Source organism: Streptomyces sp. NPDC037100 (assembly GCF_055606225.1).
The window spans coordinates 66,751-123,982 of sequence record NZ_JBVJSX010000004.1 but is presented as its reverse complement, the minus strand read 5'-3'; the positions used below and the strand labels follow the sequence as shown (position 1 = coordinate 123,982).

48 protein-coding genes, 1 tRNA gene and 1 riboswitch (2 of these 50 running past the window's edge) are annotated in these 57,232 nt (G+C 70.6%); of the genes, 32 read left to right on the top strand and 17 right to left on the bottom strand.

Annotation, left to right across the window (positions count from 1 at the left end; all coding sequences use genetic code 11):
- From ACZ7EG_RS14765 to ACZ7EG_RS14730, 8 genes are all read left to right on the top strand, one after another.
- On the top strand, positions 1 to 833 hold the 3' portion of the coding sequence (locus ACZ7EG_RS14765) for a transglycosylase family protein (RefSeq protein WP_471077405.1). Its footprint begins 127 nt before the window's first position; 833 of the gene's 960 nt are visible here — the last part of the coding sequence; the start codon falls outside the window, past its left edge; its stop codon occupies positions 831 to 833.
- 228 nt (positions 834 to 1,061) lie between these two features.
- A riboswitch (cyclic di-AMP (ydaO/yuaA leader) is annotated at positions 1,062 to 1,226 on the top strand.
- Positions 1,227 to 1,230: 4 nt separating this feature from the next.
- Positions 1,231 to 1,914, top strand: coding sequence for a transglycosylase family protein (locus ACZ7EG_RS14760; RefSeq protein WP_471077402.1), 684 nt, complete (start codon positions 1,231 to 1,233; stop codon positions 1,912 to 1,914).
- A gap of 263 nt (positions 1,915 to 2,177) precedes the next feature.
- The gene (eno, locus tag ACZ7EG_RS14755; RefSeq protein WP_402706479.1) at positions 2,178 to 3,458 is read left to right on the top strand and encodes a phosphopyruvate hydratase; all 1,281 of its coding nucleotides are present in this window, start codon (positions 2,178 to 2,180) and stop codon (positions 3,456 to 3,458) included.
- 107 nt (positions 3,459 to 3,565) lie between these two features.
- A complete protein-coding gene (locus ACZ7EG_RS14750; RefSeq protein WP_471077398.1) occupies positions 3,566 to 4,042 on the top strand; it encodes an FtsB family cell division protein in 477 nt (158 codons plus the stop codon).
- A 52-nt stretch (positions 4,043 to 4,094) separates the two neighbouring features.
- Entirely contained in the window at positions 4,095 to 4,694 is a 600-nt protein-coding gene (locus ACZ7EG_RS14745; RefSeq protein ID WP_471077395.1) for a DUF501 domain-containing protein, read from the top strand.
- Positions 4,691 to 5,632, top strand: a complete 942-nt coding sequence (locus tag ACZ7EG_RS14740) for a Ppx/GppA phosphatase family protein (RefSeq protein WP_471077392.1) — start codon at positions 4,691 to 4,693, stop codon at positions 5,630 to 5,632. Before ACZ7EG_RS14745 ends, ACZ7EG_RS14740 begins: the two co-directional genes overlap by 4 nt.
- 421 nt (positions 5,633 to 6,053) lie before the next feature.
- On the top strand, positions 6,054 to 7,442 hold the full coding sequence (locus ACZ7EG_RS14735) for an NAD(P)/FAD-dependent oxidoreductase (protein ID WP_471077389.1): 1,389 nt from the start codon (positions 6,054 to 6,056) through the stop codon (positions 7,440 to 7,442).
- Between the two features lie 228 nt (positions 7,443 to 7,670).
- Positions 7,671 to 8,978, top strand: coding sequence for a class I SAM-dependent methyltransferase (locus ACZ7EG_RS14730; RefSeq protein ID WP_471077387.1), 1,308 nt, complete (start codon positions 7,671 to 7,673; stop codon positions 8,976 to 8,978).
- Positions 8,979 to 9,055: 77 nt separating this feature from the next.
- On the opposite strand, the gene ACZ7EG_RS14725 is transcribed toward ACZ7EG_RS14730, so the two are convergent.
- Positions 9,056 to 11,590: an ABC transporter permease gene (locus tag ACZ7EG_RS14725; RefSeq protein WP_471077384.1), complete on the bottom strand. Its 2,535-nt coding sequence runs from the start codon at positions 11,588 to 11,590 to the stop codon at positions 9,056 to 9,058.
- A gap of 48 nt (positions 11,591 to 11,638) precedes the next feature.
- Entirely contained in the window at positions 11,639 to 12,409 is a 771-nt protein-coding gene (locus ACZ7EG_RS14720) for an ABC transporter ATP-binding protein (RefSeq protein ID WP_471077381.1), read from the bottom strand.
- 414 nt (positions 12,410 to 12,823) lie between these two features.
- Here ACZ7EG_RS14720 and ACZ7EG_RS14715 point away from each other — a divergent pair.
- The 3 genes from ACZ7EG_RS14715 (at position 12,824) to ACZ7EG_RS14705 (ending at position 15,286) form a co-directional block, all read left to right on the top strand.
- Positions 12,824 to 12,907: transfer RNA gene (locus ACZ7EG_RS14715), tRNA-Leu, on the top strand.
- Positions 12,908 to 13,041: 134 nt separating this feature from the next.
- Positions 13,042 to 14,217: a 4-hydroxybenzoate 3-monooxygenase gene (locus ACZ7EG_RS14710; RefSeq protein ID WP_471077378.1), complete on the top strand. Its 1,176-nt coding sequence runs from the start codon at positions 13,042 to 13,044 to the stop codon at positions 14,215 to 14,217.
- A gap of 157 nt (positions 14,218 to 14,374) precedes the next feature.
- Positions 14,375 to 15,286, top strand: a complete 912-nt coding sequence (locus ACZ7EG_RS14705; RefSeq protein ID WP_471077375.1) for a Bax inhibitor-1/YccA family protein — start codon at positions 14,375 to 14,377, stop codon at positions 15,284 to 15,286.
- A gap of 72 nt (positions 15,287 to 15,358) precedes the next feature.
- On the opposite strand, the gene ACZ7EG_RS14700 is transcribed toward ACZ7EG_RS14705, so the two are convergent.
- Positions 15,359 to 15,589 carry a DUF4287 domain-containing protein gene (locus tag ACZ7EG_RS14700; protein ID WP_003990751.1) on the bottom strand — a complete coding sequence of 77 codons (231 nt, stop codon included), beginning with the start codon at positions 15,587 to 15,589 and terminating at the stop codon, positions 15,359 to 15,361.
- Positions 15,590 to 15,690: 101 nt separating this feature from the next.
- On the opposite strand from ACZ7EG_RS14700, the gene ACZ7EG_RS14695 reads away from it, so the two are divergent.
- Positions 15,691 to 15,996 (top strand): hypothetical protein, encoded by a 306-nt coding sequence (locus tag ACZ7EG_RS14695; protein WP_471077372.1) that lies wholly within the window; start codon positions 15,691 to 15,693, stop codon positions 15,994 to 15,996.
- 53 nt (positions 15,997 to 16,049) lie between these two features.
- Here ACZ7EG_RS14695 and ACZ7EG_RS14690 read toward each other — a convergent pair whose 3' ends face one another.
- From ACZ7EG_RS14690 to ACZ7EG_RS14680, 3 genes are all read right to left on the bottom strand, one after another.
- Positions 16,050 to 16,832 carry a hypothetical protein gene (locus tag ACZ7EG_RS14690; protein WP_471077369.1) on the bottom strand — a complete coding sequence of 261 codons (783 nt, stop codon included), beginning with the start codon at positions 16,830 to 16,832 and terminating at the stop codon, positions 16,050 to 16,052.
- A gap of 273 nt (positions 16,833 to 17,105) precedes the next feature.
- The gene (locus tag ACZ7EG_RS14685) at positions 17,106 to 18,326 is read right to left on the bottom strand and encodes an acetyl-CoA C-acetyltransferase (RefSeq protein ID WP_471077366.1); all 1,221 of its coding nucleotides are present in this window, start codon (positions 18,324 to 18,326) and stop codon (positions 17,106 to 17,108) included.
- A 162-nt stretch (positions 18,327 to 18,488) separates the two neighbouring features.
- On the bottom strand, positions 18,489 to 19,514 hold the full coding sequence (locus ACZ7EG_RS14680) for an SGNH/GDSL hydrolase family protein (RefSeq protein WP_471077363.1): 1,026 nt from the start codon (positions 19,512 to 19,514) through the stop codon (positions 18,489 to 18,491).
- A 159-nt stretch (positions 19,515 to 19,673) separates the two neighbouring features.
- Between ACZ7EG_RS14680 and ACZ7EG_RS14675 the strand changes: the two genes are divergently transcribed.
- Positions 19,674 to 21,062 (top strand): cystathionine beta-synthase, encoded by a 1,389-nt coding sequence (locus ACZ7EG_RS14675; protein WP_471077360.1) that lies wholly within the window; start codon positions 19,674 to 19,676, stop codon positions 21,060 to 21,062.
- Positions 21,063 to 21,515: 453 nt separating this feature from the next.
- On the opposite strand, the gene ACZ7EG_RS14670 is transcribed toward ACZ7EG_RS14675, so the two are convergent.
- Complete coding sequence (locus ACZ7EG_RS14670) at positions 21,516 to 21,941, bottom strand: hypothetical protein (RefSeq protein WP_471078782.1); 426 nt, start codon at positions 21,939 to 21,941, stop codon at positions 21,516 to 21,518.
- Positions 21,942 to 22,189: 248 nt separating this feature from the next.
- Here ACZ7EG_RS14670 and ACZ7EG_RS14665 point away from each other — a divergent pair, with 248 nt between their 5' ends.
- A complete protein-coding gene (locus ACZ7EG_RS14665; protein WP_471077357.1) occupies positions 22,190 to 22,627 on the top strand; it encodes an NfeD family protein in 438 nt (145 codons plus the stop codon).
- Positions 22,628 to 22,658: 31 nt separating this feature from the next.
- Positions 22,659 to 23,753 (top strand): SPFH domain-containing protein, encoded by a 1,095-nt coding sequence (locus tag ACZ7EG_RS14660; protein ID WP_471077353.1) that lies wholly within the window; start codon positions 22,659 to 22,661, stop codon positions 23,751 to 23,753.
- A gap of 35 nt (positions 23,754 to 23,788) precedes the next feature.
- Here ACZ7EG_RS14660 and nhaA read toward each other — a convergent pair whose 3' ends face one another.
- Entirely contained in the window at positions 23,789 to 25,084 is a 1,296-nt protein-coding gene (gene nhaA, locus ACZ7EG_RS14655; protein ID WP_471077349.1) for a Na+/H+ antiporter NhaA, read from the bottom strand.
- A gap of 248 nt (positions 25,085 to 25,332) precedes the next feature.
- Between nhaA and ACZ7EG_RS14650 the strand changes: the two genes are divergently transcribed.
- Entirely contained in the window at positions 25,333 to 26,601 is a 1,269-nt protein-coding gene (locus ACZ7EG_RS14650; protein WP_471077346.1) for a cation:proton antiporter domain-containing protein, read from the top strand.
- 107 nt (positions 26,602 to 26,708) lie between these two features.
- Here ACZ7EG_RS14650 and ACZ7EG_RS14645 read toward each other — a convergent pair whose 3' ends face one another.
- Positions 26,709 to 28,244, bottom strand: a complete 1,536-nt coding sequence (locus tag ACZ7EG_RS14645; protein WP_471077343.1) for an alanine/glycine:cation symporter family protein — start codon at positions 28,242 to 28,244, stop codon at positions 26,709 to 26,711.
- Between the two features lie 457 nt (positions 28,245 to 28,701).
- Here ACZ7EG_RS14645 and ACZ7EG_RS14640 point away from each other — a divergent pair, with 457 nt between their 5' ends.
- Positions 28,702 to 29,262: a DM13 domain-containing protein gene (locus ACZ7EG_RS14640; protein WP_471077340.1), complete on the top strand. Its 561-nt coding sequence runs from the start codon at positions 28,702 to 28,704 to the stop codon at positions 29,260 to 29,262.
- A gap of 87 nt (positions 29,263 to 29,349) precedes the next feature.
- On the opposite strand, the gene ACZ7EG_RS14635 is transcribed toward ACZ7EG_RS14640, so the two are convergent.
- On the bottom strand, positions 29,350 to 29,883 hold the full coding sequence (locus ACZ7EG_RS14635) for a TerD family protein (RefSeq protein ID WP_471077337.1): 534 nt from the start codon (positions 29,881 to 29,883) through the stop codon (positions 29,350 to 29,352).
- A 759-nt stretch (positions 29,884 to 30,642) separates the two neighbouring features.
- Here ACZ7EG_RS14635 and ACZ7EG_RS14630 point away from each other — a divergent pair.
- A complete protein-coding gene (locus ACZ7EG_RS14630; RefSeq protein WP_471077334.1) occupies positions 30,643 to 31,644 on the top strand; it encodes a LysR family transcriptional regulator in 1,002 nt (333 codons plus the stop codon).
- A 174-nt stretch (positions 31,645 to 31,818) separates the two neighbouring features.
- Here the strand turns inward: ACZ7EG_RS14630 and ACZ7EG_RS14625 are convergent, their stop codons facing one another.
- Complete coding sequence (locus tag ACZ7EG_RS14625; RefSeq protein WP_471077331.1) at positions 31,819 to 32,877, bottom strand: PucR family transcriptional regulator; 1,059 nt, start codon at positions 32,875 to 32,877, stop codon at positions 31,819 to 31,821.
- A gap of 245 nt (positions 32,878 to 33,122) precedes the next feature.
- On the opposite strand from ACZ7EG_RS14625, the gene ACZ7EG_RS14620 reads away from it, so the two are divergent.
- The 4 genes from ACZ7EG_RS14620 (at position 33,123) to ACZ7EG_RS14605 (ending at position 41,228) form a co-directional block, all read left to right on the top strand.
- Positions 33,123 to 33,557 (top strand): hypothetical protein, encoded by a 435-nt coding sequence (locus ACZ7EG_RS14620; RefSeq protein WP_471077328.1) that lies wholly within the window; start codon positions 33,123 to 33,125, stop codon positions 33,555 to 33,557.
- Between the two features lie 72 nt (positions 33,558 to 33,629).
- Positions 33,630 to 35,666: a flotillin family protein gene (locus ACZ7EG_RS14615; RefSeq protein ID WP_471077325.1), complete on the top strand. Its 2,037-nt coding sequence runs from the start codon at positions 33,630 to 33,632 to the stop codon at positions 35,664 to 35,666.
- A 79-nt stretch (positions 35,667 to 35,745) separates the two neighbouring features.
- Complete coding sequence (locus tag ACZ7EG_RS14610; protein ID WP_471077322.1) at positions 35,746 to 40,722, top strand: DNA repair ATPase; 4,977 nt, start codon at positions 35,746 to 35,748, stop codon at positions 40,720 to 40,722.
- 95 nt (positions 40,723 to 40,817) lie between these two features.
- Complete coding sequence (locus tag ACZ7EG_RS14605; RefSeq protein ID WP_471077319.1) at positions 40,818 to 41,228, top strand: MerR family transcriptional regulator; 411 nt, start codon at positions 40,818 to 40,820, stop codon at positions 41,226 to 41,228.
- Between the two features lie 223 nt (positions 41,229 to 41,451).
- Here ACZ7EG_RS14605 and ACZ7EG_RS14600 read toward each other — a convergent pair whose 3' ends face one another.
- Positions 41,452 to 41,910: an ArsI/CadI family heavy metal resistance metalloenzyme gene (locus tag ACZ7EG_RS14600; protein WP_471077316.1), complete on the bottom strand. Its 459-nt coding sequence runs from the start codon at positions 41,908 to 41,910 to the stop codon at positions 41,452 to 41,454.
- A 33-nt stretch (positions 41,911 to 41,943) separates the two neighbouring features.
- Positions 41,944 to 43,308, bottom strand: a complete 1,365-nt coding sequence (locus ACZ7EG_RS14595) for an FAD-dependent oxidoreductase (RefSeq protein ID WP_471077313.1) — start codon at positions 43,306 to 43,308, stop codon at positions 41,944 to 41,946.
- A 316-nt stretch (positions 43,309 to 43,624) separates the two neighbouring features.
- On the opposite strand from ACZ7EG_RS14595, the gene ACZ7EG_RS14590 reads away from it, so the two are divergent.
- Complete coding sequence (locus ACZ7EG_RS14590; RefSeq protein ID WP_471077310.1) at positions 43,625 to 44,002, top strand: ArsR/SmtB family transcription factor; 378 nt, start codon at positions 43,625 to 43,627, stop codon at positions 44,000 to 44,002.
- 380 nt (positions 44,003 to 44,382) lie between these two features.
- On the opposite strand, the gene arsB is transcribed toward ACZ7EG_RS14590, so the two are convergent.
- Positions 44,383 to 45,498 carry an ACR3 family arsenite efflux transporter gene (gene arsB, locus ACZ7EG_RS14585; protein ID WP_471077307.1) on the bottom strand — a complete coding sequence of 372 codons (1,116 nt, stop codon included), beginning with the start codon at positions 45,496 to 45,498 and terminating at the stop codon, positions 44,383 to 44,385.
- A complete protein-coding gene (locus ACZ7EG_RS14580; protein ID WP_471077304.1) occupies positions 45,495 to 45,803 on the bottom strand; it encodes an ArsR/SmtB family transcription factor in 309 nt (102 codons plus the stop codon). The genes arsB and ACZ7EG_RS14580 overlap by 4 nt, the downstream gene beginning before the upstream one ends.
- 207 nt (positions 45,804 to 46,010) lie before the next feature.
- Here ACZ7EG_RS14580 and ACZ7EG_RS14575 point away from each other — a divergent pair, with 207 nt between their 5' ends.
- The 4 genes from ACZ7EG_RS14575 to ACZ7EG_RS14560 all read left to right on the top strand — a co-directional run bounded on the left by ACZ7EG_RS14575 (position 46,011) and on the right by ACZ7EG_RS14560 (position 48,568).
- Positions 46,011 to 46,430, top strand: a complete 420-nt coding sequence (locus tag ACZ7EG_RS14575) for an arsenate reductase ArsC (protein ID WP_471077301.1) — start codon at positions 46,011 to 46,013, stop codon at positions 46,428 to 46,430.
- Positions 46,427 to 46,552 (top strand): hypothetical protein, encoded by a 126-nt coding sequence (locus ACZ7EG_RS14570; RefSeq protein WP_471077298.1) that lies wholly within the window; start codon positions 46,427 to 46,429, stop codon positions 46,550 to 46,552. Before ACZ7EG_RS14575 ends, ACZ7EG_RS14570 begins: the two co-directional genes overlap by 4 nt.
- A gap of 498 nt (positions 46,553 to 47,050) precedes the next feature.
- Positions 47,051 to 47,893 carry a MurR/RpiR family transcriptional regulator gene (locus tag ACZ7EG_RS14565; protein WP_471077295.1) on the top strand — a complete coding sequence of 281 codons (843 nt, stop codon included), beginning with the start codon at positions 47,051 to 47,053 and terminating at the stop codon, positions 47,891 to 47,893.
- A gap of 90 nt (positions 47,894 to 47,983) precedes the next feature.
- Positions 47,984 to 48,568, top strand: coding sequence for a hypothetical protein (locus tag ACZ7EG_RS14560; protein ID WP_471077292.1), 585 nt, complete (start codon positions 47,984 to 47,986; stop codon positions 48,566 to 48,568).
- Between the two features lie 358 nt (positions 48,569 to 48,926).
- Here the strand turns inward: ACZ7EG_RS14560 and ACZ7EG_RS14555 are convergent, their stop codons facing one another.
- Positions 48,927 to 50,300, bottom strand: a complete 1,374-nt coding sequence (locus ACZ7EG_RS14555) for a type III PLP-dependent enzyme domain-containing protein (RefSeq protein ID WP_471077289.1) — start codon at positions 50,298 to 50,300, stop codon at positions 48,927 to 48,929.
- A gap of 128 nt (positions 50,301 to 50,428) precedes the next feature.
- On the opposite strand from ACZ7EG_RS14555, the gene hutU reads away from it, so the two are divergent.
- The 5 genes from hutU to ACZ7EG_RS14530 all read left to right on the top strand — a co-directional run bounded on the left by hutU (position 50,429) and on the right by ACZ7EG_RS14530 (position 56,362).
- Positions 50,429 to 52,093, top strand: coding sequence for a urocanate hydratase (gene hutU / locus ACZ7EG_RS14550; protein ID WP_471077286.1), 1,665 nt, complete (start codon positions 50,429 to 50,431; stop codon positions 52,091 to 52,093).
- A 29-nt stretch (positions 52,094 to 52,122) separates the two neighbouring features.
- Positions 52,123 to 53,325 carry an allantoate amidohydrolase gene (locus ACZ7EG_RS14545; protein ID WP_471078779.1) on the top strand — a complete coding sequence of 401 codons (1,203 nt, stop codon included), beginning with the start codon at positions 52,123 to 52,125 and terminating at the stop codon, positions 53,323 to 53,325.
- Positions 53,316 to 54,668, top strand: a complete 1,353-nt coding sequence (locus ACZ7EG_RS14540; RefSeq protein ID WP_471077283.1) for a formimidoylglutamate deiminase — start codon at positions 53,316 to 53,318, stop codon at positions 54,666 to 54,668. The genes ACZ7EG_RS14545 and ACZ7EG_RS14540 overlap by 10 nt, the downstream gene beginning before the upstream one ends.
- The gene (hutI, locus tag ACZ7EG_RS14535; protein ID WP_471077280.1) at positions 54,665 to 55,960 is read left to right on the top strand and encodes an imidazolonepropionase; all 1,296 of its coding nucleotides are present in this window, start codon (positions 54,665 to 54,667) and stop codon (positions 55,958 to 55,960) included. Before ACZ7EG_RS14540 ends, hutI begins: the two co-directional genes overlap by 4 nt.
- A gap of 66 nt (positions 55,961 to 56,026) precedes the next feature.
- Positions 56,027 to 56,362 (top strand): hypothetical protein, encoded by a 336-nt coding sequence (locus ACZ7EG_RS14530; protein ID WP_471077277.1) that lies wholly within the window; start codon positions 56,027 to 56,029, stop codon positions 56,360 to 56,362.
- An 84-nt stretch (positions 56,363 to 56,446) separates the two neighbouring features.
- Here the strand turns inward: ACZ7EG_RS14530 and ACZ7EG_RS14525 are convergent, their stop codons facing one another.
- A protein-coding gene (locus ACZ7EG_RS14525; RefSeq protein ID WP_471078776.1) for an RNA polymerase sigma factor SigF crosses the window boundary here: on the bottom strand, positions 56,447 to 57,232 show its 3' portion. It continues 129 nt past the right edge of the window; the window shows 786 of its 915 coding nt (coding positions 130-915); the start codon falls outside the window, past its right edge; it ends in the stop codon at positions 56,447 to 56,449.

Below are 57,232 nucleotides of genomic sequence, written 5' to 3'. Positions count from 1 at the left end.
GCACGACCTGGGACAAGGTCGCGGACTGCGAGACCGGCGGCGCCTGGAGCCAGAACAGCGGCAACGGTTACTACGGCGGCCTGCAGTTGTCCCAGGAGGACTGGGAGAACCACGGCGGCCTCGACTACGCCGCGAGCGCCGACCTGGCCAGCCGCTCACAGCAGATAGCCGTGGCCGAGAGAATCCTCGCCGACCAGGGAGTCGGCGCGTGGCGCACCTGTGGACTGCTCTCCGGCCTCGAGCAGGGCAAGGGGTCGGACTCGTCCGGTTCATCCGACTCGTCCGGTGAGGTCGACTCGCCCGGTCTGCTCGACTCGCTCGGTTCGTCCCCTTCGGGCAGTCCTTCCTCCTCTCCTTCGTCGTCACCTGACGCGTCATCGGCCTCGAAGGATGAAACCGCCAAGCCGGACAAGTCCACCGAAACCACCGGCTCGTCGCAGAAGCGGCAGTCCGACGGCTCCCCGTCGGCCACCTCCAAGGGCGACAAAGCCGACAGCGCCCGGCAGGGTGGCGACTCCTCGCGGCCGACCGACACCGGCTCCGGCCGTCATCGCGGCCCCAGCGCCGACGAAACCGGCGCGTCCGACGGCGATGGTGCGGGGAAGTCCACGGGGCGTCACTCCGCGCAGGCTGACGAGGGTTCCGGCGACGCGTCCGAGGGCGCCTACATCGTGGGCGTCGGCGACAGTCTCTGGTCCATCGCCGACGCCCTTCAGGTCAGCGGCGGATGGCACACGCTCTACGAGGGCAACGAGAACGAGGTCGGCGCCGACCCGGACCTCATCCACCCCGGTCAGGCGCTCGCGGTCGAGGGCGAAGCGGACGAGAAGTAGCCGTTCGGGCAGTGCGGAAACGGGGGGCGAAGTCCCCCCTAAACCGTGCGAGTTGACGTCATGTTTCGCGGCTAATGTCCCATTTGGGGCCCGTGAGAGATAGATCTCAGAAGCCCTGATCGTCTTTGAAATTCAGTGGATCGCGTGTCTACGGTCGTGATCGCTCGTCACCGCGAGCCCCGGCTGCCGCAACGCCGAATCCTGCCAGCGGCCGTACGGGAACAGTCGTCGCGTCAAGCGCCGTAGGCAGGAGCGGGGGACCCAAGGTAAGTGCCCGACCGGCCGGTTGCCGGAAGGGCTTGGGGTGAAGCCGCGTCCCGAGAGGGGCGCGGCCGGGCAACTCAACCGGCCCGAACCCGACAGCTCACCTCGCAGGCGTCGGTGAGGGGATCTCTCCATGCTGTTTTCCGGCAAGGGCACGCACCGCCGTCCGTCCAAGGCCACTCGTGCCATCGCCATCGCCGGTGTCACCGGTGCCGCCGTCGCCGCCCCGCTGATGGCGGCCGGCAACGCCTCCGCCGCCACCGCCTCCGAGTGGGACGCGGTCGCCCAGTGCGAGTCCGGCGGCAACTGGTCCATCAACACCGGCAACGGCTACTACGGCGGTCTGCAGTTCTCCGCCTCCACCTGGTCCGGCTACGGCGGCACCAAGTACGCCTCCACCGCCGACCAGGCGACCAAGGCCCAGCAGATCGAGATCGCCGAGAAGGTCCTGGCGAGCCAGGGCAAGGGTGCCTGGCCGGTCTGCGGCAAGGGCCTGTCGAGCGCCGGCTACACCGGCGGCGGCTCCTCGAGCGACTCCGGAAGCTCCTCGCAGAGCACCGAGACCCGTCAGACCGAGCAGCAGCCGGCCTCCCGCTCCGACGAGCGCCCGGCGGCCAAGAAGACCGTCACCACCCCGACCGGCAAGAAGGTCGAGAAGGGCGACGGCGAGTACAAGGTCGTCAAGGGTGACACCCTCGGCTCGATCGCCGCGGACGAGAAGGTCAAGGGCGGCTGGGAGAAGCTCTTCCAGCTGAACAAGGACATCATCGAGGACGCCAACCTCATCTACCCGGGCCAGCAGCTGCACCTGAAGTAAGCAGCGGCCCCGGCCGGACCCGTCCAGGGTCCACGGACTCCCCGCCCCGGTGCGTCATCCCCCGTACGCGCCGGGGCGGGGTTTTTTCGGCAACCGGCTTTGTTCCGTTCGGAAACAATTTACTCTCGGTTCTGTCCATGGGGTGGGCGACCCGGTGGCCGATCGCCCGGAGCCGGTTAGGCTCATGTCGCGAGCCACCGGGCCCGCACCTCGCCGGGTCCGCGCGACCCGCGTCACCGCGTCACATCAAGAAGGAGATGCTCGTGCCGTCCATCGACGTCGTCGTAGCCCGGGAAATCCTGGACTCCCGAGGCAACCCCACGGTCGAGGTCGAGGTCGGCCTCGACGACGGCAGCACGGGTCGTGCCGCCGTCCCGTCCGGCGCCTCCACGGGCGCCTTCGAGGCCATCGAGCTCCGCGACGGCGACTCGAACCGCTACCTCGGCAAGGGTGTGGAGAAAGCCGTTCTCGCGGTCATCGAGCAGATCGGCCCGGAGCTGGTCGGCTACGACGCCACCGAGCAGCGCCTGATCGACCAGGCGATGTTCGACCTGGACGCCACCGACAACAAGGGCTCCCTCGGCGCCAACGCCATCCTCGGCGTCTCCCTCGCCGTGGCCCACGCCGCCTCCGAGGCCAGCGACCTCCCCCTCTTCCGCTACCTGGGCGGCCCCAACGCGCACCTGCTGCCGGTGCCGATGATGAACATCCTGAACGGCGGTTCGCACGCCGACTCCAACGTGGACATCCAGGAGTTCATGATCGCCCCGATCGGCGCGGAGTCCTTCTCCGAGGCCCTGCGCTGGGGCGCCGAGGTCTACCACACCCTGAAGAAGGTCCTGAAGAGCAAGGGCCTGGCCACCGGCCTCGGCGACGAGGGCGGCTTCGCCCCGAACCTCGGCTCCAACCGCGAGGCCCTCGACCTCATCCTCGAGGCGATCAAGGAAGCCGGTTACACCCCCGGCGAGCAGATCGCCCTGGCGCTCGACGTCGCCGCCTCCGAGTTCTACAAGGACGGCGTCTACACCTTCGAGGGCAAGAACCGCTCGGCGGCCGAGATGACCGAGTACTACGCGGAGCTCGTCGACGCGTACCCGCTCGTCTCCATCGAGGACCCGCTGTTCGAGGACGACTGGGAGGGCTGGAAGACCATCACCGACAAGCTCGGTGACAAGGTCCAGCTCGTCGGCGACGACCTGTTCGTCACCAACCCCGAGCGCCTCGCCCGCGGCATCGAGGAGGGCGCGGCCAACGCGCTCCTGGTCAAGGTCAACCAGATCGGTTCGCTCACCGAGACCCTGGACGCCGTCGAGCTGGCCCAGCGCAACGGCTTCAAGTGCATGATGTCCCACCGCTCCGGCGAGACCGAGGACGTCACCATCGCCGACCTGGCCGTCGCCACCAACTGCGGCCAGATCAAGACCGGCGCCCCGGCCCGCTCCGAGCGCGTCGCCAAGTACAACCAGCTGCTGCGCATCGAGGAGATCCTCGACGACGCCGCGGTCTACGCCGGCCGCAGCGCCTTCCCGCGCTTCAAGGGCTGACCCGACCCGGCCCGTAAGTAGCAGCGTCGTACGTACGTCCCCGTACTCGGTCCCGTACCGTGTCCGGGGACGTACGCGCGTATGACGGTGGAGCGGGAGGCGGACAGATGGCCGTGAAGGACCGGGACCGGTTCTCCACCGCGACCAGGATCCGGTTGCTCGGCGAGCAGACCGCGGCCCGGGTCTACCGTTCCCAGACCAGGCGCCAGGCCCGCCGCTCGCGGCTGACCGGCCGGGCCGCCCTGCTCGCCCTGGTGATGTGCTCGCTGATCGTGGCCCTGGCCTATCCGATGCGGGAGTACGTCTCGCAGCGCGCCGAGATCGACGACCTCCAGCGCGAACAGCAGCAGGCCCGCGAGCGCGTGGAGCGGCTGCGCGACCTGAAGGCGCGCTGGCAGGACGACGCGTACGCCGAGCAGCAGATCCGGCAGCGGTTGCACTACGTCATGCCGGGGGAGACGGGTTTCATCGTCGTCGACCCGCACGCGGCGCAGCAGTCGCGCACCGACCTCGGGGCGGCCGACCGCCCCTGGTACTCGAACGTCTGGGACGGGGTCGACAAGGCCGATGCCTCCGACCGGTGACCCGGCCCCAGTCAGTGACCTGAACCCAGAGAAAGACAGCCTGAAGACAGTCATGGAAACGCCCCCGCCGACCACCCCGCGCACCGAGCCCACCGACGCCGACGTCGAGGCCTTCAAGCAGCAGCTCGGCCGGCCCCCGCGCGGTCTGCGCGCGATCGCGCACCGCTGTCCGTGCGGTCAGCCCGACGTCGTCGAGACGGCCCCCCGGCTGCCGGACGGGACGCCGTTCCCCACGCTGTACTACCTGACGTGCCCGAAGGCGAACTCGGCCATCGGCACGCTGGAGGCCAACGGCGTGATGAAGGAGATGACCGAGCGGCTGGCCTCGGACCCGGAGCTGGCGGCGGCGTACCGGGCCGCGCACGAGGACTACATCCGGCGGCGCGACGAGATCGAGGAGCTGAAGAACTTCCCGAGCGCGGGCGGCATGCCGGACCGGGTGAAGTGCCTGCACGTCCTGGTGGCCCACTCGCTGGCCGCCGGGCCGGGTGTGAACCCGCTGGGCGACGAGGCGCTGGCGATGCTGCCGGAGTGGTGGCGCAAGGGCGCCTGTGTGACGACCGCCGGACCGCCGAGCGGGGACGGGTGGCAGGTCGAGAGCACGGATGCGGGCCACTTCGCCGTCAGGCCGGTCGAGGAGGACGGACAGTGACCCGTGTCGCCGCCGTGGACTGCGGTACGAACTCCATCCGGCTCCTGGTCGCCGACGCCGACCCCGCCACCGGAGAGCTGACCGACCTGGACCGCCGGATGACGATCGTGCGGCTCGGTCAGGGTGTCGACCGCACCGGCCGGCTCGCCCCCGAAGCGCTGCAGCGGACCTTCGCGGCGTGCCGCGAGTACGCCGGGATCATCAAGGAGCACGGGGCGGAGCGGCTGCGGTTCGTGGCGACGTCCGCCTCCCGTGACGCCGAGAACCGGGACGAGTTCGTGCGCGGTGTGCTGGACATCCTGGGCGTCGAGCCCGAGGTGATCACCGGCGACCAGGAGGCCGAGTTCTCCTTCACCGGCGCCACCAAGGAACTCGCCGGGAGCGACCATCTGCCCAAGCCCTACCTGGTCGTGGACATCGGCGGCGGCTCGACCGAGTTCGTCGTGGGCGACGACCATGTCCGGGCGGCCCGCTCGGTGGACATCGGCTGTGTCCGCATGACCGAGCGGCACCTGGTCCGGGACGGGGTGGTGAGCGACCCGCCGTCCGAGGAGCGGATCGCGGCGATGCGGGCCGACATCGAGGCCGCGCTCGACCTGGCCGAGCAGACGGTTCCGCTGCGCGAGGCCCGCACCCTGGTCGGCCTGGCCGGCTCCGTGACGACCGTGTCGGCGATCGCGCAGGAGCTGCCCGAGTACGACTCCGAGGCCATCCACCACTCCCGCGTCTCCTACGACCGGGTCCGCGAGATCACCGAGTGGCTGCTGCGTTCCACCCACGCCGAGCGCGCGGCCGTGCCCTCCATGCACCCGGGCCGGGTCGACGTGATCGGGGCGGGCGCCCTCGTACTCCTGTCGATCATGGAGCGGATCGGCGCGCAGGAGGTCGTGGTCAGTGAGCACGACATCCTCGACGGCATCGCGTGGTCGGTCTCCTAGCCCGCTTCTGAGCAGGCATGGATCACGAATGAGCGTGTCCGGGGGGGGCTCGGACGACCCCCCGGAGACAGCCCGCCGGAAAAGTTCGTGAAGTTCTTCACAAGGAATTCGGCCCTCACGGGCGACGAGAGCGGCCCCGTTGACCCGTCCGGGGGCTGAACAGGCCTTTGAACATGTTCAGAAGCGTGGTATGGAGGGGTTCGGGGAGATGTCCGGAGCGGCTCCCGGGCAGGCCTCACGGAGGCCTCTCGGGCACAGAGAGGCAGCTCACGCGGCATTGACAACGCTTCGGGGTGCACAAAGGAGCCCGGTTGTCACCATGACGTGGATCACGCGGGCCGCGGAGGATAGCACACACCCCGGCAGAGCTTGTGAAGGGGCGCACGAGCCACCCCCCTGAGACGGGTGGATACTCGATGGCATGAGCACCACGGAGCGTCCCAGGATCCTCGTAGTAGGCGGTGGGTACGTAGGCCTGTACGCAGCTCGGCGCATCCAGAAGAAGATGCGCTACGGCGAGGCGACCGTCACGGTCGTCGACCCCCGGTCGTACATGACCTACCAGCCCTTCCTCCCCGAAGCCGCCGCCGGCAACATCTCCCCGCGCCATGTCGTCGTCCCGCTGCGACGCGTGCTGCCCAAGGCGGAGGTTCTCACCGGCCGGGTCACCACCATCGACCAGGACCGCAAGGTCGCCACGGTCTCCCCGCTGGTCGGCGAGGCCTACGAGCTGCCCTTCGACTACCTGGTGATCGCGCTCGGCGCGGTCTCCCGCACCTTCCCGATCCCCGGCCTCGCCGAGCAGGGCATCGGTATGAAGGGCGTCGAGGAGGCCATCGGCCTGCGCAACCACGTCCTCGAGCAGCTCGACAAGGCCGACTCCACCACCGACGAGGAGATCCGCCGCAAGGCGCTCACCTTCGTCTTCGTGGGCGGCGGATTCGCCGGTGCGGAGACCATCGGCGAGGTCGAGGACATGGCCCGCGACGCGGCGCAGTACTACAAGAACGTGTCCCGCGAGGACATGCGCTTCATCCTGGTCGACGCCGCCGACAAGATCCTCCCCGAGGTCGGCCCCAAGCTCGGCAAGTACGGCAAGGAGCACCTCGAGGGCCGCGGCGTCGAGGTCTACCTGTCCACCTCCATGGACTCCTGCGTCGACGGCCACGTGGTGCTGAAGAACGGCCTCGAGGTCGACTCCAGCACCATCGTCTGGACCGCCGGCGTCAAGCCCAACCCGGCCCTGGCCCGCTACGGCCTGCCGCTGGGCCCCCGCGGTCACGTCGACTGCGAGCCGACCCTCCAGGTCAAGGGCACCGACTACATCTGGGCCGCCGGCGACAACGCCCAGGTCCCGGACCTCGTCGGCCGCAAGGCGGGCAACGAGAACGCCTGGTGCCCGCCGAACGCCCAGCACGCGCTGCGCCAGGCCCGGGTCCTCGGCGACAACGTGGTGTCCGGCATGCGGGGCTTCCCGCAGAAGGACTACTCGCACGCCAACAAGGGCGCGGTGGCCGGTCTCGGCCTCCACAAGGGCGTCGCGATGATCGTCATGGGCAAGATGAAGATCAAGCTCAAGGGCCGTCTCGCCTGGTACATGCACCGTGGCTACCACGGCCTGGCCATGCCGACCTGGAACCGCAAGATCCGCGTCTTCGCCGACTGGACGCTCGGCATGTTCCTCAAGCGCGAGGTCGTCTCGCTCGGCGCCATCGAGACGCCGCGCGAGGAGTTCTACGAGGCCGCCAAGCCGGCCCCGGTCGCCGCGGCGCCGAAGGAGAAGACCGAGGAGAAGGCCAAGGCCTCCTGACCTCCGGTCGGTCATCCCTCTGACGAAGGGCCTCCCGCCATCCGTGGTGCGGGAGGCCCTTCGGCGTGTGCGGGTCCGGGTCCTCCGGCGTGTCGGGCCGGCCGCGTCCGGGCGGGCGAAGGGGCCGGTTTTGCCCAGACATGACGCGTGCCGGGGACTGCGCCGAAGCCCCGCAGGTGTTTACGTGGTGTCGGACATTCCGGGATTCCCGTCACGGAGGTGTACACCATGGCAGACGCCGCGCCGCGGCTGCAGGGCCTCTTCACACAGTTGCTGGGAGTACCGCTCCCGGTGCGCATCCGCGCATGGGACGGTTCGCAGGCCGGCCCGCCGGGCGCGCCGACCCTGGTCGTACGCAACCGCCGTGCGCTGCGCCGCCTGCTGTGGAAGCCGGGCGAACTGGGCCTGGCCCGCGCCTGGGTGGCGGGGGACCTCGACATCGAGGGCGACCTTTATGCGACCCTCGATCTGCTGGCCGGTCTCATCTGGGAACGCGGCGAGGACGCCCGCACCCTCGCCCAGGCCCTGCGCGACCCCGAGGTACGCGCCGCCGCCCGCGGACTGGTCAAGCTCGCCGGACTCCCGTTGCCGCCCGCCCCGCCCCGCGAGGAGGCCCGCAGTCCCCGCCGCCATCTGCACACCAAGCACACCGACCGACGCGCCATCAGCCACCACTACGACGTCGGCAACGACTTCTACGAGATCGTCCTCGGCCCGTCCATGGTGTACTCCTGCGCCTACTGGCCCGCCCCGGACAGCACCCTCGAACAGGCCCAGCACGACAAGCTCGAACTCGTCTGCCGCAAACTCGGCCTGAGACCCGGTCAGCGGCTCCTCGACGTCGGCTGCGGCTGGGGCTCCATGGCCGTCCACGCCGCCCGCGAGCACGGTGTGCGCGTCGTCGGCGTCACGCTCTCCCAGGAGCAGGCCGCCCACGCCCGCAAGCGCGTCGCCGACGAGGGCCTCACCGACAAGGTCGAGATCCGCGTCCAGGACTACCGCGACGTCCGCGACGGGCCCTACGACGCGATCTCCTCCATCGGCATGGCCGAACACGTCGGCGCCCAGCGATACCTGGAGTACGCCGACGACCTGTACAACCTGCTCAAGCCCGGCGGGCGGCTCCTGAACCACCAGATCGCCCGCCGCCCGCAGCGCGACGAGACGACGTACAGCGTCGACGCGTTCATCGACTCCTACGTCTTCCCCGACGGCGAGCTCCAGCCGATCGGCAGCACCGTGGACCGGCTGGAGCGCGCCGGGTTCGAGGTGCGCGACGTCGAGGCGATCCGCGAGCACTACGCCCTCACCCTGCGCCAGTGGGTGTCCCGCCTGGAGGCCGACTGGCGGCGTGCCGTCCAGCTGGCCGGTCCCGGCCGCGCCCGCGTCTGGCGCCTGTACATGGCGGCGTCCGCGCTGGCCTTCGAACGCAACCGCATCGGCGTCAACCAGGTCCTGGCCGTGCGGACGCCGGACTCGGGCGCCTCCGGGATGCCGTTGCGGGCCCGCACCTGGGGTGCGCCCGGCCGCGGTTGATCCGCACTCGGCGCCGAAGGGCCGGGCTCCCCGTCGCGGGGGAACCCGGCCCTTCGGTGTGCCGCTGCGCGGCGAGGTCACTCGGCCTTGATCGCGTTCAGCATGTTCAGCCGGGCGGCGTTGCGGGCCGGCCACAGCGCGGCCAGGACGCCCACCAGACCGGCCAGCACCAGGAAGATCCCGATCCGGTCCCAGGGCAGGACCAGCGCGTACCCCGGGATCTGGTCGGCGAAGGTCTCGCCGACGGCCCAGCCGAGAAACGCCCCCAGACCGATGCCGACCACCGCGCCGAACACCGAGATGACGACGGCCTCCAGCCGCACCATCCGCTTCACGCGGCGCCGGTCCAGACCGATCGCCCGCAGCATGCCGATCTCCTGCTGCCGTTCGAAGACCGACATCGCGAGGGTGTTGACGACGCCCAGCACCGCGATGATCAGGGCCATCGCCAGCAGGCCGTACATCACGTTCAGCAGGGTGTTGATGGCACCGCCGAACTCGTTGCGGATGTCCTGCTTGTCCATCACGGTGATCGCCGGGTTGTCGCCCAGGGCGTCGATGAGGACCTTCTCGTTCGCCGCGGTCTGGCCGCCGTCGGTCTTCACGAAGATCTGCCGGATGGACGGCTTCGTCTCGTGCCGGTCCACGATCTTCCGGTCGATGAGGACGGGGGAGAGGAACTCGCTGTCCTTGTAGACGGCGCCGACCGTCAGCGTGGCCTTCTTGTCGTCGCCGAAGGTGACGGGGACGGTGTCGCCGGTCTTCCAGCCGCGGCTCTTCGCGGTCTTCTCGGCGACCGCGATCCGGCCCTCGGCGAGCGAGTCCGCGCTGCCGCTGACGACGTCGACGGTCAGGACCTTCTCGATGTCGCCCGGGGTGACGGCCGAGGCGGACACGAAGTCGTCGCCGTCGACCTTGAAGTAGGCGTCCTGCTGCGGCGAGAGGGCGGAGACGCCCTCGGCCTTCCGCAGCGCCGTCAGCGCGGACCGGTCGAGGTCACCGCCGTTGGCCATCGAGACCATGTAGTCGGCCTTGATGTTGTCGGTGGTCATCTTGTCGATGGCCGTGCCGACCGTGACGCCGAGCACCGACAGGCCGGTCACCAGCGTCAGCCCGATCGCCAGCGCCGAGGCGGTGGCTCCGGTGCGGCGCGGGTTGCGGACCGCGTTCTGGCCGGCGAGCTTGCCCGCCACCCCGAAGGGGCCGACGAGCAGCGGACGGACGAGCGCGATCACGGGCCGGGACAGCAGCGGGATCAGGATGATCACGCCGATCAGCGCGAGGAACGCGCCCGCCCCGATGTACATCCGGCCGTCGTCGCCGCCGGTCGAGGCACCCGCCACGATCCCCGTCGCGCCCAGGGCGGTGACCACCGCACCGATGGAGTTGCGCAGCACCAGCGACTTGGTGGTGGCCACGGCGTGGACGCTGTTCATGGCCGCCACCGGCGGGATCTTCGCGGCCCGGCGGCCGGGCAGCCAGGCGGCGAACATCGTGAGCAGCACGCCCACCGCGACCGCCGCGAGCACCGGCGTGGCGGACAGGACCAGCGGACCGTCGGGCATCTTCATGTCGAACGCGGCCATGCCGGAGCGCAGTCCGACGGCCAGTCCGATGCCGAGGACGAAGCCGACGACCGAGGCGACCAGGCCCACCAGCGCGGCCTCGGCGAGCACCGAGCGGCTGATCTGCCGGCGGGACGCGCCGACGGCGCGCATCAGGGCGATCTCCTTGGTGCGCTGGGCCACCAGCATCGTGAAGGTGTTGGAGATCAGGAAGATCCCGACGAAGAGCGCGATGCCCGCGAAGCCGAGCAGGACCTGCTTGAGGTTGCCCAGGCCCTGTTCGATCTGCTCGGCCTGCTCGTCGGCGAGCGCCTGACCGGTCTGCGCCTCGGCGGTGTCCGGCAGCAGCGGCTTGACCGCGCCCAGGATCCTCGTGTCGTTCGCGCCGGGGGCGGCGGTGACGGTGGCGCTCTCGAAGTAGCCCGGCTTCAGGTACTGCTTCTGGGCGACGGCGGTGTCGAAGAGGACGAGGCTGCCGCCGGCGTTCACGGCGCCGTCCTCGGTGGTGAACACCCCGCTGAGGGTGTACTCCTTCACCGGGCCGTTGGTCGCGACGCGCACCCGGTCGCCGACCTTGTACTCGCCCTTGGCCGCGGAGTCCTCGTCCAGGGCGATCTGGTCGTCCTTCACCGGGCCGGAGCCGTCGGCGAACGTGTAGGCGGGGTCCTTGCCGTCCTTGCCGGGGGCGAAGTTGGAGCCCTTGTTGGACCAGCCGACGCCGATCAGCTTCCCGTCGGGGTCGGCGACCCCGGCGAAGCCCTCGACGCGGCCGTACACCCCGGCGACGCCGTCCACGGCGGAGATCCTGTCGAGAGCCTTGCCGGTCAGGCCCGGCTCCTCCTTCGGGTTGTCCGGGTCGGCGTACGAGGTGACGGAGACGGCGACGTCGTCGTAGCTCTTGGCCGACTGGTTGCGGAAGGCGTTGGAGAGGGTGTCGGCGAAGACCAGGGTGCCCGAGACGAACGCGACGCCGAGCATCACGGCGAGGACGGTCATCAGCAGCCGGGCCTTGTGCGCAAGCACGTTGCGCAAGGCGGTACGGAACATGGGTTTCTCAGTCCAGTGGGATCGGGCCGGTGTGGGGTCGAGGGGGCGTCAGCTCGTGCGGCCCTTGGCGTCGAACGCCTTCATGCGGTCGAGCACGGAGTCGGCCGTCGGCCCGTGCATCTCGTCGACGATCCGGCCGTCCGCGAGGAAGACCACCCGGTCCGCGTAGGCGGCGGCCACCGGGTCGTGCGTCACCATCACCACCGTCTGCCCCAGCTCCCGCACGGAGTTGCGCAGGAAGCCCAGCACCTCGGCGCCGGAGCGCGAGTCGAGGTTTCCGGTGGGCTCGTCCCCGAAGATGATCTCGGGCCGGGAGGCCAGCGCCCGGGCCACGGCGACGCGCTGCTGCTGGCCGCCGGACAGCTGGGACGGCCGGTGGCCGAGCCGGTCCGCCAGACCGACCATCCGGATCACGGAGTCCAGCCACTCCTTGTCCGGCTTGCGCCCCGCGATGTCCATCGGAAGGGTGATGTTCTCCAGGGCCGTGAGGGTCGGCAGCAGGTTGAACGCCTGGAAGATGAAGCCGATCTTGTCCCGGCGCAGCTTGGTCAGCTGCTTGTCCTTCAGCGAGCCGAGCTCGGTGTCGCCGATGCGCACCGACCCGGAGGAGAAGGAGTCGAGGCCGGCCACGCAGTGCATCAGGGTGGACTTGCCGGAGCCGGAAGGGCCCATGATCGCGGTGAACTCCGCCTGCCGGAAGTCGACGGAGACGCGGTCCAGGGCGACCACCTGGGTCTCACCCTGCCCGTAGACCTTCGACAGATCCGTGGCGCGCGCGGCCGCTGCGGTGGCCCGGTCGGTGAGGGAAGCGGTGGTCACGGGATGGCACTCCTGTCGGACGGCTGTGCAGGGGAAGGACGTGTTCCATCGTCCGGGTCCCACACCGCCGTGTAGTCCCCCGTTGTTCCGGTTCCGAGGACCGCCTGCGGTCTGACCGCGCGGGGCGGTGTCATACCTGGGGATGACGAACGCCCCTGAGGAGCCCCGGTGTCGGGACGGATGCTTCCGGGTGTCGAGAACAGGTGGAGTGCCCTCGTTCAGACGGTGAAATTCCGTCATTCCGCATACGCGGCCGACCGCCGCACGCAAGGCTATTGGCAAGTGCGGATGGCCTGTTCCGTGTGCTGATGCACCCTCAGACGTCAATAAAATAAGACAACATCGGTCCACGCTTCCGCAGTTCGGGGGACCCGTCCGGATAGTCTCGGAACCTCGATGCGGAGCCCACGGCCTGCCCGGATGGTGGAATGCAGACACGGCGAGCTTAAACCTCGCTGCCCCTTCGCGGGCGTGCCGGTTCGAGTCCGGCTCCGGGCACCTTCCGATCCCTGTGCGGTCCATTGAAGAGTTCGCGGTGTGCCCGTTGACAGCGGCCGCATGCCGTCGGAGACTCACACCCACATGGTGAAGGAAATTTCACCTGACGAACGTGGATGAGAAGAGGTCGTCCGATGCGCACCACCGTCGGCATCATCGGAGCGGGCCCCGCCGGCCTCCTCCTCGCCCGGCTGCTCCACAACGCCGGCATCGACGCGGTCGTCCTGGAGAGCCGCGACCGCTCCTACGTCGAACGGCGGCAGCGCGCCGGGATCCTGGAACAGGGCACGGCGGACGTGCTGCGCGCGGCCGGCGCCGGGGAGCGCATGGACCGCGAGGGACTGCGCCACGACGGCATCGAGCTCCGCTTCGACCGCAGCCGCCACCGCGTCGACTTCCCCGCCCTCACCGGCGGCCGGTCCGTGATGGTCTACGCGCAGACCGAGGTCTGCAAGGACCTCATCGCCCTGCAGCTTGCGGACGGCGGGCCCCTGCTCTTCGAGGCGGAGGCGCTGGCCGTGGAGGACGCCGGCACCGACGCCCCGCGGATCCGTTTCCGGCACGAGGACCGCGAGGACGTCCTGGAGTGCGCCTACGTCGTCGGCTGCGACGGCTTCTGGGGCGTGGCCCGCAAGGCGATCCCCGCCGGACTCACCCGGATCTTCGAGCGGACGTACCCCTTCGGGTGGCTCGGCATCCTCGCCGACGTGCCGCCTTCGCACGACGAGCTCGTCTACGCCCGCCACGACCGCGGTTTCGCCCTGCTCTCCATGCGCTCCCCGGCCGTCTCCCGCCTCTACCTCCAGGTGCCCGACGGCACCGACGCCGGGACGTGGAGCGACGAGGAGATCTGGGACGAACTGGAGCGCCGGTTCGAGACCGCCGACGACTGGCGCCTGGAGCGCGGCCCGATCACCCAGAAGTCGGTCACTCCCATGCGCTCCTACGTCCACGAGCCCATGCGCCACGGCCGCCTCTTCCTCGCCGGTGACGCGGCGCACATCGTCCCCCCGACCGGGGCCAAGGGCCTGAACCTCGCCGTCGGTGACGTCGTGACCTTCGCCCGGGCCCTGATCCACCGGCAGGAGACCGGATCGGCGGAGCTGCTCGACGCCTACTCCGCGACCTGCCTGCGCCGTGTCTGGCAGGCCGAGCGGTTCTCCTACGACATGACGACCCTGCTGCACCGCGCACCCGGCGCGACGCCCTTCGAGGACCGGCTCCAGCTCGCCCGGCTGGAGCGCATCGCCTCCTCCCGCGCCGCCGAGACGGACCTGGCGGAGGGTTACACGGGCTTCCCCTTCGGGTGAGTCCGCGGACGACCCCTCCGGTGAGGGGAATCACCACGCCACGTAGCGTGTTGCGCAGCACGACGAGGGAAAGATCCTCCCCAAGCAGTAGGGTCATTCCTTTGCCTACCTATTACTCTTGAGCCAAGGCCACGCCTGGTGGCCATGGAGGAGTGAAATGAGGAGCAGAAACCCGGTCTTCTCGCGACGGGGGTTCAGCCGCGACAACGGCTACGCGGGCTTCAACACCGCGCCGCAGGCCGGGGGTCCCGCTGTCGCCACCCAGGGCAACCCGTACGCCCAGCCGACGGGCAACCCGTACGCGCAGAACCCGTACGCGCAGAACCCTTACGCCCAGCAGCAGGACCTGCAGTACGGCGCGCCGCCGCAGGCCCCGGCCACCACCGGCCGGATGACCATCGACGACGTCGTCCTGCGCACGGCGAGCACGCTCGGCGTGCTCATCCTCACCGCGGCGCTCTCCTGGGCCCTGCTGCCGATCGACGAAGCCAACATCGGCCGTAGCTACGGCATCGGTATCGGCGCCGCGCTGATCGGCATGGTCCTGGCGCTCGTGCAGTCCTTCAAGCGCAAGGCCTCGCCCGCGCTGATCCTGACGTACGCCGCGTTCGAGGGTGTCTTCCTCGGCGTCGTGTCCAACATCGTCGACACCCACATCGCCGACGGTGCGGCCATGCAGGCCGTGATCGGCACCATGGCGGTCTTCGCCGGTGTGCTGATCGCGTACAAGGCCGGCTGGATCCGCGTCAACCGCCGCTTCTACGGCTTCGTGATGGCGGCCGCGCTCGGCTTCATCCTGCTGATGACCGTGAACCTGCTGTTCGCGGTGTTCGGCGGCGGTGACGGCCTCGGCTTCCGCAGCGGTGCCCTCGGCGTCGTCTTCGGCGTCATCGGCATCATCCTCGGTGCCTGCTTCCTCGCCCTGGACTTCAAGCAGGTCGAGGACGGCGTCGCCTACGGCGCCCCGCGCGAGGAGGCCTGGCTCGCGGCCTTCGGCCTCACGCTGACCCTGGTGTGGATCTACATGGAGTTCCTGAGGCTCCTCTCGATCCTCAACAGCAGCGACTAGTCCTCGACGGTCGTAGCGCGAAGGGCCCCGGCTTCGGCCGGGGCCCTTCGTCGTCGGGGGAGGGTGCGCGTCTCAGAGGAGTTTGCGCGCGGCCCTCCTCAGGTCGTACTCGTGGACGATCGCCTTGGCGTGGCCGTACGCGAGGTTGTGTTCGTGCCGGAGCCAGCTGACCTTTTCCTCGAAGCGGAAGAGCGCCGGGCCTTCGTCGACGGTGCGCAACCAGTCGGAGATCTGACGACCGGTGCAGTGCGGGATGCGGGCGAGCATGTTGCGATGGGTCTCTTCGGAGAAGACTTGGGACATCGGCGCCTCCGGACGCTGGGATGTAAGCCGGTCCTTCAGGTCACCGTGCCTGAGTGTTCGCCCGTTGGCAACAGTCCCGGTGCGGCGCGTACGCTCGCGGCGTGGTTGATACGACGCCTCTGACCCGTGCGGTGGAGCACTTCGCCGATCGATTGAGGGCTGCGCCCCAGAGCCGGTTGCAGCGGGGCGCTGCCACTGAGGCTCTGGAGCTGGCCCGGGAGTTGGCCCGGAGGGCGCAGGTCCTCGAGGGCCTGGAGCCTCGGGAGATGCCGGATGCGGGGATGTTTGCGGCAGCAGATCAGATCACCGTGGCCGGGCATGATCTGGCGGTGGTGATTCCTGCGGCCGCCGATGTCGACGAGGCGGTGCGGTTGGTGGAGGAGGCGCAGAAGCGGGCGGGGGTCTAGCGCCGCTCGCGGGTGCGGGCGCGTTGTGCTTGTTCGCGCAGTTCCCCGCGCCCCTAAAGGGACGCGATCACTCGGTCGGCCAGGATGTAGACGTTCTCCTCGCCGCACGCGAACGTCAGGGTGTAGGCGCCCGAGATGCCGGAGCCGCCCAGGAGGACCGGGGTGGCGCCCGCGCGGAGGGCCGCGGCGAGGTGCTCCGCCGTCTCCCGGTGGCCCGGGGTCATGCACAGGGTCGTGCCGTCGGCGAAGACGTAGACGTCCAGCGTGCCCAGCGGCCCGGGCCGCACGTCCGTCAGCTCGACGCGGGAGGAGGCCAGCTCCTCCAGGGTGGCGACGGTGCGCTCGTGGTCGTTCACGACCGGCGACTGGGCTGGCACGAAGTCGGGGTGGGAGGGGTGGCGACGGCGGGCCGCGGCCAGCTCCGGGGACTCGCCGACCGGCTCCTCGGTGTCCGCGCCGGGCTCGGACACCGGCTCCAGACCCGCGAAATCGGCCTGGCGGGGCAGAAACAGATCGTGCTCGGGCAGGCCCAGCATCGGAGGTGCGTCGGAGGCGTCACGGGCCTCCTGGGCGGCCCAGAACGCCCGCGCCTCGGCGAGCTCCCGCTCCCGCTCCTCGGCGAGTGCCGCCGCCACGGCGGCACGTATCTCATCGGCGTCGGCAGTGGTACGAGCGGCGGGCAGCAGCGCACGGGTGGTGGCGGCGCGGCTCTCGGCCAGCGCCGTGTGCAGGGCCGCGACCTGTCGGCGCAGCTGCAGGACGGTGCGCAGGACGGCGACGCCCACGGCGCCCGTGGCGGCCGTGGTGACCAGCAACGCGATCGGCATGGCGCTCACTGACGTACTCCCGGTTCAAAGTCGACCCCCGACTTCCTACATCAGCTTGAAGGGCGGACTAACCAGCTGTCAGTGCGTAACGTCACGAAACGGACAGGGCTTCGGTGTCGGGGGAGGGGGTGGGGCTGCTGTGACCTGCGCTTCTCCCCTGTCAGAGGGAGATAGGTCACATCCTGGGGGAGATTGGATCACAAAACAGCCCAGAACCCTGGTGTTTCCAGGGTTCTGGGCCCAAGGCTCACAGCGGGTGCTATAGCGGCTACGGCCTGCCGCTCAGCTGAGGCGCTCGATGACCATGGCCATGCCCTGGCCGCCGCCGACGCACATCGTCTCCAGTCCGAACTGCTTGTCGTGGAACTGGAGGGAGTTGATCAGCGTGGTCGTGATGCGGGCGCCGGTCATGCCGAAGGGGTGGCCGACGGCGATCGCGCCGCCGTTGACGTTCAGCTTCTCCAGCGGGATGCCCAGGTCGCGGTAGGAGGGGATCACCTGGGCGGCGAACGCCTCGTTGATCTCGACCAGGTCGATGTCGTCGATGCCCAGCCCGGCGCGGCGCAGCGCCTGGTTGCTGGCCTCCACGGGGCCGAGGCCCATGATCTCGGGCGAGAGGCCGGAGACGCCGGTCGAGACGATGCGGGCGAGCGGGGTGAGGCCGAGCTCGCGGGCCTTGGTGTCGGACATGATCACGAGGGCCGCGGCGCCGTCGTTCAGCGGACAGCAGTTGGCGGCCGTGACCATGCCGTCGGGGCGGAAGACCGGCTTGAGGCCCTGCACACCCTCCAGGGTGACGCCGGCGCGGGGACCGTCGTCCTTGGAGACGACCGTGCCGTCGGGGAGGGTGACCGGGGTGATCTCGCGCTCCCAGAAGCCGTTCTTGATGGCTTCCTCGGCGAGGTTCTGCGAGCGGACGCCGAACTCGTCCATGTCCTGGCGGGTGACGCCCTTGGTGCGGGCCAGGTTCTCGGCGGTCTGGCCCATCGCGATGTACGGGTCGGGCAGCAGGCCGTCCTCGCGCGGGTCGTGCCAGGTCGAGCCCTCGGACTCGGCGACCGCGGCGGTGCGGGCCTCGGCGTCGGCGAAGAGGGGGTTGTGCGTGTCCGGAAGGCTGTCGGAGTTGCCCTTGGCGTAACGGGAGACCGTCTCGACGCCGGCCGAGATGAAGACGTCGCCCTCACCGGCCTTGATGGCGTGCAGGGCCATCCGGGAGGTCTGCAGGGAGGAGGAGCAGTACCGGGTGATGGTGCAGCCCGGCAGGTGGTCCATGCCCATCTGCACGGCGACGACGCGGCCGAGGTTGTGGCCCTGCTCGCCGCCGGGCAGGCCGCAGCCGAGCATCAGGTCGTCGATGTCCCTCGGGTCAAGCTCGGGGACCTTGGCCAGTGCGGCCTGGATGATCGTGGCGGTCAGGTCGTCCGGTCGCACGTCCTTCAGGGAGCCCTTGAAGGCGCGGCCGATGGGGGAGCGGGCGGCTGAGACGATCACGGCTTCGGGCATCACGGCTCCATTGACGTACCGGGTGGTCTGGCAGGGCTGACTGGGAAGTTACCCGTACGTATGGCCTGGGTCACGGGTGTCACGGTGTGACCCTGACCGCAGTTTCCAAGCGCTTGCTTTGCTGCTCTTCCTTTCTGCTCCCCGGTGCGTTTCTTCCGCTCCTCAGTTCGAAGGGCTCGCAGGGGCCGGTTCCTGCTCGGGTACCCGCCGGCGCCGCCGGCGCTTCAGCAGGGCCCACGGGCCGCGCGGCCCGCTCGGCATCGCCGCCGCGACCTCCGTGCCCGCCTCCGAAGCGGCCTCCGCCGCCGCCCGTGCCACCGGCAGGAAGCCCTCGCGGCGGGAGGCGTCCGGGCGCTCCTCCTCGGCGGGCCACAGGCCCAGGGACGCGCAGACGGTCGGCAGGACCGCCATCGCCGCCGTCGCGTAGCCCTCCGCGGAGGGGTGGTAGCTGTCCGGGCCGAACAGCTCACGCGGGTTCTCCGCGAACTCCGGGCCCAGCAGGTCGCCCAGCGACACGGTGCGGCCGCCCTGTTCGACGACTCCGATCGTCTGGGCCGCCGCCAGCTGGCGGGAGGCCCGCCGGGCCAGCCAGCGCAGGGGCTGCCGGACCGGCTCGATCGTGCCGAGGTCCGGACAGGTGCCGACCACGACCTCCGCACCGGCCGTGCGCAGCCGCCGCACCGCCGAGGCCAGACAGCGCACCGAGCGGGTCGCCGGCATGCGGTGGGTGACGTCGTTCGCCCCGACCATGATCACGCAGATGTCGGGCACCGGAGCGGGATCGGCCAGCACCAGGGACACCTGACGGTCCAGGTCGTCCGAACAGGCCCCCGGGGACGCCACCGTGCGCAGCTCCACAGGGCGCTCCGCCAGCGCGGACAGCCCCGACGCCAGCAGCGCCCCCGGCGTCTGCCCGCCCCGGTGCACGCCCTGGCCGGCGGCCGTGGAGTCACCCAGCATCGTCAGCCTCAGCGGCGCCCCGGCCGGACCGGCGTACGTACGGCCGTACAGCCCGTCCGCGTGCGGCACATGAGGGGACGTGCCGTTGCCCACCCGGCGCCGCGCCAGCTGCACCTCGGCCAGCACCAGCCCCAGTGCGGCCGCCCCGGCCAGACCGACCCCGCCGCCGCCGTACGCCGCGCCGGCCGCGATCCGCCGGGCCACCCTCGCCCTCGACATGCTCGTCATGCGTCGCTGCCACCTCCTCGAACCCGTACACCCAGTGCTTGCCCCGTACAGCCCGTCGCCCAATCTCAACGAGGAGTGAACGACCGTCACGGACCACCGGCAGGCCATAGGCTGGCGGCACCACTAGGACCACTTCTTTTGCGGCATCCGGAGACAACGGTGCATTTCCACGACTCGATGATCAGCCTCGTCGGCAACACCCCGCTGGTGAAGCTCAACAGCGTGACCAAGGGCATCAGGGCTACCGTCCTGGCCAAGGTGGAGTACTTCAACCCCGGCGGTTCGGTGAAGGACCGCATCGCCCTGCGCATGATCGAGGCGGCGGAGGAGAGCGGCGCGCTCAAGCCCGGCGGCACGATCGTCGAGCCGACCAGCGGCAACACCGGGGTCGGGCTCGCCATCGTCGCCCAGCAGAAGGGGTACAAGTGCATCTTCGTGTGCCCCGACAAGGTGAGCACCGACAAGATCAACGTGCTGCGCGCCTACGGTGCCGAGGTCGTCGTCTGCCCGACGGCCGTCGACCCCGAGCACCCGGACTCCTACTACAACGTCTCGGACCGGCTGGTCCGTGAGACGCCCGGGGCCTGGAAGCCGGACCAGTACTCCAACCCCAACAACCCGCTCTCCCACTACCACTCGACCGGCCCCGAGCTGTGGGAGCAGACGGAGGGGAAGATCACCCATTTCGTGGCGGGCGTGGGCACCGGCGGCACCATCTCCGGGACCGGCCGCTACCTCAAGGAGATCAGCGACGGCTCGGTGAAGGTCGTCGGCGCCGACCCCGAGGGCTCCGTCTACTCCGGCGGCTCCGGCCGGCCCTACCTCGTCGAGGGCGTCGGTGAGGACTTCTGGCCGACCGCCTACGACCGGACCGTCGCGGACGAGATCGTCGCCGTCTCCGACAAGGACTCCTTCCAGATGACCCGCCGCCTGGCCAAGGAGGAGGGCCTCCTGGTGGGCGGCTCCTGCGGCATGGCGGTCGTCGCCGCTCTGGAGGTCGCCGAGCGGCTCGGCCCGGACGACGTCGTGGTGGTCCTGCTGCCGGACAGCGGCCGCGGCTACCTCAGCAAGATCTTCAACGACGAGTGGATGGCCGACTACGGCTTCCTGGAGGACACGGGCCCGAGCGCCCGGGTCGGCGACGTCCTGAACGACAAGGAGGGCGACCGCATGCCCTCCCTGGTCCACATGCACCCGGAGGAGACGGTCGGTCAGGCCATCGAGGTGCTGCGCGAGTACGGCGTCTCGCAGATGCCGGTCGTCAAGCCGGGCGCCGGCCACCCCGACGTGATGGCGGCCGAGGTCGTCGGCTCGGTCGTGGAACGCGAGCTGCTGGACGCGCTGTTCAGCAAGAGCGCCTCGCTGGAGGACCCGCTGGAGAAGCACATGTCCGGCCCGCTGCCCCAGGTCGGCTCCGGCGAGCCGGTCGCGGACCTGATGGCCGTGCTGGGCAAGGCGGACGCGGCGATCGTCCTCGTCGAGGGCAAGCCGACCGGTGTGGTCAGCCGGCAGGACCTGCTGTCCTTCCTGGCGCGCACGGGGAAGTGACGGCCAACCTCCGGTGAACTGCCGGTGAACCGGGCGGATTTGCGGCGTCCGTGATCTCCTCCGACTTCGCGGAACCGGTACGCGGGTGTCACGTCCGCGCAGCACCCGCTTAACACGGGTCCTGCACATTGGTGGGTGTCGGCAGGGGCGGGAGCGGCTCCCCGTCCAGGCCGGCACCGAGCGGCGTCGAAGGACCTCCGGAGCGGCTCCCGGACCTCCATGGACGCCACGGACGCGCAAGCCCGGCCTGACCAGGCCCGCGTCCTTCGCGGGGACCGCCGTCGTCCCGCCCCCCGTTCACGGGGGTGCGGCGGTCCCCGCGCATCTCTCTCGCCCCGTCATGTCTCCCGCGGTCCCGCAAGAGGACTGCCGGCGAGCCGGCCTCGCCGGCAGTCCGCGGCAGATCGTCGCGCTGCGGACGCGGCAGGTCCGAAGCGGGCCGGGGCCGGGCCCTCAGTCCTCCCAGTCACTGTCCCGCAAGGACTTGGGGCGGCGGCCGAAGAGGTTCGGGTTGGTACGGGCCGCCTGGGCGACGTTGATGCCGACGATGCCCGCCCAGGCGACCAGCAGGCCGGGCAGCTGGGCCAGGGCCCCGCCGATCGCGGACAGCGGCACCGCGAGGACCAGGGAGACGATCCCGAAGCCGAACCGCTCGCCCCAGGAGTCCGTGGCCCTCGGCGACAGGGAGTCCCGGGCCGTCTGCATCTGCTGCTCGGCGAGTTGCCGGCGCACCCGGCGCTCCACCGCGCCGTCGATCCGCTGGTCGACCTTCTCCAGGAAGGAGTCGACCAGCACCGACTCGTAGTCCTCGCCCAGTTCCCTGCGGGCGTGCAGGGTGGCGTCGAGTTCCTTCTTCAGGTCGGCGTCCCGCGCGTCCATTCCCGTCATGCGGTCCACCGTAGAAAGCGCTGCTCTCGGCCGCACTGGGGTTAGCCCCCCTGTCCCGCCGGGGGATACCGGTCGTACCGCTGGGCTGTGGCCCCGCGCGAGCGGATTCGCGCCGCTGGTGACTGCTCTTGTTCCCCGTAGGAAGTGGTTCAACGATCAAGAATCACTGTTACCCCGTGTCTGTCCGGAGTTTCCGGCGGTAGCTTGGTGGAGAAAGCCCCAAAAAGGAGGGCGATTCGATGGCGTGGTTCGCGTGGCTGCTCGCCGCCGCAGCACTGGGTGTCGCGGAGTTCTTCACTCTGACCCTGGTCTTCGGGCTCCTGGCGGGTGCCGCGTTGGTCGCCGCCGTCGTCGCCGGTGTGGGCATCGGCGTACTGGGCCAGTTCGTGGCTCTTGGAATAGCGGCGGCCGCGGGCCTGCTCGTCGTCCGTCCTGTCGCGTTGCGGCAGATGACACAGCAACCCCTCGCCCGTGACGGCAGCGACGCGCTGATCGGCAAGCGGGCCGAGGTCATGCAGGAGGTCACCGCGACCCGCGGCCTGATCAAGCTCTCCGGCGAGGAGTGGTCCGCCCGCGCGCTCGACGAGAGCCTCGTGATTCCGGTGGGAGCGCTGGTGGACGTCATGGAGATCGAAGGCGCCACGGCCATCGTCTACCCCCGCGAGCTCCTTCCGTGAACGGCTGAACGCACAGCTACGGAGGCACACTGTGGAACCAGTTGTCGTTCTCGCCCTGGTGGCGGCCATCGTCGTCGTCTTCCTCGTGGCCTCCAGTGTGCGGATCGTGCCGCAGGCGCGCCGCTACAACATCGAGCGGTTCGGCCGCTACCGCCGGACGCTGCAACCGGGCCTGAACCTGGTCGTGCCGGTGGCCGACCGGATCAACACCAAACTCGACGTGCGCGAGCAGGTCTATTCGTCCGACCCCAGGCCGGTGATCACCGAGGACAACCTCGTCGTGAACATCGACACCGTGCTCTACTACCAGATCACCGACCCGCGGTCGGCGGCGTACGAGGTCGCCGACTACCTCCAGGCGATCGACCAGCTGACTGTGACCACGCTCCGGAACGTCATCGGCAGCATGGATCTGGAGGAGACGCTCACCTCGCGTGAGGAGATCAACTCCCGGCTGCGCGCCGTCCTCGACGACGCCACCGGCAAGTGGGGCATCCGGGTCAACCGGGTCGAGATCAAGGCCATCGATCCACCGCACACCATCAAGGAGGCGATGGAGAAGCAGATGCGGGCCGAGCGGGACAAGCGCGCGGCCATCCTGCACGCCGAAGGGGAGCGGCAGGCCAAGATCCTCACCGCGGAGGGCACGAAGCAGAAGGACATCCTGGAGGCGCAGGGCACGCAGCAGGCCATGATCCTTCGGGCGGACGGTGAGGCGAAGGCGGTGGAGCTCGTCTTCCAGGCCGTCCATCGCAACAACGCCGACGCGAAGATCCTGGCCTACAAGTATCTGGAGACGCTGCCGCACCTGGCGAACAGCGACAACAACACGTTCTGGGTGATCCCGGGGGAGCTGACCGAGGCGATCCGGACCGTCACCACCGCGTTCGGCGACCAGTCGACGGCGCCACCGCAGGAGGCAGCCGGCGCCGGCGCCGACCACGCGTCGGCCGAAGGCGGGACCCCAGCACTCGACGCAGGCTGGTCGGTTTCGCTCGACGCTGCCGCGGCGGCCGACGAGGCCGGGAAGCAGGCCGCCGCCGCGGTGAGCGATGCCAAGGCCGAGGCGGAGGCCGCGAAGTCTCCCCAGACACCGCGCCGGGGGCAGACGTCCGGCGATGGCTGAGCCCACCCCAGGGTGACGGCACGGCGCCGGTCAGGTCATGTGCCGCCGGCCCCCGTGCGCTGGTAGACGTCGGGGATGCCGTCGGCGTCCTCGTCGAGGTTCTCCTCCTCGTACAGGCGCCGGTACACGGCGTTCCTGCGGCGCAGGAGGCCGGTGGCCAGCAGGGCGGCGGTGAGCGAGGCGATCAGGACGGCGGCCTTGACGTGCTCGCCGACGGCCGTGCCGGGGAAGGCCAGCTCGCCGATGAGCAGGGCGACCGTGAAGCCGATGCCGGCCAGCGTCGCCAGGGCGAGGACGTCGGCCCAGGCCAAATCCGGGTTGAGCCGGGCCCGGGTGAAGCGGGCGGCGAGGTAGGTGCCGGCGAAGATGCCGAGGATCTTGCCCGCGACCAGGCCGAGGATCACGCCGAGGGGTTCGGGGGTGGTGAAGACCTTGCCCAGTGCGTCGCCGGAGACACTGACCCCGGCTGCGAACAGCGCGAACAGCGGCACGCACAGGCCGGCGGAGAGCGGGTGCAGGAGATGTCCGGTGCGTTCCGAGGGCGACTCGGTCTCGTCCTCGTCGCGGACCGTGCGCAGGATCAGGCCCATGGCGACTCCCGCGACGGTGGCGTGGATGCCGCCGTTGTACAGCAGCGCCCAGATGACCACTCCGAGCGGCACGTACCACCACCAGCCCCGCACTCGTCGCCGCTGCAGGACGTAGAAGACGACGAGCCCGGCGAACGCGCCCGCCAGCGCCCAGTAGTTCAGGTCCGAGGTGAAGAAGAGGGCGATGATCAGGATCGCGCCGAGGTCGTCGACGACCGCGAGGGTCAGAAGGAAGGCTCGCAGGGCGGTCGGCAGGTGGGTGGAGATGACCGCCAGGACCGCCAGGGCGAAGGCGATGTCGGTGGCCATCGGCACCGCCCAGCCGTCCATGCTGCCGCCGCCGGCCGCGATCGTGGAGGCGTAGAAGGCGGCGGGGACGGCCATGCCGCACACGGCGGCGATGACCGGCAACGCGGCCGTAGCCGGGGTGCGCAGCGAGCCGACGACCAGCTCACGCTTCAGCTCGATCCCGGCGACCAGGAAGAAGACCGTCAGCAGCCCGTCGGACGTCCAGTGGCCGACCGAGAGGTCCAGGCCCAGTGCGGGTATCCCGAAGTGGAAGTCGCGGATGGTGGTGTAAGCGCCGCTGATCGGGGTGTTCGCCCACACCAGAGCCACCACCGCCGCGGCCAGCAGGACGAGGCCGCCCACCGTCTCGGTGCGCAGGGCCCGGGCCACTGCCTGTCGTTCGGGCCAGGGGAGAAGACCGAGGAACGAGTTGCGGGGCGGGGTGGCGGTCAAGGCGGCGAACCTCCGGGGGCGGCGAAACGGGCACACGGCCCTACGGACGCCGACCAGACTTCCCGGCACACCCCGCGTCTCATTGACGCGTTCTGCACACCCTAACCGGAGCGGGTCCATCGGCCCACCCCCACCTTGTCCGCCGCAAACGAGCAGGCAGCGAGCTGGGTGACGCGCTCGGGCGAGGCGTCGGGGGTAACGGGGTACACACGTGACCTGAGAGAAGCGTGTCGGGCAGGAGGGCTGCGGTGACGCTTTCGGACGTGGTCTACGTCTGTCTGGGCTTGGGGGCTCTGGCTGCGGCCGTGCTGCCCCGGGTGGTATCCAAGCGGCCGTTGTCCCTGCCCATGGTTTTCCTCGCCGCGGGAGTTCTCATCGAGCTCCTGCCGGTGGGCGTGCCGGCCGTGGACCCTGTACATGATCGGCTGTGGGTCGAGCACACCACCGAGGTGTGTGTGATCGTGTCTCTGATGGGCGCGGGGCTCGCCATCGACCGGCCCTTCGGATGGCGCCGGTGGTCCGGGACGTGGCGGTTGCTGGGCATCACGATGCCGCTGACGGTGGCGGTCATCGCCCTGCTGGCGTGGGGGCTGCTCGACTGGCCGCCCGCTGCCGCCCTGCTACTGGGCGCCGTGCTCGCGCCCACGGATCCCGTGCTGGCCGGTGAGGTGCGCGTGGGCGAGCCGCTCGGTACCGAGCGCGACGAGGACGAGGTGCGGTTCTCCCTGACCAGCGAGGCGGGGCTGAACGACGGACTCGCCTTTCCGTTCGTCTACGCCGCCCTCGCCCTCGCCGCGGCGGCCGGCACGGGGTGGTCGGCGGACTGGATCGGTTCGTGGGCGCTGACCGACCTGCTGGGCAAGTGCGCTGTCGGGCTGGCCGTCGGGGGCGGCGTCGGCTGGCTGCTCGGGTGGATGTTCTTCCGGGTGCGTACGTCGGTGCTGCGGCTGTCCGAGCACATGGAGGGCTTCGTGGCGCTGGGAGCCACCTTCGTGTCGTACGGCATCGCCGAGGTGCTCCACGGCTACGGCTTCCTGTCCGTGTTCGTGACGGCCTGCGTCATCCGGGCCGCCGAGCGCAGTCACGGCTATCACAAGGTGCTGCACGAGTTCACCGAGCAGATCGAGCGGTTGCTCACGGCCGTGCTGCTGTTCCTGCTCGGCGGCTACCTGGTGGCCGGCGCCTTGTCAGCCCTGACGCTGATGGGCGCGCTGCTGGGCGTGCTGGTGCTGCTGGTCGTACGGCCGCTGACCGGATGGGTGGCGCAGGTACGGACCGCCATGGGGCGGAAGGAGCGTGCCGTGGTCGCCCTGTTCGGGATCCGGGGCATCGGCTCGCTGTTCTACCTGGCCTACGCGCTGGGGCAGGACTCCTTCGGCGGCTTGGAGCGGGAACTGTGGGCCGTCGTGGCCCTCACCGTGGTGGTCTCGGTGGTGCTGCACGGCGTCATGGCGACCCCGGCCATCGGCTACCTGGACCGGCGACGCGACAGGGCGGAGCTCGGCAGTCGGTCGTAGGCGGCTGTTCGCAGGCCGTCAGTCGTAGCGGCAGACGTACGGGCCCGTACCCACCAAGGCGCGAGGTGGGTACGGGCCCGTACAGGAGCCGGGCCGCCGGGGGGCGGTCAGACGGTGGTCTTCACCGACTCCTGGTCTTCGTCGCCGTCGCTGATCTCGCCGGCCTTGCGGGCGCGGACGAACTCCAGGAAGGAGGCAAGCTCGCGCTTGACGACCGGGGCGAGCAGGTAGAGGCCGATGATGTTGAAGACCGACAGCAGGAAGAGCGCGGAGTCGGCGAGGCTGATCAGCGAGTCGAGGGACATCAGGGCGCCCAGGATCACGAACAGGCTCCAGACGACCTTGAAGACGGTCTCGCTGGCCTTGCTCTTGCCGAACAGGTACGACCAGGCCTTGAGGCCGTAGTAGCCCCAGGTCAGGATCGTGGAGAAGGCGAAGAGCAGCACCGCGACGGTGAGCACGGCCGGGAACCAGGGCAGTACGGTCGCGAAGGCGTCGGAGGTGATGGTGACGCCGCCGATGCTCTCGCCGGCGCGGGCCTCGCCCCAGCTGGCCGGGTTGGCGATGACGATGGTCAGCGCGGTCATGGTGCAGATGACGACCGTGTCGATGAACGGCTCCAGCAGGGCGACCAGACCCTCGCTCGCGGGGTGGTTGGTCTTGACCGCGGAGTGGGCGATCGGGGCGGAGCCCAGACCGGCCTCGTTGGAGAACGCGGCGCGCTGGAAGCCGATGATCAGGGCACCGAGCACACCGCCGGCGACGCCTTCGGCCTCGAAGGCGCCCTGCAGGATGGTCTGGAAGGCGTCCGGCACGGCGGTGACGTTGCCCAGGATGACGATCAGGCAGGCCACGATGTAGATGGCGGCCATCGCGGGCACCAGCCGGCTGGTGACCGAGGCGATGGAGCGGATGCCGCCGAGCAGCACCAGGCCGACCAGCGCGGAGACGACCAGGCCGAAGAGGACGGCACCGGCGGAGGAGGCCAGGAAGCCGTCCTCGCCGCCGAAGGTCGAGGAGATCTGCGCGTAGCTCTGGTTGGTCTGGAAGAGGTTGCCGCCGAACAGGCCGAAGAAGAGGATCATGATCGAGGCGAGGACGGCGAGCACCTTGCCGAGCTTGGCGCCGCCGCTGCCGAAGCGGTCCTTGAGGCCCTTGGGCAGGTAGTGCATCGGGCCGCCGGAGACGGTGCCGTCGGCGTGCACCTCGCGGTACTTCACGCCGAGGGTGACCTCGACGAACTTGGTGGCCATACCGAGCAGGCCGCACAGGATCATCCAGAACGTGGCGCCGGGGCCGCCGATGGAGACGGCGACGGCCACACCGGCGATGTTTCCGAGGCCGACCGTGCCGGAGACGGCGGCGGTCAGGGCCTGGAAGTGGTTGACCTCGCCCGTCGACCCCTTCTCGTCGTACTTCCCGCGCACCACGTCGAGCGCGAGTCTGAACTTGCGGACCTGCACGAGCCCGAACCAGCCGGTGAAGACCAGACCGGCGACGACGAGCCAGGCGACGATGAGGGGGAGTTCGGTTCCGCCGACGGGAACCGAGTAGAAGACGATGTCCCCGAGCCACTTGGCTATGGGTTCGAAGAAATCGCTGACGGCTTCGTCGACGTTTTGGGTGACGGAGTCGAGTGACACAGTGGCTACCTCGATGGTGCGAGCCCGGGACACGGGGGAAGTGCCGCCGGTTGATGTGCGGTCTCTGAACGAACGCCGTTGTCCGATCGGCGACACTGGGCGGGCGCTCCGCGGATGCGGATCGTGATCACCCTGGTGGTGTTGCCGGTGCATGCCGACCGCTCCGCGCTGTGGGGTTGAGCGGTTCCACCTGCGGAGTTGCGCAGTTCTACCACGGTCTTTGCCATTTCTTTAGTGACTCAAGTCACATAACTCGTAGTCACGGTCGAAAATGCCAGCGAGCGATATCGGACCGTTATGCGGGACGCCGGTTCCGTTCATCGGACATCTATCTGGAAGGCGGCCGGGCTCGCGGGTGCCGCGGCGACGTAAGACTTCCGTCATCCGCCTCGGGGCACACGCCGCCCGCGTGCCCCGTTGAATAGAGCCGAGGAAGCACTCAGGAATCGAGGCGGGCATGGGGCATGGACGGAAGACGCGGGGCAGGCCGTGGGTCATCGGAGTGCTGGTAGTGGCCCTCGCCGGTGTCGGCTTGGGGCTGTACTGGTTCCAGCCGTGGAAGCTGTGGCAGGACGAAACCGTGCAGGAGGCCCTGCCCAGTGCCGTGGCCCCTGCGGCCCCTCCGGCCGGAGCATCCTCCGCGTCCCCATCCCCGGCACCCCGGCCCCGGACGCTGGCGGGCGGCGAACTGATCAGCCACGAGCACGCCACCTCGGGCAAGGTGAAGCTCGTACGGCTCGCCGACGGATCCCATGTCGTACGGCTGGAGGACCTCGACACCAGCAACGGCCCGGATCTGCGCGTGTGGCTGACCGACGCGCCGGTGAAGGAGGGGCGGGCCGGCTGGCACGTCTTCGACGACGGGTCGTACGTCAGCCTCGGCAAGCTCAAGGGCAACAAGGGCAGCCAGAACTACACCGTGCCCGCCGACGTCGACCCGTCCCGGTTCACCAGCGTGAGCATCTGGTGCGACCGCTTCGACGTGTCCTTCGGCGCCGCCGAACTGGCCCGCACCTGACCTCGCCCGCAGGGCGCGTCAGAGTTCCTGGCGACGATTCCCTGCACCCATCGTCTCGGAACCAACGGCGCACCCGACCGCGCCGGGTCACGGCTGTGGGGCGTTGCCCATCTCCGCGGTGAAGACCGTGGGGTCGCTGTCGAAGCCACGGACCATCTCGTGAAACTTCCAGGCTCCGGAAGTGTCCCGGGTGAACTCCGCGACCGTCGTCGCGGTGGATCCCGAGACCTGGGTGAAGTCGTCCTTGAGAAGCTCCCTGTACCCCTCGACGACCAGTACACCGGCGTTCGACATGTCCCCGAAGGTCTTGGGGCCGTTGTTCTGGTGGATCGCCACGCCCACGACCACACGGGCGAAGGAGGAAGCGAGGCGATCGAGCTCCAGGGTCATGACCTCGACGTAGCCGAAACCCTGACCGGTCTGGCTGTGCCGGCCCATGTTGATGGTGCCGTCCGGTGAGCGGCTGTCGAAGTGGACGACGTACACGGGCGGGCCGTAGGGGGCATCCGCCGAGTAGGTCGTGGCGATGATGTCGAGATGGTGAGATGGCTGGTTCCAGGGACTCGGGTCCCACTTGAGCCGTACCTCGGCCTTGCTCACACACTGACTGTCGCTGTTCACCGGCTTGTTGCCTCTCCCGAGTCACGTCACCACGGGACGGCCCCGCCTGGTCAAGTATGGCCGTCGGCCGACGTGTTGAACCCGGCATCCAGGGCGACGACGCGTCAGGCGCAAGCCCGGAACGACATGGCGATGGTGAGTCTTTCGAGTTGCGGCCGGCCGGGGAGAGGAACTGTCGGGCTTGTGGCGAACGGCTGAGGTCGGGTGCCCGGCCTGACGCTTTGTTCTGTTGCTCAGCGCGTCGTGCCAGGCAGTGGCGTACGGACCAGCAACTGCGCAAGCGCCTGGCGGCCGTGCAAAGCGGGGACGGCGAAGCCGAGTGTCCCGAGTGCGGGCAGCCATCACCCTCATGACCAGGCGGATTACCCGGGCAAGAAGAGCTTGAACCGGCCGACAAAATTGCTTAGGGCGACGGGTTTCGGTTTCCCGCCGTGCCGAGGCGCGTCTTAGTCGGTACCACTACGTCGACGGCTAGGCCTGAACGGTGCGAGCCGGGTCAGAGAGCGCCAGACTCTGACCCACCGCGTCGTGACCCTCTGTTGTTTTGTCCACCTATCTGAGAAGGCTGTCGGCGCGTAGACGACGTAAGTGTCGCCGACGACGGTCATCAGCACGCGGGATGGGGGCCGTCCTTGCCGGTCGTCACGATAATCAGGCATGCGTCTAGCTTCACCGTGTGTTACTGGAGGGTCCAACACCTGTTCGGCGGATACCTACGCAACTCTGTTGTAGATCGCTGTCGGGGGCGAGAATAGGGGCGTGCGCGATGACACTCATCCCCGACTGCTGCGGGCTTTCCTGGCTGTCGCCGAAGAGCTGCACTTCACCCGCGCCGCCGCCCGGTTGTTCGTCGCACAACAAGCGCTCAGTCGCGACATTCGGCGGCTGGAACAGGCGTGGGGCCGCGCCCTGTTCCAGCGGAACAGCCGGCATGTCGCCCTCACCCCCGAAGGGCACCGGCTGCTGCCAGCTGCCCGCCGAGCCCTGGCCGCCCATGCCGAGTTGAGCCAAGAGCTAGGCAGACCACCGCAGTCCGGGAACAACCGGCCATTGGTCGTTGATGTCGCCAACAGCACTTCCACTGGACCGAGGGTGCTCGAACTGGCCCGAAAGTCAGCTCCCGAGCTGGACTTCGTCGTCCACACCCATAGCGGGCTGGCCCGCGCTGTGACGGAGATGGCGGGCGGGCACCTGGACATTTCATTCGGTCGTGTCGCCGGGCTTCCGCCCGAAGCGCGTGCCTCACTGGAACACCGGCTGATCCGGTTCGACCAGCTGGCAGTGATGGTGCCGACCGATCACCAGCTCGCCGCCTCGCCCCAGGTGCCGCTGGCCGCGCTGGCCGGCGAGACTCTGTACGCCGCGGCTGGCAACGAGGACACCACCGAGTGGACGGACTACGCGCGCTCCTTGTGCGCAGGGCGCGGTATCGAGCTGGCCCCGCCCTATCCCAAAATCGAGGGCGAAGTGGAGTTCAGCCGGGTCATGAGCAGACACCGGTGGCTTGTCCTGGCCAGCCTCAGTTTCATGCCCGTTCCCGAGATGGTCCTGCGCCCGCTGACCGACCCGGTGCCCCTCACTCCGGTGTCCATGGTCTGGCGCCGCAGTCTGCACCACCCAGGGGTGGAAGCCCTGGCCAACGCGGCGCGGAGCCTCTGCACCGCAGAGGACTGGCTGAAACGCCCACCCGAATCCTGGCTGCCCGAAGCAGACCTGCGTGTCATCGGCCGGTGTGACGACAGCGCAGGATCCGCCGAGTAGTCCCAGGTCACTGATAGCCGGACGGGACACCAGCTCGCCAGGCCTGCGCCTGGAGGATTGAAAACAGGTACTGAAGACGAGGACGCGGCGTTCGGTGGGGTTGGCGCCCGGGATATGGCGGCCCATCGAAGCTCCGACGAAGTGGCCCGCACCTGACCTCGTCCGCAGGGCGCGTCAGAGTTCCTGGGCGGGCCAGTCCAGCAGCCGTGCTCCGATCACCGCGGTCTGCAGCATGTAGCGGTGGGCGGGATCGGCCGGGTTGGCGCCGGTGAGCTTGTGGATGCGTTCCAGCCGGTAGGTCAGGGCCCGCACGCTGAGGGTGAGGCGGCGGGCCGCCTCGGCGGCCACGCAGCCGGAGTCGAAGTAGGCGGTGAGGGTGTCCAGCAGGGGCTGGGCGCCGCCGCGGGCGGTGGTGAGCGGGCCGAGGGTGGCGAGGACGAGTTCGGCCATGGCCTGTCGGTCGCGGGTGAGGACGGGGTAGACGAGCAGGTCGGCCGCCCGCAGCACCGGGTCCTCCAGTTCGAGGCGCTCGGCGAGCTCCAGGGCGTTGAGCGCCTCCTCGTAGGAGTGGACGACCCCGCCAGGGCCGGGCTGGGGGCGGCCGATGGCGACCCTGCCGCCGTCGGTGGCGGCGTGGGCCTGCTTCGCGAAGTGGGCGAGGACCTCGTCCTGCGGGCCGGGGGCGATGCACAGCAGCCTTCCGTCCTTGGTGGTGAGCAGAATGCTGCGGTCTCCGAAGCGTGCGATGAGAGCGCGTTCCACCTGGCGGGGGACGGGATCGCCCTCCTCGTAGGCGGTCGGGCCCTCGGCGACGGCGACGGCGTGGGCGTGGGAGAGGCGCAGGCCGAAGCGTTCGGCGCGTTCGGCGAGGCGTCCGAGGTCGCTGCGGCCGTAGAGGAGGTCGTCGATGAACTCGCGGCGCGCGGCCTCTTCCTGTCGTACGGCCAGGCGCTGGGCCCGCTCGAAGCCCTCCGCGAAGGCGTCTGTCGCCTGCTGTACGGCGGCCAGGACGCTGTCGGCCGACGCGGGGCCGGCCGGCCAGGCCGCGCGTGCGGCGGTCAGATGGGCGCTGACCAGGGCCCGCAGCCCGTGACCGGCGTCAGCCGCCTGCTCTCCGAGTGCCCGTCGGAAGGCGAGTTCTTCCCGGGTGAGGCGCCGACCTGTGGCCGCGACCTCGCCGAGTATCTGGGCATACCCCTCCAGATACTGCTCCGGAATCCCCAACTCCACCATGCTTCCCCCGAGTTCTTGACGCGTCGCTGACGGCTTCTTAGCGGCAGACCGGCATGCAGACCCTAGACAACACTGCCGGGAACCGGCAATGCGCGGGCGGGCGCCGGGGGTGCAGCATGGGCTGCGGGGAGCACTACCGGGGGATGCAGTGCCGGACACCGGCAGGTGTCCGGCACCGAACCCTGAGCGAGCGGTGCTCCGCCGGCGCGGTTGACAGGCAGTGCGGACGAGACAGGGGGTACGGCATGCGGACGTTGCTGTCGGTCGTCACCGGCCCGCCCACGATCCTCCTGACCACCGGCCTCGTCGTGCTGCTGTGCTTCTGGCTCCTCGTCGCCGCGGGTCTCACCTCGGTCGGCACCTTCGACGCGGACGCCAACCTCCGGGCCTGGGGCATGGGCGGCGTACCCGTGGCGGTAGCCGTCACCATGCTGACGGTCGTGGCCTGGTTCCTCAGCGTCGGGGGCGTCCTCCTGCTGGCCGTGTGCACGCCGCCGTGTGCCGTCACCGGTCTGCTGAGCATGGTCCTGCCCGTCGCCGCCCTGCCCGTCGCCTGGCGGCTGACCTGCCTGTTCGTGCGTCCCCTGCACCGGCTCTTCCCCGACGAACCCGGCTCGCCCAACGAACCCGGCCTGCCCGGTCGCGGCCGGGCACGCGACCGCGCGGACCACGCCGCCTGAGCAGTACCCCGTCGGCCTTCGCCGCCGGCTCCCTCACGCTTCGCTTTCCTTCACGCATCAAGGACCTATGCCATGAATGTCATCCTCCTGGGCGCCGGCGTGCTCATCGCCGTCACCCTGCTCGCCGTACTGCTCGTCTCCCTGCTGTTCCGCAAGGTGGAGCAGGGCAAGGCGCTGATCGTCTCCAAGTTGCGGAAGGTCGACGTGACCTTCACCGGGCAGGTCGTGCTGCCCGTGCTGCACAAGGCCGAGGTGATGGACATCTCGGTGAAGGCCATCGAGATCACCCGGACCGGCAAGGACGGTCTGATCTGCCAGGACAACATCCGCGCCGACATCCGGATCACGTTCTTCGTCAAGGTCAACAAGACCGTCGAGGACGTCATCAAGGTCGCGCAGGCCGTCGGCACCGCGCGGGCGAGCGACCGGGACACGCTGCAGGAGCTGTTCCACGCGAAGTTCTCCGAGGCGCTCAAGACCGTCGGCAAGCAACTGGACTTCACCGACCTGTACACCAAGCGCGAGGAACTGCGGTACCGGATCATCGAGGTCATCGGCGTCGACCTCAACGGCTACCACCTGGAGGACGCCGCGATCGACTACCTGGAGCAGACCCCGGTCGCCCAGCTCGACCCGTCCAACGTCCTCGACGCCCAGGGCATCCGCAAGATCACCGAGTTGACGGTCATCGAGCACGTGCGCACCAACGAGGCGCAGCGCACCGAGGAGAAGGAGATCACCCGGCAGAACGTCGACGCCCGCGAGGCCATCCTGGAGCTGGAGCGCCGACAGGCCGACGCCGAGACCAAGCAGAAGCGGGAGATCGCCACCGTACGGGCCCGGGAGGAGGCCGAGACGGCCCGGGTGGTGGAGGAGGAGCGGCTGCGGGCCCAGGGCGCCTTCCTGGCCACCGAGGAGAAGCTCGGCGTGCAGCGCGAGAACCAGGCCCGCGAGGTCGCCGTCGCCGCGAAGAACCGCGAGCGGGTCATCGCCATCGAGAACGAGCGCATCGAGAAGGACCGGCTCCTCGAAGTCATCGGCCGGGAGCGGGAGACGCAGCTGACCCGGATCGCCGCCGAGAAGGAGGTCGAGGCGGAGAAGCGGGACATCGCCGAGGTCATCCGCGAGCGCGTCGCCGTGGACCGCACGGTCGCCGAGCAGGAGGAGTCCATCAAGAAGCTGCGGGCCGTGGAGGAGGCGGAGCGGCAGCGGCAGACCGTGATCATCGCCGCCGAAGCCGAGGCGCAGGAGAAGCTGGTCAAGGACATCAAGGCCGCCGAAGCCGCCGAGCAGGCCGCCGGCCACCGCGCTGCCGAGGAACTGACGCTGGCGGAGGCCCGGTTGAAGACGGCCGACCTCGACGCCCGCGCCAAGCTGCGCCTCGCCGAGGGCGTCCAGGCCGAGGCGGCTGCCGAAGGGCTCGCCGCCGTCCAGGTCCGCGACAAGGAAGCCGACGTCATCGAGAAGGCCGGCCGGGCCGAAGCCGCCGCCACCGAGGCCCGGCTCCGGGCGGAAGCCGAAGGAGCACAGGCCCAGGCACTCGCGGACGCCGCGGCCATCGGCGAGAAGCTCAAGGCCGAGGCCGAGGGCCTGACCCAGAAGGCCGCAGCCATGGCAGCCCTCGACGACGCCTCGCGCGGGCACGAGGAGTACCGGCTGCGCGTCCAGGCGGACAAGGAGATCCGCCTCGCGGGCCTCGACGTGCAGCGGCAGGTCGCCGAGGCGCAGGCCACGGTGCTCGCCACCGGTCTGGAGAGCGCCGACATCAACATCGTCGGCGGCGAGTCGGTCTTCTTCGACCGGCTGATGTCCTCGATCGCACTCGGCAAGGGCATCGACGGGTTCGTCCAGCACTCCGAGACCGCGCAGGCCCTGGCCCGGCCCTGGCTGGACGGCACCTCCAGCTTCACCGACGACCTGGGTCGCATCCTCGGCTCGGTCACCACGGCCGACGTGCAGAACCTGACGGTCTCGGCGCTGCTGATGAAGCTGATGAAGACCGGCGGGGCCGACTCGGGGCAGCTCCAGCAGCTGCTCGACAGGGCCGGCGAGCTGGGCCTGGCGGACAAGCCGCTCACCACCCTGAACGGCAGTGCCGTCCGCGCCTGACCCGCCCCTTCGGTCCGGAGCCGCCGCACAGGGGAAGGCGGCTCCGGACCACGTTCCTCGACTTCCCGAGAGGCATGCCATGACGACCGTCCCGGACGCCGACACCTACGACCCCGTGGACAGGGGCACGTACGAGGTGCTGCGCGACCGCCTCACCGCCCAGGCCGCCGAACTGGCCCGGCGCGCCGAGGCGCTCAACGCCCGCCGCATCGAGGAGTTCGGCTCGACGCGGTTCGAGCTCGCCGGCACGAAGCGACTGCGCACCGAGCACGCGGCGGTGCCCCGGGACGTCGTCGCGGTGGGTGAGGTGCTGCTGTCCAGCTGCAACGCAGTCCCGAGCCGGGAGGACGACACACGCGTCGGCGACGTCCTGGCCCTGTACGACCGCAACCTGGAACGGCTGCCCGACGACGCCATCCCTGGCTTGCTCGACGACCCCGCTTTCGTCCGGGAGTTCGCCGCCCTGCACCGCTACTACCGCCACGCCCGCCTGCTCCGGCTCCGGCGCACCGAGGGCAAGCTGCTCGCCGTCTTCCAGACCGGTGAGAAGGCGGACGACACGCGGGTGCTGCGTTGGTCCCTCTCCGACGGCGGACGGACCACCTTCCTTGACGCGCGGGGCGATCGCGACCACGTCCTGCCCCCGTCCCACGACGTCGAATGGATCGACAGCACGCGCGAGGACCACGTCCTCGGACGGCACCCGCTCGTCTCCATCCACGGCGAGGTGTTCGTCTCCACGGTCGGCGGCGTGCTGACCGTCAAGGTCGACGACGACACCGAGACGGCAGAAGGCGTTTACACCGAGCCCGTCGACGAGCCCCTTCAGGCCCTCGCGGACGCGGACATCGCCCACGCGCGCGTGGGCGCCCTGATCCTCCTGCGCGTCCGCCCCTACAAGGAGGACACCGACCGCCACCTGGTGTTCAACACCCTCACCAGAACCGTGGTCCGACTCGACGGCATCGGCCGGGCGTGCCGCCGCCTGCCCGAGGACCAGGGAATCGTCTTCCCCGGCGGCTACTGCCTGGCCACCGGCAGCCACAAGACGTACGAACTCGACACGACGCGACTCGAGTTCGAACGGGAGATCCGCTCCCCGAACGGCGAGGACGTGCTCTACGCCTTCCACGCACGCGCGGAGGGCCGCAGCCTCCTCCTGCCGTACAACACCATCCGCCAGGAGATGGCCAACCCCCTCCCCTGCCAAGGCTGGGCGCTCTTCGACGACGGCTTGCTCGCGATCCTCCGGGCCGACGCCGGGGAACCGCAGCGCGTCCACCCCGTGCAGCTGTGGAACTCCCCGTACGTCTCGGACACCCACGCCGCCGCCCAGCCGGTCGGCACCGGCCCCCTGGCACGCATCGGCAACGCCGACCTCGTGCGCGGCATCTCCGACTGCCTCTCCGTCACGGGAGCCGTCGCCGATACGACACCCACGACCGAGGTGTACGAGGCACTCCTGGCCGCCTGCGCCCGGGCGGCGGACACCCACCACTGGCTGGCCGACCCCGAACTCGGCGACCTCCACACCCCACTGGCTCAACTCCGCGACACGGCCCAACAGGTCCTGGCCGAGTTCGAGACCGTCCAGGCCCTCACCCAGCAGGCCGAGGACGCGCTCACCGAAGCCGCCGCGCGGGTCGCCGAGGTCGTACGACGGCTGCGGGGCGAGGCCCCCCGAGGCGCGGCAGGCTGGGTGACCGGGTTGACCGAGCTGCGCCGCGCGCAGGGCCACCTGCTCACCCTCAAGGACATGCGGTACGCGGACACCGCCCGCATCGACGAACTCGCCGACGCCACCGAGTCCGACCTCGCTGCCTTCGGCCGGCGCGCCGTGGCGCACCTCGCCCGCGAGGACGCCTTCGCCGGTCACCATGGGCAGGTCGAGCAACTCGTCGCCGATGCCGGGGAGATCGCCACCGTGGCCGAGGCGGCGCCCATCGCAGCCCGCACGGACGAACTCACCGACGAGCTGCGCACGGTGACCGAGGTCGTCGCCGGTCTCGACATTGCCGACGCCACCGTCCGCACCGCGATCCTGGAGCGCATCGCCGAGGTCCTCGGCGGCGTCAACCGTGCCCGCGCCGCCCTCGACGGCCGTCGCCGCGAGCTCCTCGACCGGGAGGGACGGGCTGAGTTCTCCGCCGAACTCGCCCTGCTGGGCCAGTCCGTCACCGGCGCGCTCACCGCCGCCGACAGCCCGGAGGCTTGCGACGAGCAACTCGCCCGCCTGCTGGTACAGGTGGAGAACCTGGAGTCCCGGTTCGCCGAGTTCGACGACTTCCTCACCACCCTCGCCGACAAACGCGACGAGATCCACGAGGCGTTCTCCGCCCGCAAGCAGACCCTCGCCGACGCCCGCGCCCGGCGCGCCGAACGCCTGGCCGACTCGGCGGCCCGCGTCCTGCGGACCGTCGCCCGCCGGGCCGCCGCCCAGCCGGACGCGGACGCCGTCACCACGTACTTCACCTCCGACCCGATGCCCGCCAAGGTCCGCCGCATCGCCGGCGAACTGCGCGACCTCGGCGACCAAGTGAGGGCCGAGGAGCTCGACGGTCGCCTCAAGGCCGCCCGGCAGGAGGCGCTCCGCGCCCTGCGCGACCGCACCGACCTCTACACCGACGACGGCCGCACGATCCGCCTCGGCACCCACCGCTTCGCCGTCAACACCCAGCCCCTCGACCTCACCCTCGTCCCGCACGGCGACACCCTCGCCTTCGCCCTGACCGGCACCGACTACCGCTCCCCGGTCACCGACCCCGACTTCACCGCCACCCGCCCCTACTGGGACCGCCCCCTGCCCTCGGAGTCACCCGAGGTCTACCGGGCCGAGCACCTCGCCGCCCGCCTGCTGGACGAACACGGCCCCGAGGCCCTCGCCGAGGCCGACCTGCCCGCTCTCGTGCGGCAGGCCGCCGAGGCGGCGTACGACGAGGGCTACGAGCGCGGCGTCCACGACCACGACGCAACAGCGATCCTCACCGCGCTCCTGCCCCTGCACGAGGGGGCGGGCCCGCTGCGCCACGAACCGGCCGCACGAGCGGCCGCCCAGCTGTTCTGGACGCACGGCACGACGGACGAGGAGCGTTCGAGCTGGACCCGGCGCGCGGTGTCCCTCGCCCGGGCCCGGGACACCTTCGGCCTGGCACCCGCCATAGCCGACCTGCAACGGGAGCTGGCAGAAGCCGCGGGCGGAGAAGCGGCGGCCGCGTACCTCTTCGAGGAACTGACCAGCGGCCCGACCGGCTTCGTCATCAGCGCCGGCACCCGCACCCTGCTCGACAAGTTCCGCCGCACGGTGGGCACCCCGGCCTACGACGACGACCTCACCGCCCTCACCGACCCGGCCGCCCGCACGCAACTGGTCGAGGCCTGGCTGACGGCGTACACCACCGCCACCGGCACCGGCCTCACCCCCGGGGACCTGGCCGAGGCGGTGGCCGCCGAGCTCTGCCCCGGCCTGCCCCGCTACGAGTCCGACGCACCGCTCACGCAGACCGTCACGGGTCTGCTCGGCACCCACCCCCGCATCACCGGCCGTGCCCTCACGGTCCGCATCGACGAACTCCTGGCCCGCACGCGCCGGTTCCGAACCGAAGACGCACCAGGTCACCGCGCCTACCAGCAGCGCCGCACCGCCTTGGTGGACGCCGAGCGTGCCCGTCTCCGCCTGGACGAGTACCGGCCCCGCGTGATGTCGGCGTTCGTGCGCGGCAGGCTCATCGACGAGGTCTACCTGCCGCTCATCGGCGACAGCCTCGCCAAGCAGCTCGGCACCACGGGCGAGTCCAAGCGCACCGACTCCGGCGGCCTGCTCCTGCTCATCTCCCCGCCCGGCTACGGCAAGACGACCCTCATGGAGTACGTCGCCGACCGGCTCGGCATGATCCTGGTGAAGGTCGACGGCCCGGCACTCGGCCACACCGTCACGTCGCTCGACCCGGCCGAGGCCCCGAACGCCACCGCCCGCCAGGAGGTCGAGAAGATCAACTTCGCGCTGGCGGCGGGCAACAACACCCTCCTCTACCTCGACGACATCCAGCACACCTCGCCCGAACTGCTCCAGAAGTTCATTCCCCTCTGCGACGCCACCCGCCGCATCGAGGGCGTGCGGGACGGCGAACCACGCACCTACGACCTGCGCGGCAAACGCTTCGCCGTCTGCATGGCCGGCAACCCCTACACCGAGTCCGGCGGCCGCTTCCAGGTGCCCGACATGCTCGCCAACCGTGCCGACGTGTGGAACCTCGGCGACGTCCTGACCGGCAAGGACGACGTCTTCGCGGTCAGCTTCATCGAGAACGCCCTCACCGCCAACCCGGTCCTCGCCCCGCTCGCCGGCCGCGACCGCGCCGACCTCGATCTGCTCATCCGCCTCGCCCAGGACGGCCCGACGGCTCGCGCGGACCACCTGACGCATCCGTACGCCCCCGCGGAGCTGGAGCGGATTCTGGCCGTACTGCGTCACTTGCTCACCGCCCGGGAAACGGTCCTGGCCGTGAACGCGGCGTACATCGCCTCGGCGGCCCAGTCGGACACGACGCGCACGGAGCCGCCCTTCCGGCTCCAGGGCTCCTACCGCACCATGAACAAGATCGCCCAACGCGTGCAGCCCGTCATGAACGACGCGGAACTGACGGCGCTCATCGAGGACCAGTACCGGGCCGAGGCCCAGACCCTCACCACCGGTGCGGAAGCCAATCTCCTCAAGCTGGCCGAGCTGCGCGGCACTCTCACCGCCGAGCAGTCGGCCCGCTGGACCGAGTTGAAGGCGGCCCACGTCCGAGCCCAGGCCCTCGGCGGCCCCGAGGACGACCAACTCGCCCGGGCCGTCTCCGCCCTCGGCCTCCTGGCCGACCGGATCGCAGCCGTCGAGGAGGCGATCAATCGGGCGAACGACCCACGACACCTGGTCATGAACCCAACGGCCCGGCACGCCGGACTGCGATCTTCGACGGGTGCGTCATCGGCCCCGACACGGCCGACGGTCACGGGAGGGCATCCGGCACCCTGGGAGCGGGCGCGGCAGACAGCCGACCCGGAACCGAGGTAACTCTACCCTAACGTTAGGGTAGAGATCGGTGTCGGTCGCCCACGGCCGTAGCCAGACACCCACGGCCGTAGCGAGACATGAGGAAGGCACCCCGCGTGAGCAGCGAGCACATGCAGATCGGCGAGGTCGCCACACGGACCGAGCTGTCGCTGCGCACCATCCGGCACTACGAGGAGACCGGCCTCGTCCTCCCCTCCGCCCGCTCCCAGGGCGGCTTCCGCCTCTACACCGAGGCCGACGTCGCCCGCCTGATGGTCATCCGTCGCATGAAGCCCCTCGGCTTCACCCTCGACGAGATGCGCGCACTGCTGGAGGCCACCGGCCGCCTCGACTCGGACGAGAAACTGCCGCCCGAGGAGCGCGAGGAACTGCTGGAGCGGATCCGCAGCTTCGAGCAGGTCGCCCGGCAGCGCGTCGAGGATCTGCGCACCCAGCTCTTCCGCGCCGAGGAGTTTGCGGCCACGCTTGCCGAGCGCCTCACACGGACTCGCGACCCCCTGACCTGAATCCACCTACGGCCGCCTGCCCTTGAACGTGGCGATTGCCGATCCGCTGCCTGATCTGCGACGAGCTGTCCCCGCCCGGGGAGAGCAGGACGAAGGTGCGGGCGGTGACGCCGGTATGGCGTGCGAGGGCCGCGTACAGGGGGCGGCTCAGGGGCTGTCCAGCGGCACCCAGGCCGGGCCCGGGCGGCGGCGCTGGTGTGTGCCGGCGCCGCCGTCGGCGGCGTCAGCAGCAGCCGCCTGCGGCGGCTGATTCCTTGGTGTCGGCATCGGCCGGATCGGTGCAGCAGGCGCTGTCCTGCTGCTTGGCGAGGGTGTCGGAGTCTGCCTTGACCACGTACACCTCCCAGGGTTCCTGGCCGGGGCCGTGTACCCAGACCTTGTCCTGGAGGGCGTAGCAACAGCTGGTGTCGTCCTCCTCGGTGGTGGCCAGGCCGGCCTCACTCAGGCGGGCGGTGGCGGCGTGGACGGCCTCGGTCGAATCGACTTCGACGCCGAGGTGATCCAGGCGGGTGTCCTCCCCTGCCCGGCCCTCGATCAGCACGAGCTTGAGCGGGGGCTCGGCAATGGCGAAGTTGGCGTATCCGTCACGGAGTTTGGCGGGCTCGGTGCCGAACAGCCTGCTGTAGAACGTGACGGACGCGTCGAGGTCCGCTACGCGCAGGGCCAGTTGAACGCGGGACATGGCGTATCTCCTGCTCGATGGGTGGTTGGTGGGTCAGCAGCTGCCGGAGGCGGTCGAGGTCCCGGTGCCGATCTGCAGGGTGGCCGGGGTGCCGCAGCATCCGCCGCCCTGGCTGTTCTGGACCGCGTCGGGTTCGTCGTACAGTCCCGCGCCGCCGCATACGCCGGTCTCGGGCAGGGTCAGCTCGACGCGTTCGGCGGCCTCGCGGTCGCCGGCGATCGAGGCGCTGATGGAGCGGACCTGCTCGTAACCGGTCATCGCCAGGAACGTGGGGGCGCGGCCGTAGGACTTCATGCCGACCAGGTAGATGCCCTGCTCCGGGTGGGAGAGCTCGTTCACGCCGTGCGGGTAGACGGTTCCGCAGGAGTGCACGTTCGGGTCGATCAGCGGAGCCAGGGCGGTCGGCGCCTGCAGTCGCTCGTCCAGTCCGAGGCGGATCTCGGAAAGGAAGGAGAGGTCGGGGCGGAAGCCGGTCAGGACGATGACCTCGTCGACCGGGTCCAGGCGGCGGCCGTCCTCGGCGACGAGGACGAGACGGTCGCCGTCGCGCTCCACGGTGGCTGTGCGGAAGCCGGTGACCGCGGTCGCGTAGCCGTCCTCGACGGCGGCCTTGGCGCGCAGGCCCAGGGCGCCGCGTGCGGGCAGCTCGTCGGCCGCGCCTCCGCCGAAGGTGTGTGCGCCGATGCCGCGTCGCAGGATCCACGTTGCGTGCGTGCCGCGCTCCTCCTTGGCCAGGTCGGCGAGGTGGGCCAGCGCGGTGAAGGCGGAGGCGCCGGAGCCGATGACCGCGGTGCGCCTGCGCGCGTAGCGGGCACGGACGGCCGGGTCCTTGAGGTCGGGGACGCGGTAGGAGACGCGGTCGGTGGCCGTCTTCTCGCCGAGGGCGGGCAGGCCGTCGGCGCCCATCGGACCGGGGGTGGACCAGGTGCCGGAGGCATCGATCACGGCGCGGGCGGTGATCCGCTCCTCGCGCCCGTCCGTCCCCAGGATGTGGACGGTGAAGGGCTGCTCGTCGCGATCGGCGTCGACGATGCGGTCGCGGCCCGCGCGGGCGACGCCGGTCACCGTGACGCCGTGGCGGACCTTGGCGCCGAGGACGTCGGCGAGCGGCTGCAGGTACTGCTCGGCCCAGTCGCCGCCGGTCGGGTAGGCGGCGCCATCAGGGCGCACCCAGCCCGTGGGGGCGAGGAGCTTCTCGGCGGCCGGGTCGGTGACCTCGGCCCACGGTGAGAACAACCGCACGTGTGCCCAGTCGCGTACGGCGGTGCCCGCGGACGGTCCGGCTTCGAGGACCAGGGGCTCGATGCCGCGCTCGACGAGGTGGGCCGCGGCGGCCAGACCGATCGGGCCGGCGCCGATGACCACGACGGGCAGTTGGTCGGTGTTGGACGCGTTCACGGGACTCCCCTTTGCTTCGACATTCGTCGATGGCTTGTGAGATCAGCATGGCACCTGCTTCGATAAGCGTCAACATAGACATTCATCGAATCTGGGCGCCTCCCGATGGGCGCGCTGGCGTCGTAGTGATCGGCGGGCGGTTTGGGCCGGCCGCAGGGCATGTTCTGGTGCGGCGGCAGCTCGGCCCCGTCATCCGACTCCCTGCGCGGCGTCGGCCGGGACGCCGTCCGCGTGGCGCGGCACCTGCGGCGCACCTCGGCCACGGCTGAGCCGTTCGCCCCTCGCCCGCTGGTTCGACGTATGTCAACATAGATGCATGTCGAACACGAAGGTGCTGCCGCTGATCGAGGTCGAGGGATCCGAGGCCGTCGCGCCGTGCTGCCCGCCGCTCACCGAGCGCCCGTTCACCGCGGAGGAGGCCGAGACGGCCGCGCGGATGTTCAAGGCGCTCGGCGACCCGGTGCGGCTGCGGCTGTTCTCGGCGGTGGCCTCGCACGCGGCCGGTGAGGCGTGCGTGTGCGACATCTCCGACGTCGGGGTTTCCCAGCCGACCGTCTCCCATCACCTGAAGAAGCTCAAGGAGGCCGGCCTGCTGACCTCCGAGCGGCGCGGCACCTGGGTGTACTACCGGGTCGAGCCGTCGGTGCTGGCGGCGATGGGCAAGCTGCTGACCATCGCACCGGCACCGGCCTGACCGATGCAGGGGAAATGGGCGCGACGTCCTTCTGGTCGAACGGCGCAGGCCCGCGATCGGCGCAGGTGGTAGCCGGCGGCAAGCCCGGCCTGGCCGCCTCCGGCGATCACCACCTGCGTGTCATGGTCGCCCGTCACGAGGTCCGCACGATGCCGCTGGTCTCCGGGCAGCACGCGGCATGGGAACGATGCGCTGCTGCGCAGGTGCCGCACAGCCGCCGCATCGGTGGCTCGGTGGCCGCCGGGCGGGCAACCGGCTTGATGCAGGTCGTGTACTGCTCGGAGACATCGGTGTGGGCGGCGCATACGGCGGCTCCGCACTGGGCGCAGACGCCGGCCGCGGCGACTTGCGCTCCGGTCCGGTGCGGTCCAGAGAGTGCATCAGCTCTCCTGCGGTGCTGCCGTCAACTGCCGACCGGCGCTGAACTTCCGCCGCCAGGTCAGAGAGACGTACACCAGAGCCACCAGCACCGGGACCTCGATCAGCGGGCCGACCACACCCGACAGGGCCTGACCCGAGGTGACCCCGAAGGTGGCGATGGCGACCGCGATGGCCAACTCGAAGTTGTTGCCGGCCGCGGTGAAGGCGAGGGTCGCGGTGCGGTCGTAGGCGAGGCCGATGACCTTGCCGAGGGCGAACGTGCCGAACCACATGACCGCGAAGTACACCAGCAGCGGCAGCGCGATGCGGGCCACGTCCAGAGGCTGCGAGGTGATGGTCTTCCCCTGGAGGGCGAAGAGGATGACGATCGTGAAGAGCAGGCCGTACAGCGCCCACGGGCCGATCTTCGGAAGGAAACCGGTCTCGTACCTCTCGCGGCCGAGCCTCTGTTCGCCGATGCGGCGGGTGAGGAAGCCGGCCAGGAGCGGGATGCCGAGGAAGATGACGACGTTCAGGGCGATCTTCCCCATGGAGATGTCCAGGTGCTCGCCGTCGCCCAGGTTCAGCCAGCCGGGCAGCAGGTCGAGGTAGAACCAGCCCAGGAGGCCGAAGGCCAGTACCTGGAAGACCGAGTTCAGCGCCACCAGGACGGCTGCCGCCTCGCGGTCGCCGCAGGCGAGGTCGTTCCAGATGATGACCATGGCGATGCAGCGGGCGAGCCCGACGATGATCAGGCCGGTGCGGTACTCGGGCAGGTCCGGCAGGAAGATCCAGGCCAGTGCGAACATCACGGCCGGGCCGATGATCCAGTTGATGACCAGCGACGAGGCCATGAGCTTCTTGTCGCCGGTGACGGCGTCGAGTTTGTCGTAGCGGACCTTGGCCAGCACCGGGTACATCATGATCAGCAGGCCGATGGCGATCGGCAGGGAGATGCCGCCGATCTCCACCTTCGCCAGGGCGTCGTTCAGGCCGGGGACGGCCCGGCCCAGGCCGAGGCCGACGGCCATGGCGAGCAGGATCCACACGGCGAGGAAACGGTCGAGCGTCGACAGCTTCGCGACGACCGAGGACTCCTCGGTGGGGGACGTCGCGGATGCTTCGGTGCGGGTCACGGGCAGGCCCTCTTGGTGTCGGCGGCAGTGCGAGCGGACTCGGCCAGGTCGGCGAACCGACCGGCGAGAGAAGCGATGACGTCCGGGCGTAGCCGGTAATACGTGTACCGGCCGCACGGTTCCGTCTCCACGACGCCGGCCTCACGCAGCACCTTCAGGTGGTTGGAGAGGTTGGTCTGCCGGGCGCCGGTCTCCTCCACCAGATGGGTGGTGCACAGCGTCTCTTTGGCCAGCAGGGTCACGATTCGAAGCCTGAGCGGGTCGGCCAGAACCCGGAGCAGATCAGTGTCGACTGACGTCAGCATGGACTGATAGTGTCACATCACTCCGAGCTGATACCAGCTGGGGCTGATGTCTGGGACCCGCACCCCAACGCCCCGAACCGAGCTGCTCGCCTCCCTGCCGAGCACCTGAATCCGCACCCTCCCGCAAGACCGCAAGACCGCAAGACCGCAAGACCGCAAGACCGCAAGACCGCAAGCCCGCAAGACTCACCGACGAAGGATGAACCGATGTCCTCCAGCCCGCTCGCTTCCGTGCTGTTCGTCTGCGTCCACAACGCCGGGCGTTCCCAGATGGCTGCCGGATTCCTCTCCCACCTCGCGGGCGACCGGATCGAGGTCCGCTCCGCCGGCTCCGTCCCGGGCGACCAGGTCAACCCCTCGGCCGTCGAGGTCATGAAGGAGGTGGGCGTCGACATCGCCGACGCCAAGCCGACCGTCCTGACCACTGAGGCCGTCCAGGCGTCCGACTACGTCATCACCATGGGCTGCGGCGACGCCTGCCCCGTCTTCCCGGGCAAGAAGTACCTCGACTGGGCCCTGGAGGACCCGGCCGGCAAGGGCGTCGACGCCGTCCGCCCCATCCGCGACGCGATCAAGACCCGCATCGAGGCTCTGATCGCCGAGATCGACGCCAAGCAGGGGGCGTGACGGCGCTGATCGACAGCGGCGTACGCGAGGTCGTCGGACCCGGCCTCGACCCCGCCTCGCGTACGGCCGAGTCGAAGGTGACGGCGCATCACCTCGATGCAGGTGGCCCGTGCCGTGTCTGACCGGACTCGAGGGTAGGCGGGCCCCGGGTTCATGCCGCTGTCCGTAGTGATCGGCGGCTGCTGTCAGGCCAGGCTCATCTGCGTGCCGGCTTCAGCTCGGGCTGTGGCCACGAGAGTCGCGCACGAGCCCGCAACAGATGACGCCCCATGGTGCGTTCCGCGCTTGACGCGTACCTCCAGCAGACCCCGGCTGCGCCGGTCGGGCATCCCCCGGAAGACGCCTCAAGACCTTCGGCAGGCCGAGCCGAAGCAAGATCACACACGTGCGAAATGCCGCGAACCAACTCCTGCCGACGCGCTTACGCCTCCCAGGGCAGGAGATGCCCGGCCGTACGCGATGTCCAGCCATCGCCGTTGGGCGTCGACCGTCCGCTCATGGGTCTGGCTCACACGTACCGCGGGCAGTCCACTGTGACCGCCGTCTTCCGGTCCGGCTTGCCGCTCTGCATATGCTCATGCAGAATCCTCAGCTACTGAATAGGCGAGGGGGAGCACGTCATGAGCGTGACCGACAGCCCTGCCGCGCGGCTGCAGGCGCTCTTCGAGGGCCACCGGCTGACGCCGACCCAGCGGCGCATCGCGCACAGCATGGTGCGGCGCGCCGCCGACGTGCCGTTCCTGTCGAGCGTGGAGCTCGCCGAGCTGGCCGGGGTCAGCCAGCCGTCCGTGACCCGCTTCGCCGTCGCCCTCGGCTTCGACGGTTACCCCGCCCTGCGCCGTCATCTGCGCGAGGTCGCTCCCGCCGAACAGGCCGAGGACGCCGGGGCCCACAACGAGTACCAGCAGGCCGTCGAGGCCGAGATCGAGAACCTGCGGCACCTGGCGGAGGCGCTGGCCGACCCCGCGCCCGTGCAGCGCGCGGGACGCCTCCTCGCGGCCTCCCGCCCCCTCCTCGTCCTCGGTCTGCGGGCGGCCGCCGCCCAGGCGAGCGGCTTCGCCTACTTCGCCGCCAAGGTCCATCCCGACGTACGGCTGCTCGGCGAGGGCGGCACGATGCTCCAGGACCGCATCGACGCCGCCGTCCGGGCCGGCGCGAGCGCACTGCTCTGTTTCGCGCTGCCCCGGCACCCCCGCGAGGTCGTCGACGCCCTCGCCTACGCCAAGGAGGCCGGGCTGACCGTCGTCACGGTCGCCGACTCCGCCTTCGCACCCGTCGCCAAGGTGTCCGACCTGCTGCTCCCCGCCGCCGTCGGCACCGGCCTCGCATTCGACACGGCCTGTGCGCCGATGCTGCTCGGCCGGGTGCTGCTGGAGGCCATGTGCGACGACCTGCCCCAGGCGCAGTCCCGTCTGGAGGAGTTCGACGCGAAGGCGGCGGCGCGGGGCTTGTTCGTCGACTGACGGCACGCCGCGCGGCTTCTCAGACTCGTCTCACATTGCGTCGCTAACCTACGGCTCCCCAAGGCTTCGGAGACCGGACGGAGGCTGGAAGTGACGCGTGGAGGACAGGGACTGGCCCGGGTGGCCGTCGTCGTACGGGCGGGGGCGGCCCCGCTGTGGTGGCTGGGCGTACTCGCGGCGGGCATCGGCCTGCTCGCACCGGGCCTGACCGGACGCCGCATCGGCGTCCTGGCCGGAGCGGCCCTCTTCGTCCTGGCGACGGCCGCCGTGGCCTACGGCCGCCGCAAGCGCTACGTGGCCCTGGCCGCCTCGGCGTCCCGGGCCGGAAGGCACGACGTACTCCAGGACCGCGCGGTCACGGTACGCAACTGGCGCCGAGGACACCGCTGGTGGCTCCTCCTCGCCTTCCTCGCCGCCCTGGGCAGCGGCTTCGCGGCCCCGGCGGCCGGGGGCATGCTCCTGGCCGGCTGCGGCGCGGGCCTGTGGCTGAAGTCGGCCTGGCTGGGCCGCCGGGAGCGGGCCGGGGAAGCGCTGCTGTGGGTCCGCGTCGACTGGCTGCGTGGGGGAGCGGCCCACCCGGCCGGCAAACGGGTGAGGGCGTACCGCAGCACGGGCATCGCAGCGGGAGACGCCGCACCGGGAGGCGCACGAAGGAAATCCCCGGCACTGGTGTGATCCGACAGCGGTGCACTGTCCCCGGGGTCGCGGGGCTGTATTGATGTGCGGCTCTGCCACGTGGGCGCGACAAGCCACAGTGCACGCGCGGCCGGACTCTTACGGAACTGCCCTTGGCGCTGCCGTCATCCGGCGGCGGTGCGCTGCCCCCGGGGCGCGGGGCTGCAACGATGTGCGGCTCTGCCACGTGGGCGCGCGCGACAGGCGATCCCGCACGCGCGGCCGGACTCTTACGGAACTGCCCTTGGCGCTGCCGTCATCCGGCGGCGGCGCGCTGCCCCCGGGGGCGCGGGGCTGTATCGATGTGCGGCTCTGCCGCGTGGGCGCGACAAGCCACAGTGCACGCGCGGCCGGACTCCTACGGCATCTCCCCCGGCGTTCGCGTCAACGCGTCCAGCTGCGCCCCACCCGACTCGGCCACGACCTCCTCCACGGTCTGCGCCCGTCGCACCACCGCGAACCGCCCGCCCGGCAGGAAGCCGTACACCCCGGGCCGCACCAGCGAGTTGTAGCCGTAGTGATGCGCGAAGTAGTACGCGCCGGTGTCCAGCGCCGCCGCGTAGTCCCCCTGCTCCAGCAGCGGCATGGACCGCCCCTCGGCCAGCAGGTCCCCCGCGAAACAGGCCGGCCCCGCGACGTCCTGCACCACCACCGGTCCCTCCTTCGGCCGCCCCTTCGCGTCATACGCGGAGATCCGCAACGGCCAGCTCCCCGGCGCGTACACCGTCCGTGCGGCCACCTGCACCCCGGCATGCGTCACGGCCACCGCCCGACCGCCGGAGGCCTTCGCGTACTCGACCCGTGCCACCACCGTCCCGTGCTTGGCCAGCAGTGACCGCCCGAACTCGGTGACCAGCCCGTACCGCCCGTCGAACAGCCCCGGCACCTGATCGGCCAGCAGCCGCGCGTACCGCGCGTAGCTCGGGTTCGTCTCCTCCGACGCGAAGTTCACCGGCAGGCCGCCGCCGATGTCGAGTGTGTCGACCTGCCGCCGCCCGGCCCGCCGGTTGATCTCCTCCGCCAGCGCGTACGTCTCCGCCACGCCCCGTGCCATCAGGGCAAGGGGGACGCCCTGGGACCCGGTGTGCGCGTGCAGCCGGGTCAGCCACGGCCGGTCCAGATACGCCTGGACGACCCACTCCCGGGCGCCTTCGTCGCGCAGCGCCACCCCGAACTTCGAGGTGGCCGTCGCCGTGGACAGCGCCTCGATGGAACCACCGCCCACCTGCGGATTCACCCGGATTCCAAGGGGAGAGCGGCTCGTCGGCGACCGCATCAGGGAGTCGATGCGCTCCAGCTCCTGCGGATTGTCCGCGTTGACGGCGATACCCAGGTCCAGCGCCTCGCGCAGCTCGGCCGGCGTCTTCGCGGGCGAGTCGAGCACCGTCATCTGCGACGGCATGCCCGCAGCCCGAGCCAGGGCCAGCTCACCCGGGCTCGCGACCTCCGCACCGACGCCCTCCTCGCGCAGCAGCCGCAGCACCGGCACCAGCGGGGTCGCCTTCACCGCGAAGGCGTGCAACACGGGCGTGCCCGGCGCCGACACCGCCTCGAACGCCGCCCGCAGCTGCGCCGCCGACTCCCGGATGCCGACGACGTCCAGCAGCCCGACGACGGGGCTGCCGGGCCCGAGCAGTCCTTGTTCCACGGCGGCCCGCACCGCCTCGTCCCGCCGGGCCGCCCGCCCGGCCCCGGTACCGTCCGGCTCTTCCGCCTCGATGTGTGCGCCCATGCATCCAGCCAAACATCCACGGCACCGCCGCGCCGACGCCCCGACGTATTGACTAGCTCTATTCATGAGGTCAGGATGTGAATAGAAGCGGCAACATTCCGCCGGGAGCACCCACCAGGAGGCAGACCATGTCAGGACCCCGCCCCGTCCGAGCGCCGCGCGGCACGGAACCGAGCGCCCTGGGATGGCAGCAGGAAGCCGCCCTGCGGATGCTGCAGAACAACCTCGACCCGGAGGTCGCCGAGCATCCCGACAAGCTCGTCGTCTACGGCGGCACCGGCAAGGCGGCACGCGACTGGCGCTCCTTCGACGCCATGGTGCGCACGCTGAAGGGCCTGAAGCAGGACGAGACCATGCTGGTCCAGTCCGGCCGCCCCGTCGGCGTCATGCAGACCCACGAGTGGGCCCCGCGCGTTCTCATCGCCAACTCCAACCTCGTCGGCGACTGGGCCAACTGGGAGGAGTTCCGCCGCCTCGAACAGCTCGGCCTGACCATGTACGGCCAGATGACCGCCGGCTCCTGGATCTACATCGGGACCCAGGGCATCCTCCAGGGCACCTACGAGACCTTCGCCGCCGTCGCCGCGAAGAAGTTCGGCGGGAAGCTGGCCGGCACCATCACCCTCACCGCCGGTCTCGGCGGCATGGGCGGCGCCCAGCCGCTCGCCGTCACGATGAACGACGGTGTGGCGATCTGCGTCGACTGCGACCCGCGCGCCATCGAGCGGCGCATCGAGCACCGCTACCTCGATGTGAAGGCCGACGGTCTCGACCACGCGCTAAGGCTGGCGACCGAGGCCCGCGACGCCCGCCGGCCCCTGTCCATCGGCGTCCTCGGCAACGCCGCCGAGCTGGTCCCGCAGCTCCTCGCCATGGGCGCCCCCATCGACATCGTGACCGACCAGACCTCGGCCCACGACCCGCTGGCCTACCTGCCGCTGGGCACCGCCTTCGAGGACATGGCCGACGCCGCCGCCAAGGACCCGGCCGGCTTCACCACCCGGGCCCGCGAATCCATGGCCCGGCACGTCGAGGCCATGGTCGGCTTCATGGACGCAGGCGCCGAGGTCTTCGACTACGGCAACTCCATCCGCGGCGAGGCCAAGCTCGCCGGATACGACCGGGCCTTCGCCTTCCCCGGCTTCGTCCCCGCCTACATCCGCCCCCTGTTCTGCGAGGGCAAGGGCCCCTTCCGCTGGGCCGCCCTGTCCGGCGAGGCCTCCGACATCGCCAAGACCGACAAGGCGGTCCTCGACCTCTTCCCCGAGAACGAGTCCCTCGCCCGCTGGATCAAGATGGCCGGCGAGCGCGTCCACTTCCAGGGCCTGCCCGCGCGGATCTGCTGGCTCGGCTACGGCGAGCGGGACAAGGCCGGCGAGCGGTTCAACGACATGGTCGCGAGCGGGGAGCTGGCCGCGCCGGTCGTCATCGGCCGCGACCACCTCGACTGCGGTTCCGTCGCCTCCCCCTACCGCGAGACCGAGGCCATGCTCGACGGATCCGACGCGATCGCCGACTGGCCGCTGCTGAACGCCATGGTGAACGTCGCCTCCGGGGCGTCCTGGGTCTCCCTCCACCACGGCGGCGGCGTCGGGATGGGTCGGTCGATCCACGCCGGGCAGGTGACGGTGGCCGACGGCACGGCACTCGCGGGCGAGAAGATCCGCCGGGTGCTCACCAACGACCCCGGCATGGGCGTCATCCGCCATGTCGACGCCGGGTACGACATCGCGGAGTCGGTGGCGGGGGAGCGGGGCGTCCGCGTCCCGATGCGCGAAGGCGACTCGGCGTGACCCAGGACACCGGCAGTTCCTTCCACCAGATGTGGCGCGAGCTGCTCCCCCTCGGCCGGCACCCCGGCTCCGGCGGCTACCGGCGCTTCGCCTGGAGCGGCGTCGACGGTGACTGCCGGGCCTGGTTCGAAGGGCAGGCCACGGCCCGCGGGCTGCGCTACGAGGTCGACCGCAACGGCAACCAGTGGGCCTGGCTCGGGGACCCTGCCGAGGGCGACGCCGTCGTCACCGGGTCACACCTCGACTCCGTGCCCGACGGCGGCGCCTTCGACGGCCCCCTCGGAGTCGTGTCCGCCTTCGCCGCGCTGGACGAGCTGCGCGGCAGGGACGCCCGCTTCGACCGGCCCCTCGCCATCGTGAACTTCGGTGACGAGGAGGGCGCCCGGTTCGGACTCGCCTGTGTCGGGTCCCGGCTCACCGCCGGGCAGCTCACCCGCGAGCAGGCGCACCGCCTCACCGACGGCGACGGCGTGACGCTGCCCCGGGCCATGGAAGCGGCCGGGTACGACCCGGACGCCATCGGGCCGGACCCCGAACGGCTCGCCCGCATCGGCGCCTTCGTCGAACTGCACGTCGAGCAGGGCCGGGCCCTGGACCTGTCCGGCGACCGGGTCGGCATCGCCAGCGCCATCTGGCCCCACGGCCGGTGGCGCTTCGACTTCCGCGGCGAGGCCAACCACGCCGGCACCACCCGGCTCGCCGACCGCCACGACCCCATGCTGTCCTACGCCGAGACCGTCCTCGCCGCCCGGCGCGAGGCCGAACTCGCCGGAGCCGTCGCCACCTTCGGCAAGATCGCCGTCGAGCCCAACGGCGTCAACGCCGTCCCCTCCCTGGTGCGCGGCTGGCTCGACTCCCGGGCCGAGGACCAGGTGAGCCTCGACACCGTGGTCGACGGCATCGAGAAGGCGGCCCGGAGTTACGCGGACGCGCACGGCATCGACCTCGACATCGTCCGCGAGTCCTTCACCCCCGTCGTCGAGTTCGACCACGCCCTGCGCGACGAACTCGCCCGCATCCTCGGCACCGACACCGGCCTCACGGTCCCCGTCCTCGGCACCGGCGCGGGACACGACGCCGGGATCCTCTCCGGGAGCATCCCGACCGCCATGCTGTTCGTGCGCAACCCCACCGGCGTCTCCCACTCCCCGGCCGAGTCCGCGAGCGAGGACGACTGCGTGGCCGGGGTACTCGCACTCGCCGACGTACTGGAAGGACTGGCGTGCAGGTGACGACAGCAGCCCCGCGGACCTACTGGCTGGAGCACGCCTGGCTCGCCACGCATGTCGAGCCGGGCGTCGCCCTCGACGTCCAGGACGGCCGCATCACCGCCGTCCGCACCGGCACCCCCGCCCCGCCGCCCGGCGCCGAGGTGCTGCGCGGCCTCACCCTGCCCGGCCTGGCCAACGCCCACAGCCACGCCTTCCACCGCGCCCTGCGCGGCACCGTCCAGGTCGGCTCCGGCACCTTCTGGACCTGGCGCGAGGTCATGTACGCCACGGCCGCCCGCCTCACGCCGGACAGCTACCACTCCCTCGCCCGGGCGGTGTACGCCGAGATGGCCCTGGCGGGCATCACGGCCGTCGGCGAGTTCCACTACCTGCACCACGCCCCCGGCGGCACCCCGTACGCCGACCCCAACGCCATGGGCGAGGCCCTCGTCGCGGCCGCCGCCGAAGCGGGGATCCGCATCACCCTCCTCGACACCGCCTACCTCTCCTCCGGCTTCGGGCAGCCGCCCACCACCCCCCAGCTCCGCTTCTCCGACGGGGACGCCGAGGCCTGGGCCGCACGCTCTTCACTTCTCAAGGAACGGGATCACGCACGGATCGGCGCGGCGATCCACTCCGTACGGGCCGTGCCGGCCGAGCAGTTGGAGACCGTCGCGCGGTGGGCCGGGGACCGGCGGGCCCCGCTCCATGTGCACCTGTCCGAGCAGACCGCCGAGAACGAGGCGTGCCTGGAGATCCACGGCTGCACCCCGACCCAGCTCCTCGCCCTGCACGGCGTCCTCGGGCCGCGCACCACCGGCGTCCACAACACCCACCTCACCGCCGAGGACATCTCCCTCCTCGGCGGCAGCGGCACCGGCACCTGCATGTGCCCGACCACCGAGCGGGACCTCGCGGACGGCATCGGGCCGGCCGCCGCCCTGCAGAACGAGGGCTCACCGCTCTGTCTCGGCTCCGACAGCCACGCCGTGATCGACCTGCTCGAAGAGGCGCGGGCCCTGGAACTGAACGAGCGGCTGCGCACCCGCACCAGGGGTCACTGGACGGCGGCGGCCCTGCTGCGGGCGGCCTCGCCCGACGGCCACGCGGCCCTCGGCTGGGACGAGGCGGGGGCGCTGCAGACCGGCGCGCTCGCCGACTTCACCACCGTCGCGCTCGACTCGGTCAGGACGGCAGGGCCGCTTCCGCGGCTCGGGGCCGAGACGGCCGTATTCGCCGCGTCGGCAGCGGACGTGTCGCATACGGTCGTGGCGGGTCGGCACGTCGTACGGGACGGGGTCCACTGCCTCGTACCGGATGTGCCGCGGGCCCTCGCGGACGCCGTCGAAGCACTGCGCGGATGACCCCGGGCCGCCCGCCCGCGCGGTCCGCCTCCGCCCCCGAACCCGACCCCACCGCCGACCAGGCCACCAAGGACGCCATGAGCAACGCGACGACCGTCAGCCCCGCCCACTCCGCGAGCACCGCAAGCACGCTCATCACCAACATCGCAACCCTGGTCACCAACGACCCCTCCTCCGGTGACGGTTCCCCCCTGGGACTGGTCCAGGACGCGGCCGTCGCCATCGAAGGCGACCGCGTCGTGTGGACCGGTGATCGAAGCAAAGCACCCGCCACTGACAATCGGGTCGACGCCGCCGGCCGGGCGGTCGTCCCCGGCTTCGTGGACTCCCACTCCCACCTCGTATTCGCCGGCGACCGGACGCAGGAGTTCAACGCCCGGATGTCAGGGCGGCCGTACAGCGCGGGCGGCATCCGCACCACCGTCGCGGCGACGCGGGCGGCGAGCGACGAGGAACTCGAGGCCAACGTCACCCGTTACCTCGCCGAGGCCCTCCGCCAGGGCACCACCACGTTCGAGACCAAGTCCGGCTACGGCCTGACCGTCGAGGACGAGGCCCGCGCCCTGCGCATCGCCGCCGCCCACACCGACGAAGTCACCTACCTCGGCGCCCACATCGTCCCGCCGGACCACGCCGAGGACCCGGCCGGCTACGTGGCGCTGGTCACCGGCGAGATGCTGGACGCCTGCGCCCCGCACGCCCGCTGGATCGACGTCTTCTGCGAGAAGGGCGCCTTCGACGGCGACCAGGCCCGCGCGATCCTCACCGCCGGCAAGGCCAGGGGCCTGCACCCCCGCATCCACGCCAACCAGTTGTCCTACGGCCCCGGCGTACAGCTCGCGGTCGAGCTCGACGCGGCCAGCGCCGACCACTGCACCCACCTCACGGACGCGGACGTGGACGCCCTGGCCGACGGCCGCACCGTCGCCACGCTGCTGCCCGGCGCCGAGTTCTCCACGCGGGCCGCGTGGCCGGACGCGCGGCGGCTGCTGGACGCGGGTGTCACCGTCGCGCTGTCCACGGACTGCAACCCCGGTTCGTCCTTCACCTCGTCCGTCCCGTTCTGCATCGCGCTGGCCGTACGGGACATGGGGATGACCCCGGACGAGGCGGTGTGGTCGGCGACGGCGGGCGGGGCGGCGGCCCTGCGGCGCGACGACATCGGCCGGCTCACCCCGGGCGCGTACGCCGACCTGACGCTCCTCGACGCCCCGAGCCACGTCCACCTGGCCTACCGGCCCGGTGTCCCGCTGGTCAGCGGGGTGTGGCGGCGCGGAGAGCGCGTGGTGTGATCACCGGCCCGCGACAATGCGCTGCCACGTCGGAGGACGACCGGCAGCAGAGGAGGGCGGGGACACATGGGGCGGGGACGGTGGGCGAAGCACTGGTCGGCACCGCTCGTGGTGAACGTACTGCTCGGGATCCCGGGCGTGGTGCCGTTCTGGCTGCTGTGGTACCTCGCGGCCAACTGGCCGCTCGCCGAGCTCGGCTGGACCGTGCGGGAACCCACCGAGAACGACGGCATGGCCCTCTGGCTCGTGATCGTCGTGCCCGTCGTCACGCTCTACGGCCTCATCTGGTGGCTCGCCAACAGGCCGCTCCGGCGCCGGACGGCACTCGCCCCGCACACCTACTGGCTGCTGAGCCTCACGGCCCCGCTGCTGCCGACGGCGGCGCTGTTCCTCAACTCCTGAGAGGCCGCCGGGACCACGGTGGCACGCGCCCGGGGGCGGGCCGTCCGGCCCGCCCCCGAGGGACACGTACACCAGGGTCGAGGATCACTCCTCGACGGTCAGCCCCTTGCGCAGCCGTACCAGCGTCCGCGACAGCAGACGCGAGACGTGCATCTGCGAGATGCCGAGCTCTTCGCCGATCTCCGACTGGGTCATGCCCGCGACGAACCGCAGGGACAGGATCTTCCGGTCGCGCGGCGGGAGTTCGGCGATCAGCGGCTTCAACGACTCGACGTACTCGATGCCTTCGAGTCCGTGGTCCTCGTAGCCGATGCGGTCCGCGAGCGCGCCCTCGGAGTCGTCCTCCTCCGGCTGGGCGTCCAGCGAGGAGGCGGTGTAGGCGTTCGACGCGGCCATGCCTTCGACGACCTCGTCCCTGGAGAGACCGAGGCGCTCGGCCAGCTCGGTCACCGTCGGGGCGCGGTCCAGCTTCTGGGCCAGCTCGTCACCGGCCTTGGCCAGGTCGAGCCGCAGCTCCTGCAGCCGCCGCGGAACGCGCACGGACCACGAGGTGTCGCGGAAGAAGCGCTTGATCTCGCCGATGATGGTCGGCATCGCGAACGTGGGGAACTCCACACCGCGGGACAACTCGAAGCGGTCGATCGCCTTGATCAGGCCGATGGTGCCGACCTGGATGATGTCCTCCATCGGCTCGCTGCGGGAGCGGAACCGGGAGGCGGCGAACTTGACCAGCGCGAGGTTCAGTTCGACGAGGGTGTTGCGGACGTACGAGTACTCGTGGGTCCCTTCCTCCAGCGTCTCCAGACGCTCGAAGAGGGTCTTGGACAGCGCCCGGGCGTCGACCGCGTCGACTTCCTCGTACGGGGGGAT

Excerpts from the sequence above, each read along its gene's own strand:
- ACZ7EG_RS14760 (WP_471077402.1), top strand. The coding sequence starts at position 1,231 with ATGCTGTTTTCCGGCAAGGGCACGCACCGCCGTCCGTCCAAGGCCACT.
- ACZ7EG_RS14750 (WP_471077398.1), top strand. The coding sequence starts at position 3,566 with ATGGCCGTGAAGGACCGGGACCGGTTCTCCACCGCGACCAGGATCCGG.
- ACZ7EG_RS14745 (WP_471077395.1), top strand. The coding sequence starts at position 4,095 with ATGGAAACGCCCCCGCCGACCACCCCGCGCACCGAGCCCACCGACGCC.
- ACZ7EG_RS14735 (WP_471077389.1), top strand. The coding sequence starts at position 6,054 with ATGAGCACCACGGAGCGTCCCAGGATCCTCGTAGTAGGCGGTGGGTAC.
- ACZ7EG_RS14730 (WP_471077387.1), top strand. The coding sequence starts at position 7,671 with ATGGCAGACGCCGCGCCGCGGCTGCAGGGCCTCTTCACACAGTTGCTG.
- ACZ7EG_RS14725 (WP_471077384.1), bottom strand. The coding sequence starts at position 11,590 with ATGTTCCGTACCGCCTTGCGCAACGTGCTTGCGCACAAGGCCCGGCTG.
- ACZ7EG_RS14710 (WP_471077378.1), top strand. The coding sequence starts at position 13,042 with ATGCGCACCACCGTCGGCATCATCGGAGCGGGCCCCGCCGGCCTCCTC.
- ACZ7EG_RS14705 (WP_471077375.1), top strand. The coding sequence starts at position 14,375 with ATGAGGAGCAGAAACCCGGTCTTCTCGCGACGGGGGTTCAGCCGCGAC.
- ACZ7EG_RS14700 (WP_003990751.1), bottom strand. The coding sequence starts at position 15,589 with ATGTCCCAAGTCTTCTCCGAAGAGACCCATCGCAACATGCTCGCCCGC.
- ACZ7EG_RS14685 (WP_471077366.1), bottom strand. The coding sequence starts at position 18,326 with ATGCCCGAAGCCGTGATCGTCTCAGCCGCCCGCTCCCCCATCGGCCGC.
- ACZ7EG_RS14680 (WP_471077363.1), bottom strand. The coding sequence starts at position 19,514 with ATGACGAGCATGTCGAGGGCGAGGGTGGCCCGGCGGATCGCGGCCGGC.
- ACZ7EG_RS14670 (WP_471078782.1), bottom strand. The coding sequence starts at position 21,941 with ATGGACGCGCGGGACGCCGACCTGAAGAAGGAACTCGACGCCACCCTG.
- ACZ7EG_RS14665 (WP_471077357.1), top strand. The coding sequence starts at position 22,190 with ATGGCGTGGTTCGCGTGGCTGCTCGCCGCCGCAGCACTGGGTGTCGCG.
- ACZ7EG_RS14640 (WP_471077340.1), top strand. The coding sequence starts at position 28,702 with ATGGGGCATGGACGGAAGACGCGGGGCAGGCCGTGGGTCATCGGAGTG.
- ACZ7EG_RS14625 (WP_471077331.1), bottom strand. The coding sequence starts at position 32,877 with ATGGTGGAGTTGGGGATTCCGGAGCAGTATCTGGAGGGGTATGCCCAG.
- ACZ7EG_RS14620 (WP_471077328.1), top strand. The coding sequence starts at position 33,123 with ATGCGGACGTTGCTGTCGGTCGTCACCGGCCCGCCCACGATCCTCCTG.
- ACZ7EG_RS14615 (WP_471077325.1), top strand. The coding sequence starts at position 33,630 with ATGAATGTCATCCTCCTGGGCGCCGGCGTGCTCATCGCCGTCACCCTG.
- ACZ7EG_RS14610 (WP_471077322.1), top strand. The coding sequence starts at position 35,746 with ATGACGACCGTCCCGGACGCCGACACCTACGACCCCGTGGACAGGGGC.
- ACZ7EG_RS14600 (WP_471077316.1), bottom strand. The coding sequence starts at position 41,910 with ATGTCCCGCGTTCAACTGGCCCTGCGCGTAGCGGACCTCGACGCGTCC.
- ACZ7EG_RS14590 (WP_471077310.1), top strand. The coding sequence starts at position 43,625 with ATGTCGAACACGAAGGTGCTGCCGCTGATCGAGGTCGAGGGATCCGAG.
- ACZ7EG_RS14580 (WP_471077304.1), bottom strand. The coding sequence starts at position 45,803 with ATGCTGACGTCAGTCGACACTGATCTGCTCCGGGTTCTGGCCGACCCG.
- ACZ7EG_RS14575 (WP_471077301.1), top strand. The coding sequence starts at position 46,011 with ATGTCCTCCAGCCCGCTCGCTTCCGTGCTGTTCGTCTGCGTCCACAAC.
- ACZ7EG_RS14565 (WP_471077295.1), top strand. The coding sequence starts at position 47,051 with ATGAGCGTGACCGACAGCCCTGCCGCGCGGCTGCAGGCGCTCTTCGAG.
- ACZ7EG_RS14555 (WP_471077289.1), bottom strand. The coding sequence starts at position 50,300 with ATGGGCGCACACATCGAGGCGGAAGAGCCGGACGGTACCGGGGCCGGG.
- hutU (WP_471077286.1), top strand. The coding sequence starts at position 50,429 with ATGTCAGGACCCCGCCCCGTCCGAGCGCCGCGCGGCACGGAACCGAGC.
- ACZ7EG_RS14545 (WP_471078779.1), top strand. The coding sequence starts at position 52,123 with ATGTGGCGCGAGCTGCTCCCCCTCGGCCGGCACCCCGGCTCCGGCGGC.
- hutI (WP_471077280.1), top strand. The coding sequence starts at position 54,665 with ATGACCCCGGGCCGCCCGCCCGCGCGGTCCGCCTCCGCCCCCGAACCC.
- ACZ7EG_RS14530 (WP_471077277.1), top strand. The coding sequence starts at position 56,027 with ATGGGGCGGGGACGGTGGGCGAAGCACTGGTCGGCACCGCTCGTGGTG.